The sequence below is a fragment of the Brasilonema angustatum genome (assembly GCF_059505445.1).
Genome location: NZ_JCACKO010000133.1, coordinates 115,343 through 173,013 on the forward strand (window position 1 = coordinate 115,343; position 57,671 = coordinate 173,013).

General features: G+C 42.6%; 37 protein-coding genes and 1 pseudogene (2 of these 38 running past the window's edge). 26 read left to right on the top strand and 12 right to left on the bottom strand.

All coding sequences use genetic code 11. The features are described 5' to 3' along the window. From AC5JM2_RS23835 to AC5JM2_RS23900, 14 genes are all read left to right on the top strand, one after another. Window positions 1-3,220, top strand: partial view of an SDR family oxidoreductase gene (locus tag AC5JM2_RS23835; RefSeq protein ID WP_495837300.1) — the 3' portion only. The gene continues 2,648 nt to the left of window position 1, outside the view; 3,220 of the gene's 5,868 nt are visible here — the last part of the coding sequence; its start codon lies off the left edge, out of view; the stop codon is at window positions 3,218-3,220. A 167-nt stretch (window positions 3,221-3,387) separates the two neighbouring features. Next, window positions 3,388-4,959 carry a condensation domain-containing protein gene (locus tag AC5JM2_RS23840; protein ID WP_495837301.1) on the top strand — a complete coding sequence of 524 codons (1,572 nt, stop codon included), beginning with the start codon at window positions 3,388-3,390 and terminating at the stop codon, window positions 4,957-4,959. Further along, window positions 4,956-6,011, top strand: a complete 1,056-nt coding sequence (locus AC5JM2_RS23845) for a TauD/TfdA family dioxygenase (protein ID WP_495837302.1) — start codon at window positions 4,956-4,958, stop codon at window positions 6,009-6,011. Before AC5JM2_RS23840 ends, AC5JM2_RS23845 begins: the two co-directional genes overlap by 4 nt. A 15-nt stretch (window positions 6,012-6,026) precedes the next feature. Further along, window positions 6,027-9,260, top strand: coding sequence for a non-ribosomal peptide synthetase (locus AC5JM2_RS23850; RefSeq protein ID WP_495837303.1), 3,234 nt, complete (start codon window positions 6,027-6,029; stop codon window positions 9,258-9,260). A gap of 16 nt (window positions 9,261-9,276) precedes the next feature. Next, entirely contained in the window at window positions 9,277-14,223 is a 4,947-nt protein-coding gene (locus AC5JM2_RS23855; protein WP_495837304.1) for an aminotransferase class III-fold pyridoxal phosphate-dependent enzyme, read from the top strand. A 48-nt stretch (window positions 14,224-14,271) separates the two neighbouring features. After that, window positions 14,272-15,024 carry a class I SAM-dependent DNA methyltransferase gene (locus AC5JM2_RS23860; RefSeq protein WP_495837305.1) on the top strand — a complete coding sequence of 251 codons (753 nt, stop codon included), beginning with the start codon at window positions 14,272-14,274 and terminating at the stop codon, window positions 15,022-15,024. Window positions 15,025-15,290: 266 nt separating this feature from the next. Next, the gene (locus AC5JM2_RS23865) at window positions 15,291-20,774 is read left to right on the top strand and encodes an SDR family oxidoreductase (protein WP_495837306.1); all 5,484 of its coding nucleotides are present in this window, start codon (window positions 15,291-15,293) and stop codon (window positions 20,772-20,774) included. Between the two features lie 128 nt (window positions 20,775-20,902). After that, window positions 20,903-21,775 carry a TauD/TfdA dioxygenase family protein gene (locus AC5JM2_RS23870; RefSeq protein WP_495837307.1) on the top strand — a complete coding sequence of 291 codons (873 nt, stop codon included), beginning with the start codon at window positions 20,903-20,905 and terminating at the stop codon, window positions 21,773-21,775. Window positions 21,776-21,857: 82 nt separating this feature from the next. Beyond that, window positions 21,858-22,787 (top strand): cupin-like domain-containing protein, encoded by a 930-nt coding sequence (locus AC5JM2_RS23875; RefSeq protein WP_495837308.1) that lies wholly within the window; start codon window positions 21,858-21,860, stop codon window positions 22,785-22,787. 190 nt (window positions 22,788-22,977) lie between these two features. After that, window positions 22,978-23,745 (top strand): class I SAM-dependent DNA methyltransferase, encoded by a 768-nt coding sequence (locus tag AC5JM2_RS23880; RefSeq protein ID WP_495837309.1) that lies wholly within the window; start codon window positions 22,978-22,980, stop codon window positions 23,743-23,745. A 151-nt stretch (window positions 23,746-23,896) separates the two neighbouring features. Beyond that, complete coding sequence (locus tag AC5JM2_RS23885) at window positions 23,897-25,372, top strand: aspartate aminotransferase family protein (protein WP_495837310.1); 1,476 nt, start codon at window positions 23,897-23,899, stop codon at window positions 25,370-25,372. Between the two features lie 107 nt (window positions 25,373-25,479). Continuing rightward, complete coding sequence (locus AC5JM2_RS23890) at window positions 25,480-25,989, top strand: GNAT family N-acetyltransferase (protein ID WP_495837311.1); 510 nt, start codon at window positions 25,480-25,482, stop codon at window positions 25,987-25,989. Window positions 25,990-26,049: 60 nt separating this feature from the next. Then, window positions 26,050-26,343 (top strand): hypothetical protein, encoded by a 294-nt coding sequence (locus tag AC5JM2_RS23895; RefSeq protein ID WP_495837312.1) that lies wholly within the window; start codon window positions 26,050-26,052, stop codon window positions 26,341-26,343. Window positions 26,344-26,354: 11 nt separating this feature from the next. Then, window positions 26,355-26,582, top strand: coding sequence for an MbtH family protein (locus AC5JM2_RS23900; RefSeq protein WP_495837313.1), 228 nt, complete (start codon window positions 26,355-26,357; stop codon window positions 26,580-26,582). Window positions 26,583-27,050: 468 nt separating this feature from the next. Here AC5JM2_RS23900 and AC5JM2_RS23905 read toward each other — a convergent pair whose 3' ends face one another. The 3 genes from AC5JM2_RS23905 to AC5JM2_RS23915 form a co-directional block, all read right to left on the bottom strand. Next, window positions 27,051-27,329: a glutaredoxin family protein gene (locus AC5JM2_RS23905; RefSeq protein ID WP_495837314.1), complete on the bottom strand. Its 279-nt coding sequence runs from the start codon at window positions 27,327-27,329 to the stop codon at window positions 27,051-27,053. Window positions 27,330-27,613: 284 nt separating this feature from the next. Further along, on the bottom strand, window positions 27,614-28,597 hold the full coding sequence (locus tag AC5JM2_RS23910; protein ID WP_495837315.1) for an RNA polymerase sigma factor, RpoD/SigA family: 984 nt from the start codon (window positions 28,595-28,597) through the stop codon (window positions 27,614-27,616). Between the two features lie 783 nt (window positions 28,598-29,380). Beyond that, a complete protein-coding gene (locus AC5JM2_RS23915; RefSeq protein ID WP_495837316.1) occupies window positions 29,381-29,557 on the bottom strand; it encodes a hypothetical protein in 177 nt (58 codons plus the stop codon). Between the two features lie 334 nt (window positions 29,558-29,891). Here AC5JM2_RS23915 and AC5JM2_RS23920 point away from each other — a divergent pair, with 334 nt between their 5' ends. Next, window positions 29,892-31,706, top strand: a complete 1,815-nt coding sequence (locus AC5JM2_RS23920; protein WP_495837317.1) for a TonB-dependent receptor plug domain-containing protein — start codon at window positions 29,892-29,894, stop codon at window positions 31,704-31,706. Between the two features lie 128 nt (window positions 31,707-31,834). Further along, window positions 31,835-32,755, top strand: a complete 921-nt coding sequence (locus AC5JM2_RS23925) for a TonB-dependent siderophore receptor (protein WP_495837341.1) — start codon at window positions 31,835-31,837, stop codon at window positions 32,753-32,755. Window positions 32,756-33,143: 388 nt separating this feature from the next. On the opposite strand, the gene AC5JM2_RS23930 is transcribed toward AC5JM2_RS23925, so the two are convergent. Further along, complete coding sequence (locus AC5JM2_RS23930) at window positions 33,144-34,874, bottom strand: helicase HerA domain-containing protein (protein ID WP_495837318.1); 1,731 nt, start codon at window positions 34,872-34,874, stop codon at window positions 33,144-33,146. Between the two features lie 245 nt (window positions 34,875-35,119). Beyond that, the gene (locus tag AC5JM2_RS23935) at window positions 35,120-35,917 is read right to left on the bottom strand and encodes a glutathione S-transferase family protein (RefSeq protein WP_495837319.1); all 798 of its coding nucleotides are present in this window, start codon (window positions 35,915-35,917) and stop codon (window positions 35,120-35,122) included. A gap of 469 nt (window positions 35,918-36,386) precedes the next feature. On the opposite strand from AC5JM2_RS23935, the gene AC5JM2_RS23940 reads away from it, so the two are divergent. From AC5JM2_RS23940 to AC5JM2_RS23965, 6 genes and pseudogenes are all read left to right on the top strand, one after another. Further along, window positions 36,387-37,259, top strand: a complete 873-nt coding sequence (locus AC5JM2_RS23940; RefSeq protein WP_495837320.1) for a fasciclin domain-containing protein — start codon at window positions 36,387-36,389, stop codon at window positions 37,257-37,259. Between the two features lie 153 nt (window positions 37,260-37,412). Beyond that, complete coding sequence (locus AC5JM2_RS23945) at window positions 37,413-37,589, top strand: hypothetical protein (protein WP_495837321.1); 177 nt, start codon at window positions 37,413-37,415, stop codon at window positions 37,587-37,589. A gap of 4 nt (window positions 37,590-37,593) precedes the next feature. Further along, a complete protein-coding gene (locus AC5JM2_RS23950) occupies window positions 37,594-37,749 on the top strand; it encodes a hypothetical protein (RefSeq protein ID WP_495837322.1) in 156 nt (51 codons plus the stop codon). Next, on the top strand, window positions 37,740-38,378 hold the full coding sequence (locus tag AC5JM2_RS23955) for a Uma2 family endonuclease (RefSeq protein WP_495837323.1): 639 nt from the start codon (window positions 37,740-37,742) through the stop codon (window positions 38,376-38,378). The genes AC5JM2_RS23950 and AC5JM2_RS23955 overlap by 10 nt, the downstream gene beginning before the upstream one ends. A gap of 180 nt (window positions 38,379-38,558) precedes the next feature. Then, a complete protein-coding gene (locus AC5JM2_RS23960) occupies window positions 38,559-39,377 on the top strand; it encodes an Rpn family recombination-promoting nuclease/putative transposase (protein ID WP_495837324.1) in 819 nt (272 codons plus the stop codon). A gap of 40 nt (window positions 39,378-39,417) precedes the next feature. Further along, window positions 39,418-39,681: pseudogene (locus AC5JM2_RS23965) on the top strand (Rpn family recombination-promoting nuclease/putative transposase); the annotation flags it as partial. 11 nt (window positions 39,682-39,692) lie between these two features. On the opposite strand, the gene AC5JM2_RS23970 reads toward AC5JM2_RS23965, so the two are convergent. Further along, the gene (locus AC5JM2_RS23970) at window positions 39,693-41,201 is read right to left on the bottom strand and encodes a phenylacetate--CoA ligase family protein (RefSeq protein WP_495837342.1); all 1,509 of its coding nucleotides are present in this window, start codon (window positions 41,199-41,201) and stop codon (window positions 39,693-39,695) included. A 208-nt stretch (window positions 41,202-41,409) separates the two neighbouring features. Here AC5JM2_RS23970 and AC5JM2_RS23975 point away from each other — a divergent pair, with 208 nt between their 5' ends. The 3 genes from AC5JM2_RS23975 (at window position 41,410) to AC5JM2_RS23985 (ending at window position 46,153) form a co-directional block, all read left to right on the top strand. Beyond that, window positions 41,410-43,119: a protein kinase domain-containing protein gene (locus AC5JM2_RS23975; RefSeq protein WP_495837325.1), complete on the top strand. Its 1,710-nt coding sequence runs from the start codon at window positions 41,410-41,412 to the stop codon at window positions 43,117-43,119. Between the two features lie 80 nt (window positions 43,120-43,199). After that, window positions 43,200-45,416 (top strand): protein kinase domain-containing protein, encoded by a 2,217-nt coding sequence (locus AC5JM2_RS23980; protein WP_495837326.1) that lies wholly within the window; start codon window positions 43,200-43,202, stop codon window positions 45,414-45,416. Between the two features lie 260 nt (window positions 45,417-45,676). Further along, entirely contained in the window at window positions 45,677-46,153 is a 477-nt protein-coding gene (locus tag AC5JM2_RS23985; RefSeq protein WP_495837327.1) for a GNAT family N-acetyltransferase, read from the top strand. Window positions 46,154-46,344: 191 nt separating this feature from the next. On the opposite strand, the gene AC5JM2_RS23990 is transcribed toward AC5JM2_RS23985, so the two are convergent. From AC5JM2_RS23990 to AC5JM2_RS24000, 3 genes are all read right to left on the bottom strand, one after another. Next, a complete protein-coding gene (locus tag AC5JM2_RS23990; RefSeq protein WP_495837328.1) occupies window positions 46,345-50,727 on the bottom strand; it encodes a two-partner secretion domain-containing protein in 4,383 nt (1,460 codons plus the stop codon). A gap of 681 nt (window positions 50,728-51,408) precedes the next feature. Next, window positions 51,409-52,026 carry an NUDIX hydrolase gene (locus AC5JM2_RS23995; RefSeq protein ID WP_495837329.1) on the bottom strand — a complete coding sequence of 206 codons (618 nt, stop codon included), beginning with the start codon at window positions 52,024-52,026 and terminating at the stop codon, window positions 51,409-51,411. A 67-nt stretch (window positions 52,027-52,093) separates the two neighbouring features. Continuing rightward, complete coding sequence (locus tag AC5JM2_RS24000) at window positions 52,094-53,296, bottom strand: phosphoglycerate kinase (RefSeq protein WP_495837330.1); 1,203 nt, start codon at window positions 53,294-53,296, stop codon at window positions 52,094-52,096. 90 nt (window positions 53,297-53,386) lie between these two features. Between AC5JM2_RS24000 and AC5JM2_RS24005 the strand changes: the two genes are divergently transcribed. Next, window positions 53,387-53,794 (top strand): universal stress protein, encoded by a 408-nt coding sequence (locus AC5JM2_RS24005; protein ID WP_495837331.1) that lies wholly within the window; start codon window positions 53,387-53,389, stop codon window positions 53,792-53,794. A 300-nt stretch (window positions 53,795-54,094) separates the two neighbouring features. On the opposite strand, the gene AC5JM2_RS24010 is transcribed toward AC5JM2_RS24005, so the two are convergent. The 3 genes from AC5JM2_RS24010 to AC5JM2_RS24020 all read right to left on the bottom strand — a co-directional run. After that, a complete protein-coding gene (locus tag AC5JM2_RS24010; RefSeq protein ID WP_495837332.1) occupies window positions 54,095-55,519 on the bottom strand; it encodes a hypothetical protein in 1,425 nt (474 codons plus the stop codon). Window position 55,520: 1 nt separating this feature from the next. After that, window positions 55,521-55,907 carry a hypothetical protein gene (locus AC5JM2_RS24015; RefSeq protein WP_495837333.1) on the bottom strand — a complete coding sequence of 129 codons (387 nt, stop codon included), beginning with the start codon at window positions 55,905-55,907 and terminating at the stop codon, window positions 55,521-55,523. Window positions 55,908-56,291: 384 nt separating this feature from the next. Continuing rightward, a protein-coding gene (locus tag AC5JM2_RS24020) for a CHAT domain-containing protein (protein WP_495837334.1) crosses the window boundary here: on the bottom strand, window positions 56,292-57,671 show its final stretch. It continues 1,830 nt past the right edge of the window; only the last 1,380 of its 3,210 coding nucleotides appear in the window; its start codon lies beyond the right edge, outside the window; it ends in the stop codon at window positions 56,292-56,294.

The window sequence follows — 57,671 nt, forward strand, 5'->3', positions numbered from 1 at the left end:
CTGGATAGAACCACAAAAACAAGCACTTTTAGGGGGACAGTTGCAGCCAAGACCAACAGCAACCCAACTCTGGAAATCTCTGGTAGAAGCTGGTAAGGTACAAGCTTGTGCTAGCATCACATCAGTTGACGAACAAACTTATTTGGCAAATAAGCAGTTGTTGGATAATTTATGCACTGCCTACATCAACCTTGCCTTAAGGAATAATGGTGCTTTTAGCAATTCCAACGATCAGTATTCTTTAGAAGAATTGTTTGAACAATATCATATCATTCCTCGATATAGGCAATTGCTGTGTCGCTGGCTGGATGTATTAGTAGAGCAAGGTCACCTACAGCAAGAGGAGGATTTATATACAAACCTTGTACTTTGTTCACCAGACGATCTCAATACTCTGGTAGAAGAAGTTAAAATCAGATGGGTAGATAGACCTCATACTTTAAATATCGTCACCGAATGTGGTGAAAATCTGCCATCAGTGCTACGTGGTGAACAAGAACCGTTGGGGTTGTATTTTTCTGCCGCAGAAAAAAGAGGAGGAAGTTCAAGTCCAGAATCACTGTTGGATACTTACTTTAAAAAAATCATACGAGCAAGCATGGAACAGGTGGTGAAGTTATTGCCACCAGACGTAAACCTAAGAATTTTGGAAATCGGTGGTGGACAGGGTATTGTTACGACAGAATTGCTAACAGTGTTGCCGCCAAAACAAACAAAATATACTTTTACTGACGTGGGTGGCTGGTTCTTGAACCGCGCTCAAGAGAAATTTAGCGCCTATCCATTTGTAGAATATCGTTTCCTAGACATTCAGAAACCTCCAACTGAGCAAGGCTACTCTAACCACAGCGTTGATGTAGTGGTAGCAGTCAATGTATTACATGTAACCCAGAACATGGGAGAAACCCTTAAGCATGTTCGCTCTTTGTTGGCTCCTGGAGGTTTTTTGCTACTTTGGGAGATAACTGAACCTCAATTAGAATTTGACATCACCGATGGTTTGCTGATGAATCCGGTAGAGGATGAAGGACGCAGCCGAGGTAATCCATTTTTGTCAAAGGAACAGTGGCAGGAGGCACTACAAAATCATGGGTTTGTTGAAGTTGCGGTTTTGTCGAATACTGAAGCTTTCGAGCATCATGTCTTCGTAGCTCAAGCTTCAGCATCGGCAGATTTATCGGCCCCTGCAGCTTTTACCATGTTGGTTGAGCCAAAAGATCCTAACCAGATGCGTCAAGTTTCATTAGACAAAAAGTCTGACATTGCCGATTGGTTCTACATCCCATCCTGGAAACGCTCTATGCCGCCGCAGCCTTTGAAATCTGCGGTTGAGACAACTCAGTCGGACTGCTGGTTAGTGTTTGTCGATGAGTGCGGCTTGGGTGAAACAATGGTGAAGCGACTGGCACATTCGGGTCAGGATGTTATTACCGTCAAAGTCGGCGAGCAATTTAGTAGCCAAAAGGAATTTTCATCTAAATCATCTAAATATACATATACCATCAACCCTCGACAACGGGATGACTACGACGCCTTGCTCAAAGAACTTCGAGTACAGGGTAAGATACCAAAAAGGATTGTTCATTTATGGAGTGTTACGCAGGATAGTCACGCCGAATCAGCAATTGAGTCTTTGGAAAAGGCTGAAGCTTTAGGCTTCTACAGTCTGCTGTTTCTTGCCCAAGCACTTGGGGAAAATAATCAGACAGATTCCGTTGAAATTGGAATTGTGTCTAACAATATGCAGGAAGTGACAGGTTCAGAGGTGCTTTGCCCAGAGAAAGCATTAGTTCTTGGACCTGTTAAGGTGATTCCCCAAGAGTACCCGAATATAACTTGTCACAGCATTGATGTCGTGATTCCCGCATCATATAGTCGGCAAGAGGAGCAACTTATAGAAGTGCTCCTAGCGGAACTTATAAGCCAAACGTCTGACCAAGTTATAGCTTACCGTAATACTCATCGCTGGGTGCAGCACTTAGAACCCGTCCGGTTAGAGGGAGCCGTTGAAGGGAATCCCCGCTTAAGGGAGAAGGGAGTTTACCTGATTACAGGTGGATTAGGAGGTGTTGGTCTGGCGAAGGCCGAATATCTGGCACAAACAGTACAGGCAAAACTAGTATTGATAGGGCGATCGCCTTTTCCTGATCGAGACGAATGGTCACAATGGTTATCCATTCATGATCAGCAGGATAGCGTCAGCCTTAAGATTCAGAAATTGCAGGCACTTGAGGCGTTGGGTGCCCAGATTATTGTAGTCAGCGCCGATGTTGCCAGCCTTGAACAAATGTCTGTAGTACTCAAACAAGTCAATCACCAATTTGGTCAGATCCACGGGGTGATTCATGCAGCTGGAGTTTACGGGGGAGGTATGATTCAATTAACAACAAAAGAAGCCGCAGCCAGTGCTTTAGCTCCAAAAGTGAGGGGAACACGAGTACTAGAAACTGTTTTCAAAGATACAGAACTGGACTTCTTTGTCATGTGTTCATCACTTTCTTCATTTCAGGGTACACCAGGGATGATGGATTATACGGCTGAAAACGCCTTCCTTGATGCCTTCGCTCACTACAGCGCTTTTCAAAATGGCACTTTGACTAAATCTATAAACTGGGATAGATGGAATAGTTTAGGTATGGCAGGTGCCGTTGAAGCACGGCATAGGCAAATAACAGGGGAAGATCTGACGGCAGGAATGACCTATGAAGAAGGCATTGAGGCGTTTAGACGTATTCTGCACAATAGTACAGTACCTCAGCTAATAGTATCAACACAAGATTTTCAGGCTAAGATTCAGCCAAAGAAATCTATCAAATCTTTGGAAGAGGAATTAGCGCAAATGAGTCGAGCGAAATCAACTCACAAGCGCCCTAATCTGGCAAATGCTTATGTTGCTCCCCGTAATGAGGTTGAACGCACTCTAGTTGATATTTGGCAACAACTTTTAGGTATTGAACTCTTAGGCATTCATGACAACTTTTTTGAGTTGGGAGGAGACTCTTTGTTTGCCACTCAGCTTGTTTCTCAGCTATGTAAAACTTTCCAGATAGAACTGCCTTATAAAAATTTCTTCGATTCACCCACCGTAGCTGAACTAGCTGAGGTTATTGTACAAAAACTGGCTCAGCAGACTGATGACGAAGCACTGGCTCAAACCTTAGCGGACATTGAGCAACTATCGGAGGATGAGGTACTTACAATACTTGCCTCGCAACAGTAGTTAATTGAGGTAGGAAATTCAAGCAAGTGTTTTTTTCAAACACATTGGCACTCTATTAATAATAAAAAGAATGGCAGATTATATTGCTGATAATGATTGTGATAACAACTTTGCTAAAACAAGACATTTTGTTAGCTCAGAAAAAAAATGAAAGCAATAGTTTTAAAATGAGTGATCTTTCCCAAAAAATTGCTGCTCTTTCCCCAGAGAAACTTAAGCTTCTTGCACAACGGCTAAGCAAGAAACAAGGGGACATAGTCTCACAAACACAAATAAAATGCCAAAGTCGCGAAACCAACTCATTCCCCCTATCCTTTGCCCAGCAGCGCCTGTGGTTTCTCGACCAGTTGCAGCCTGGTCATAGCGCCTACAATATCTTCCAGTCCATGCGCCTGACAGGATGGCTGAACGTGACAGCGCTAGAGCAAAGCTTCAACGAAGTCATCAGGCGTCACGAAGTTTTAAGAACCACATTCACTACAGTGGATGGTCAATCGATACAAGTTATTGCTCCGACCCTGACTTTCAGACTACCAGTGATAGACTTGCAAGAACTTCCCAAAGACAAGAGGGAAGCTGAGGTTCTGCGACTTGCTCATCAAGAAGCTCAACACTCCTTCAACTTAGCCAAAGGTTTTTTACTCCGAGTTACTCTACTGCGGCAAACCGAGACAGATCATGCGTTATTGTTAACAATGCATCACATCATATCTGACGGCTGGTCAATAGGCGTGCTTATTCGTGAGATCGCAGCCCTTTACGAAGCCTTTTCTCTGGGAAAACCCTCACCGCTTCCTGAACTATCCATCCAGTATGCAGACTTTGCCGTTTGGCAGCGACAATGGTTACAAAAAGAGCAACTAGAAACTCAACTTGCTTACTGGAAGCAGCAACTGGGTGGTAAACTAGCTGTACTGGAACTCCCCAGCGATCGTCCCCGACCAATAATCCAGACTTTCTCAGGAGCAAGAGAATCTCTGATGTTACCCAAAAGCTTATCCGAGAAGCTTAAGGCTCTGAATCAACGCCAAGGCATTACGCTATTTATGATACTGCTTGCAGCGTTTGGAACTTTGCTTTTTTGGTACACAGGGCAAGAAGATATCGTCGTGGGTACTGATATCGCCAACCGCAATCAAGTCGAGACTAAGGGATTAATCGGGTTCTTCGTCAACCAACTAGTGTTACGCACGGATTTGTCCGGAAACCCTACCTTTCTAGAGTTGTTGGAACGAGTACGCGAAATGACACTGGAAGCCTATACTCACCAAGATCTGCCCTTTGATAAACTGATAAATATTCTGAATCCGAAACGGGAGTTGAATCGCTCACCGTTGTTTCAGGTCAAAATCGTTTTAGAGAATACCCAAACTCCGTCCTTGGAACTTTCAGGTCTAAGTATTAGCCCTTTGAATGCTCAAAAAAAGACAACGCAACTTGACTTACTCCTAGAGCTAGCAGAAACAGAGCAAGGAATAACTGGAGCGTTGGAGTACAATACAGATTTATTCGAGGCTACCAGCATAGTCGAAATGCTAAGAAGCTTTGAAGCTATTTTATATAAAGTTGCAACACAGCCTGAAGCAAGGCTGAATGAGTTATTAGAAATTCTTACTGAAACGCACAAGCAACAACAGTTCATCCAAAAAAGGAAGCAAAAAGAGGGGTGTCAGCAGAAGTTAAAAACTGTCAAGAGAAAGGTTTTTCATGCCACAACTGAAACTGGGAAGATAAAATGAAAAATTTAGAATCAAAAAATTCTAGTCTTAGGCAGCAGTTACGGTCTATCAAGCGGAAAGCACTCAGCGTTACACAAGAAGAATTGATTTTGACACGTGAGCTACAGACTGGAAACAGCCTGCCTCTCGTGGTAGAACCGACTGCGGAGCAAATCGACTTGGCAGATTGGACTGAGGGTAACCGGAAATTTATAGAGACAAAATTGCTCAAGCACGGTGCTATACTTTTTCGAGGATTTAATATTAGTGCAGCACCAGCATTTGAGCGATTTGCTCTGACAATTTGCTCAAAATTATTTAATGAGAATGGTGAACATCCCCGAGAAACGCTCAGGGCTAATGTTTATACGCCAGTCTTTTACCCTGCGGATAGACAGCTGTTATGGCATAACGAAAATTCCTTCAACCATCGTTGGCCAATGAAAATTTTGTTTGGCTGTCGTCAACCAGCCCAGCAGGGAGGAGAAACACCAATTGTTGATAGTCGTAAGGTTTTTGAGCTAATCAACCCTAAAATTAGAGACCGATTCATCGAAAAGAAAGTTATGTATCTGCGAAACTACGGGGATGGATTAGGACTTAATTGGGAAACTGTTTTTCGGACTAAAAATCGCTCAGAAGTAGAAGCCGCATGCACAAAGGCAGGAATAGACTTTGAATGGAAAGATGGTAATCGACTGCGGACTCGTGCTGTTCGACCAGCAGTGATTAAACACCCTAAAACAGGTGAGATGTCTTGGTTTAATCAAGCGCAACATTGGCATCCAGCTTGCTTAGACCCACAGACTCGAAAATCGCTATATTCATCGCTCCAAGAAGAAAATTTGCCCCGAAATTGCTATTACGGTGATGGGACTTCTATTGAAGACTCTTTCATGGAAGAAATCTGTCAAATTTATCAGCAGTTGGAAGTATGTTTTCCTTGGGAACAAGGAGACGTATTAGTGCTAGATAACGTGTTGACCGCTCATGGGCGCAATCCATTTGTCGGTAAGCGACAACTTTTGGTCGCAATGGGCGACTTGACAAGTTTTGAAGATATTAGAGATTGAGGGTGGGAAGGAACAATGCCAAATCAAGTTCAGGGCTTTCAGCTTTCTCCACAACAAAAGCGTCTTTGGTTGTTACAGCAAGATAGTAAAGCTTATCATGCCCAGTGTGCTATTCTTATTGAAGGAAATATCAAAGTAGACGTCTTGAAAGACGCTTTACAAATTGTTGTCAATCGAAATGAAATTCTTCGTACTACCTTTCACCGTCCCCGTGGTATCAAACTACCTATTCAGGTGATAAAGAATGACAGCATTGTATCATTACATGAGTATAATCTTGAAAATAAAGATTCTCCAGAAAAAGAAATAGGGACTCTTTTGCAAAAGGCAAAAGCACAGAATTTAAACTATGAAAAAGATGAATTATTACAAACAGAATTGGTAAGTTTATCGCTGCAAAGATATGTTTTACTTATAAGTTTGCCAGTTCTTTGTGCAGATAGTACAACACTGAAAAATTTAGTTCGTGAAATCAGTCAGTGCTATGCTGCCTGTTTACAGGGTAAGATACTAGACAATGAGCCTCTGCAATATGCCGATCTGGCTGAATGGCAAAATGAATTACTTGAGGCAGAGGAGACTACAGCAGGAAGAAAGTATTGGCGTCAGCAGGATATTTCTGCTCTCGATACTTTAAAACTAAGCAGCGAAAATCATTCGACGGAGAAACTGGAGTATGAACCCCGATTTCTAACATTGCCGATTCAGCCTGATTTAACTTCAAAAATCGAAGTGCTCACCCAGAAGTATAAAACTTCAACTTCTGTATTCTTGCTGACTTGTTGGCAAATCTTACTCTTGCGTTTAACCGGACAATCAGACTTTATCATTGGCATAGCCTGTGATGGACGGAATTATGAGGAACTCATAGAAGCTTTAGGATTATTTGCCAAATATTTACCACTTTCTTGTCACCTGGAAGAAGACTATACATTTACTACAGGTCTGGACCAGGTTAACAAATCTTGTGATGATATATATGAATGGCAGCAGAGTTTTGCTTGGGAATTAATTGCTGAAACGCAAGAGTCGGAAATAAAACAACCTTTCTTCCCATTTTGTTTCGAGTTTGAGGAAGCTTTAACCAAGTATTCTGTTGCTGACGTAACCTTTTCAATTGACAAACAATACGCCTGTATTGACCGATTCAAGGTCAAACTTTCCTGCATTCGTCGGGAAGATTCACTCACTACCGAATTTCACTACGACTCTCATTTATTTGGTACAGATGACATTCAACGCCTAGCTGAACAATTTTATACTTTGTTAGCAAGCGTCATCCACAATCCAGAAGTCTCAATTAGTCAGTTAGAGATTCTCAGCCCTACAGAGCGTCAGCAACTGCTAGTCGAATTTAACAATACAAAGACCTACTTCCCAACTGACAAGTGCATTCACCAATTGTTTGAGGCTCAGGTAGAACGAACACCGCACGCCGTTGCCGTTGTGTTTGAAGAGCAACAACTTACCTACGCACAGCTCAACGCTAAAGCTAATCAACTAGCTCAGCATTTGCAACAGTTGGGAGTTGGAACAGAAGTTTTGGTAGGAATATGTGCGGAGCGATCGCTCTGGATGGTCATCGCTTTGTTGGGTATCCTTAAAGCTGGTGGAGCTTATGTACCCCTAGACCCTTCTTATCCGGCGGAACGTCAAACTTTTATCATTACCGATACCCACACACCTTTACTGTTGACACAGGAACATCTAGCGGCTAGCTTACCAACAGATGGAATTCAACTTATTTGCATCGATACTGAGTGGTCAGTTATTGCCAAACAAAAAACCGAAAATCCAGTCAGTCAGACAACTGCTCTTAATCTAGCTTACGTCATTTATACCTCTGGCTCTACTGGTAAGCCAAAAGGAACTTTAATACCTCATCGAGGACTGGTTAATTATTTAAGTTGGTGTACACAGGCGTATACTGTTGAGCAAGGGGTAGGAACGCTAGTTCACTCACCTCTTGGATTTGATCTGACTATCACGAGTCTCTTTTCACCCTTACTGGTGGGTCGTCGAGTAGAGCTTCTACCTGAAAATCAAGGAATTGAGGCTCTTTCCAGTGCTTTACGTCGCAGTTCTCACTTAAGCCTTGTCAAGATAACACCCTCTCACTTGGAATTGCTCCAGGGACAGTTATCACCTCAAGAAGTAGCAGATCGAACTCGATCCTTCATTATTGGTGGCGAAAACCTGTTAGGCGAAAAGCTTGCCTTTTGGCAAGATTTTGCCCCCAACACTATGCTCGTTAACGAATATGGTCCAACGGAAACCGTAGTTGGCTGCTGCGTTTATCAGGTACCAAACGACCAGCGTTACTTAGGGTCAATTCCCATTGGTAAACCAATTGCTAATACCCAACTTTATGTACTAAATCAATACTGGGAACTAGTGCCCATAGGCGTAGTCGGTGAACTGTATATAGGTGGGTTAGGACTCGCCCGAGGCTATCTGAACCGACCTGAACTGACTGCTCTAAAGTTTATCCCAAACCCATTTAACAACGAACCAGGGGAGCGCCTTTACAAAACAGGCGACTTAGCTCGCTACCGACCAGATGGGACTCTTGAGTTCCTTGGACGTCTCGACAACCAGGTCAAAATCCGGGGCTTTCGTATTGAGTTAGGAGAGATTGAGGCTGTAGTGAATCAACATCCAGGAGTGCGGGAGGCTGTCGTCTTAACTCGCGAGGATGTAAATAACGAGAAACGTTTAGTAGCCTATGTTGTGACCAACCAACAGCTAGTTTCTTCCACAACTGAACTGCGCCGCTATCTGCTAGAAAAGCTGCCTGGGTACATGGTGCCTTCGGCTTTCGTGAAGTTGGACGCTTTGCCATTGACACCCAACGGCAAGGTGGACTATCGGGCGTTACCTGAGCAAGCTCAGCCCGATTTGGAAGAATCTTATGTGGCTCCTCAGTCCGAGCTTGAGCAAATGATTGCAAATATATGGCAAGGAGTACTGCACGTAGATAAGGTAGGTATTGATCACAATTTCTTTGATCTCGGCGGTCACTCATTATTAATGGTTCAAGTTCATAGCAAATTACAAGGAGCCTTAAACAAAGATATATCAGTACTTGAAATGTTTCAATTTCCAACTATAAGTAGATTGGCAAAGCATTTAAGTCAAGAGCAAAAGGAAAAGCCTTCTTTGTCAGAAAGCTATGACATAGTTGAAAGTCGTAGAGAGTCCAGGAAACAACGAAGGCAACTTAGGCAAGAACATCAAGCAACGAGTTAGTAGAAGGAGTCTCAAAATGAATAACCCAAATACATATGATTGCCTTGATGAAATAGCTATCGTTGGGATGGCAGGTTGTTTTCCTGGAGCCAAAAATGTTGATGAATTTTGGCAAAATCTACGAGATGGTGTGGAGTCAATTTCTTGTTTCTCTGATGAAGAATTGCTGTCTTCAGGGATAAACCCTACTCTGTTGAGTCAACCTCAGTATGTAAAAGTAGGAGCGATCTTAAATGATATAGATTTGTTTGACGCCTCATTCTTCAACTTTAATCCGAGAGAAGCTGAAATCACAGATCCACAACACCGTCTGTTCCTTGAGTGTGCGTGGAATGCCCTTGAAAATGCCGGCTACGACTCCGAAACCTACCCAAGTCGTATTGGTATTTACGCTGGTGCTGCTATGAGCACCTACTTTTTGTCAAATCTTTATTCAAACCGTAAGATTATAGAATCAGTGGGTGGAAAGAAAATTTTAATGGGAAATAGTCAAGATTTTCTGCCCACGTATGTATCATATAAATTAAACCTGACCGGACCAAGCATTAATGTCCAAACTGCCTGCTCCACTTCATTAGTTGCCGTTCATTTAGCTTGCCAAAGTTTACTGAATGGTGAAAGTGACATTGCTCTGGCTGGTGGTGTTTCGATCCAAGTGCCACACAAAGCAGGTTATCGCTATCAGGAAGGGGGAATTATGTCTCCCGACGGACACTGCCGTGCTTTTGATGCCAAAGCACAAGGAACTATTAGCGGTAACGGTGTTGGTATTATTATTCTAAAGCGATTAGAAGATGCTTTAACAGATAGAGATTATATTCATGCTATTATTAAAGGTTCAGCTATTAATAACGACGGTTCTTTAAAAGTTGGCTACACAGCTCCTAGTGTAGATGGGCAAGCGAAAGTGATTGCCGAGGCTCTTGCAATGGCTAGGGTCGAACCTTCGACGATTAGCTATATAGAGACTCATGGCACGGGAACAATTTTAGGTGATCCGATTGAAATTGCAGCACTGACACAAGCTTTTCGCACCACAGATAAAAAGAACTTTTGTGGCATCGGTTCAGTAAAAACTAATATCGGACACCTAGATGCTGCGGCTGGTGTTGCTGGTTTGATCAAAGCGGTTCTCGCACTTAAACACAAACAAGTACCACCTAGCTTGCATTTCGAGCAGCCCAATCCCAAAATTGATTTTGCTAACAGTTGCTTCTACGTCAATTCCACGCTTTCGGAATGGAACACGAATGGAACCCCCCGTCGTGCCGGAGTTAGTTCCTTCGGGATTGGTGGCACTAATGCCCATATCATTCTTGAAGAAGCCCCAGTTGCCGAACCCTCAATTTCTTCTCATCCCTGGCAGTTATTAGTACTCTCTGCCAAAACAGCTTCAGCACTGGAAACTGCCACTGCAAATTTAGTTCAACATCTCAAGCAGCATCCCAATCTTAACCTCGCTGATGTCGCTTACACCCAGTGTGTGGGTCGTCGAGCTTTTGATCATCGCCGGACAGTGGTTTGCCAAAATCTTGACGATGCAGTAAAAGTTCTAGAACCCCCAGAACCGCAACGGGTTTTTACCCACTACACCGAACCCTGTGCCCGACAGGTTGCATTTATGTTTCCTGGACAAGGCGCCCAGTATGTGGACATGGCTAGAGAGTTGTACGAAACTGAGCCAATTTTCACTGAACAGATTGATTACTGTTCGTACCTTCTCAAATCTTATCTGGGGTTAGACCTGCGTACATTACTGTATCCGGATGTGGAACAAAAAGAAGCTGCTGCACAGCAGCTCAAGCAGACTCATATTACCCAGCCAGCACTATTTATAATAGAGTACGCCTTGGCTCAATTGTGGATGGCTTGGGGTATACGTCCTTCTGCAATGATTGGTCATAGCATAGGAGAATATGTTTCTGCTTGCTTAGCTGGGGTGTTCTCTTTAGAAGACGCCTTGGTGCTGGTAGCGACTCGCGGGCGACTGATACAGCAACTTCCTTCGGGGACAATGCTACCAATACCACTATCAGAGAAACAAATCCAACCCCTGCTACACGAGAAACTCTCTCTAGCTGCAATCAACGGACCAGATCTGTGTGTGGTTTCTGGAGTGGAAGAAGCGGTAGATGACTTACAAAAACAATTGACCTACCAAGGTGTGGACTGTCGCCCTCTGCATACTTCCCATGCCTTTCATTCCCAAATGATGGACTCAATTCTAGAGCCATTCAAGCAGCTGGTCAGCAAAATCAGCCTTAATTCTCCAAAAATTCCTTTTGTATCTAACGTCACTGGTACTTGGATAACCGCAGCACAAGCAACAGATCCGAAATACTGGGCAAGACATTTACGACAAACAGTACGCTTTAGCGAGGGGATTGCCGAGTTGTTGCAAGAACCGGAGCGAATCCTGTTGGAGGTTGGTCCTGGGAAGACATTAAGTACCTTGGCTAACAAGCAAAAAGTGTCTGAACAAGTAGTTCTTTCTTCACTAAGACATCCACAGAACCAACAATCAGATGTGGCGTTTTTACTAAATACGTTAGGCAGACTCTGGCTAGAGGGAATAAATGTTGATTGGTCAGAATTTTATGCTCATGAGCAACGTCATCGTATCCCCTTGCCAACATATCCTTTCGAGCGAAAAAGATACTGGATTGAACCTATCTTAGCTAATGATGACAATCCATCGGCTAAAAAGGAAATTTCTGTGTCTCAACCAAAAGATGTCATCATCAACTCACAGCCACCATCATCAATCAAAGCTCCAGATACGCAAGTAGTCAACCAAAAAGAGGAGAAACCTGTAGCAAACACAGCTATTGAACAGATCATTTCACAGCATCTTCAGGTGATGTCTAAACTGGTAGACTTATTACCACAGAGAAGTTTACCCAAGGAAGTTTTGCCTTCATTGGAAGCTATCCAATCTTCTCCTCTCAATCAAAATGGGCAAATTGCTCAAACTTCAACCAATGCCTCTGGGTTTGGTGTAAATCAGTCTACAAATTTTTCCTCTACATCTACTAGGGCAGAATCTGAGCAACAGCCCAAAGACCGGAAAATGGATTTTACACCCAAAGCTGCTTCTCAACAGATCGAGAAAGAATCGATGATGTTGAGTCCCCATCAGCAGAAACATCTAGATGCTTTAATTGCACGTTTTGTCAAGCGTACCCAAGAATCCAAACGACTCACCCAAGCTTACCGTTCTTGCCATGCCAATAGCAGGGCAGTATCAGGGTTTTTTCCGTTTATTAAGGAGATGATATATCCAATCCACGCACAGCGTGGAGAGGGTGCTAGACTCTGGGATGTCGATGGCAATGAATACGTAGACATTTCAATGGGGTTTGGTTCGCTTTTATTTGGTCATTCGCCATCTTTTGCGATCGCAGCGATCCAACAGCAGAGCAAGCAAGGTATACTAAATGGTCCACAATCGCGTCTTTGTGGTCAATTAGCTGAGTTAATTTGCGAGTTGACGGGTGCCCAACGGACAGCTTTTTGTAACGATGGCACAGAAGCAGTGATGGGAGCCATACGCATAGCACGTTCTGTGACAGGACGCTCAAAAATTGCTTTATTTGCTGGTTCTTATCACGGCGGTTCTGACGGAGTTTTAGTCAAAGGAGTAACAACCAACGACGGAACGCTGCGTTCTGTCCCGATGACTTCAGGTCTTCCATCATACTTGGCTGAGGATGTGATGGTGTTGGAGTATGGTACTCCCGAATCTCTGAATATTCTTAAAGACCATGCTCATAACTTAGCAGCAATTTTAGTTGAGCCGATACAAAGCAGTCGCCCAGATTTGCAGCCTAAAGAATTTCTCTTTCAGCTAAGACAATTAACTCAAGAAACTGGAACTGTTTTAATTTTCGATGAAGTGGTTACTGGCTTTCGGATGCACCCAGGCGGTATCCAGGCTTTATGGGGTATTCAAGCGGATATCACAACCTACGGTAAAGCTGTTGCTGCTGGCATACCTATTGGGGTTGTAGCTGGCAAAGCTGCTTTCATGGATGCATTGGACGGAGGTATGTGGAATTATGGAGATGAATCTTATCCCCAGGTGAAAACAACTTTTTTCGCTGGTACTTTTTTCAAGCATCCTCTCGTCATGGCTGTCGCTTGGGCTGCACTCAATCATATCAAGAACAGCGGTGCCAAACTTCAAGAAAAGTTAAATCAACGGACAGCGCAATTAGTCGAGACTCTTAATAGTTACTTTCAACAAAAGCAAGTACCAATTAAAGTCGTTAATTTTGGCTCTCTCTTCCGTTTTAATTGCCAGACTCAACTTAGCAATTTGCTTTTCTACCACTTGCTTGAAAAAGGGATTTATGTCTGGGAAGGACGCACCCTTTATCTATCGACAGCTCATACTGATGAAGATATTGAGCAGGTGATTTGGGCGGTCAAGGAAAGCGTAGTTGAAATGCAAGAAGGAGGATTTTTACCATCTGAACGCATTTCAACAAATAGTGGAGAGTTGATAACCCATCAAACTCATGGATTATCAAATCATTTGACTGGTTCATCTTTCAACTTAGCTACTGAGTCCCTCCCGATTACTTCAAACGCAAAGTCTGCTGATGAGTTGTTTGATACCCTCGTTGAGCAAATGCCTGACGCTCTAGGAAATACTTATGCTACTTCCCGTAAAAAGGTTGAAAAAACTATTGCTGATGTTTGGCAAGAACTCTTTGGTTTTGACAACGTGAGCATTCACGACAACTTCTTTGAGTTGGGTGGTGATTCTCTAACAGCTCTTCAGGCTATTTCTTTGTTAAATAAAAAGTTAGATGTTGAGATGCCTATAGAAAGCATTTATGAAGCACCAACTATAAACTCTCTCGCGAATATTATATGCCCTGAGCAAGATGAAACAGTTTCTGCTGAGCAAAGTATTTCCCGAGGTCAAAGACGAAGAGAGAAAATAATGCGCCGCTAGTACTATTGAGAAAAGAATTAATAATTTAAACGGAGTTCAACAGAGCTTATGTCTTCAGAAAATCGCTTTTCAGGTTATGATGCAATTGAACATGCGTACAGACCCTATAAGGAAAAAGCATACGAAACTTATTTGACGAAGTTAGAAGAATTGATTCTACAATACCTCCCTAAAGGAGCGCACATTTTTGACCTTTGTTGTGGTAGAGGAGCATTAGCACAACTACTGCTCAAAAAAGGTTATCAGGTAACTGGACTTGATAGCTCTGAAATAATGCTGCGCTATGCTCGTGAGAATGCACTTGGTGCTGAATTTATCTTGGATGACGCACGCTACTTTAAATTGTCACCTACTTTTCATGCAGTTGTGTCGATAGGTGATTCTCTCAACTATGTCATAAGTATTGAGGAATTGAAAAATGTGTTTCACAATGTCTATGCATCACTACTAGAGAACGGATTCTTTGCATTTGAATTGGAATCAGAAGAAATTCACGAGTTATTTCTTAATACAAATTATCTTGGTGATGTTAAAGATGACTTTGCCTACATTGAGCGTTTGCTCTATGATTCCAAAGAGAAATTGACTCGAGATAGTTATACTCAATTTCAATTGATCGACGGAATATGGCATCGTTCAGACGTAACTTTACAAAGAAAGCCTTACTCCCCAACGGAAGTCAAAGTTGCCTTAGAAAGTGTAGGCTTTACGGAAGTTAGAAATTATGATGAAAAACGTGATTTTGGAGTAGGATCTGCTGGAAGAACTTGCTTTGTGTGTCGTAAAGCTCTAAGTGTATAGACATAAAAAACGATGCAGTTAGGAAGCACTACACTATCAAATGCGTTTTGTCTCTATTTTGTAACTCAATGAGACTATAGCAATCCTATCTGATTTGTAAAAATGAACAACCAAATATTGCAGCTAGCACTAACCATCAAATAATAAAGTTTTGTCTCTATTTTGTAACTCAATGAGACTATAGCAATCCTATCTGATTTGTGAAAATGAACAACCAAATATTGCAGCTAGCACTAACCATCAAATAATAAATGAGAAAATTGGATATGATGAATAAGTTAGACAATTTTCATCAGGTAGATGATGCTGACATAGCTGTTATCAGTTTGTCTGGACGGTTTCCTAAAGCCCAAAATCTTGAACAGTTTTGGCAGAATTTGCGCTCAGGGGTAGAATCAATTTCATTTTTTTCCGCTCAAGAATTAGAGTCTGCGGGAATAGACTCTGCAACGCTTAGTGATCCCAACTATGTAAAAGCAGCAGTTCCACTAGAACATATAGATTTGTTTGATGCGTCATTCTTCGGCTATAACCCTAGGGACGCTGAAATTATGGACCCCCAACACCGCATTTTCTTAGAGTGTGCGTGTGCTGCACTTGAAAATGCTGGCTATGATCCCCAAACTTACTCTGGTTCAATAGGGGTTTACGCTGGTTCAACTATAAGTAACTATTTATTCAATATTTATTCAAACTCCAACATCAGAGAATCAGTCAGCGGTGTGGAAATTAGTTTGGGAAATCATCCCGATTATCTTCCCATGCGCGTCTCTTTCAAATTAAATTTAACTGGACCAAGTTATGCAATTCAAACTTCGTGTTCCACTTCTTTAGTTGCTGTCCACGTTGCTTGCCAAAGCTTGCTCAATTACGAATGTGATATAGCTTTGGCGGGTGGCATTTCGATATTGGATATGCAACCAAAATCTGGCTATTTGTATCAGGAAGATGGGGTTTTATCTCCAGATGGACATTGCCGTGCCTTTGATGCTAAGGCAAAGGGAACTATTTTTGGTAGCGGTATAGGAATTGTAGTTCTCAAAAGATTAAAGGATGCTCTTGCTGACGGTGACTGCATTCATGGAGTGATTAAAGGTTCTGCCGTCAACAATGACGGTTCTTTGAAAGCTGGATTTACAGCACCCAGTGTAGAACGTCAAGCGGACGTGATTGCAGAAGCCATAGCTGCTGCTGGGGTAGAAGCTGATACTATCACTTACGTAGAGACACATGGGACAGGAACACCCCTGGGCGATCCTATAGAAATAAAAGCTTTGACAAAAGCTTTTCGTACCAGTACACAAAAGCGGGGCTTCTGTGCGATCGGTTCAGTGAAAACCAATGTAGGACATCTGGATGCAGCTGCTGGTATAGCGGGCTTAATTAAAACAATTCTGGCTCTCAAACACAAACAAATTCCACCTAGCTTACATTTTAAAGAGCCCAATCCCCAGATTGACTTTGCTAACAGTCCCTTTTATGTCAACAACACACTTTCAGAATGGAAAACGGACAGAATTCCTCGTCGAGCTGGAATTACTTCTCTTGGTTTTGGTGGAACCAACGCCCATGTGATTGTTGAAGAAGCTCCTCCTATCGAAGCGTCTAACCCTGGGCGAACTTATAAGTTGTTAATGCTGTCTGCCAAAACTAGCTCTGCTTTAGAAACCGCTACAGTAAATCTGGCAAATTATCTTCAGCAGCATCCCGAGTTGAACCTGGCTGATGTAGCTTATACCCTTGCTGTGGGACGTCAGACTTTCAACCATCGCCGGATAATGGTGTGTGAGACAATTGATGATGCGGTTAAGACATTGCATCCTCTTGAGCCTCAACGAGTTTTCACCTACTACCAGCAGCCCTGTAATTACCCTGTTGTATTTATGTTTCCTGGACAGGGAGCGCAGTACGTGAATATGGCTCGGGAATTGTACCAGAGCGAACCCAAATTTACTGAGGAAGTCGATCGCTGCTCTTTGATGCTAAGACCATTCCTGGGACTAGATTTACGAGAGATTCTCTATCCAAGCGAAGCACAAACCCAAACAGCTACACAGCAATTAAAACAAACTTCTATTACCCAGCCTGCGCTTTTTGTCATTGAGTACGCCTTATCCAAATTGTGGATGGCTTGGGGCGTCCGCCCAGAAGCGATGATCGGTCACAGCATTGGGGAATATGTGGCTGCAACTCTTGCTGGAGTATTCTCTCTCAAAGATGCTTTAGCGCTAGTAGCTGTTAGAGGACGACTGATGCAGCAAGTTCCAAAAGGTGCTATGCTTTCCGTTCAACTTTCTGAACAACAGGTGCAGCCCCTGCTTGGAAAAGAGCTTTCTCTTGCGGGAATCAATGGTCCCTCGTTATGTGTTGTTTCCGGTTCATGTGAGGCGATCGATAAATTGCATCAGCAACTACTGGAGAAAGACGTAGGCTGTCGAAAGCTGCATACATCCCATGCTTTTCATTCCCAGATGATGGATTCCGTTATCGAAGCCTATACACAATATGTAGAAAAAGTCAAGTTTCATACCCCGAAAATTCCATTTATCTCCAACGTCACTGGTACTTGGATTACCACAGCACAAGCAACAGACCCGAACTATTGGGCAAAACATCTACGGCAAACTGTGCGCTTTAGCTCAGGGATAACTGAATTGCTCAAAGAACCAGAGCGAATCTTGCTAGAGGTTGGTCCTGGACGGACATTGAGTACCTTTGCCAAACAGCATTATAATTCGGAACCAGTGGTGCTGACATCACTTCGCCATCCTCAAGAGCAACAGCCAGATGTAGCATTTTTACTTAATACTTTAGGTAAACTCTGGCTTTTCGGAGTTCAAGTTGACTGGTCTGGTTTTCACGCTAACGAACGGCGTTATCGCATCCCTCTACCAACATATCCATTTGAGCGTCAGCGTTACTGGATTTCGCGACAAGCACAGCCGCACGATGTCCGTGCTACGCAAGTGTCACTGGGCAAAAAGCCGGATATCGCCGACTGGTTTTACTTACCTTTGTGGAAGCAATCTGCACCCCCAGGGTTGCTTGGTAAGGAAGATTTCGCAGAGCAAAAGTCCTGCGTGCTTGTGTTTATTGATGAGTGCGGCTTGGGTGAAGAACTGGTGAAAAAACTCCAACAGCAAGGTCAAGATAGCATCTGCGTGGAGTGCAGCAGCAGAGCAATCGCCGTGAGGGTAGGATCAGAGTTCTCCAAGCTAAGCGATAGTCTATATACCCTTAATCCAAGACAAAGTCATGACTACGATGCTTTGCTCAATGAACTTGGCGCACTGAACTTGATCCCCAAAACAATTGTTCATTTATGGAGTGTTACACCAGGCGATAAGCGGAGCTTAAAGCCTTCGGCTTATCGCACAGAATCAGAACTTGAGTGCTTTGACGACGCCCAATATTTAGGATTCTACAGCCTACTGTTTCTCACCCAGGCACTAGGAAAACAAAATTGGACTGATAAGTTTCAAATCACGGTTATCTCTAACAACATACACTCAGTGACAACAGAAGAAATGTTGTTCCCAGAGAAAGCGACTGTACTCGGACTTGTTAAAGTCATTCCTCAAGAATATTCAAATATCAGTTGTCGTAGCATTGATATTGCTCTTCCAAAACAAGGAAGTTGGCAAGAGGAGAAACTTGTAGACCATTTGCTGACGGAACTCATAACTAAATCCTCTGAATTGGTTATTGCTTACCGTGGTCTCAATCGTTGGGTGCAAACTTTTGAGCCAGTGCGATTGGAAGAAGCGAGCATGAGCACATCAAGATTAAGGAAGGGAGGAGTCTACCTAATTACTGAAGGTCTGGGAAATATTGGACTGATACTGGCAGAGTATTTAGCCCAGACAGTGCAGGCAAAACTGGTCTTGATTGGACACAACGGTCTTCCTGAAAAAGATGAGTGGTTCGAGTGGTTGGCAACTCATAATGACCAAGATGAGATGAGCCACAAAATCAGGAAAGTCCAGGCATTAGAGAAGTTAGGAGCCGAGGTTTTAGTTTTGAGCGCGGATGTGACCAACTTTGAACAGATGCAAAGAGCGATCGCCTTTGTCACAAATCACTTTGGCAACATACATGGTGTCATTTACGCAGCAGAGATTGTCAACGACAACTCAAACAAATCTATTCAAGAAATTTCTCAAACTGATTGCCAGTGTCAATTTCAATCAAAAGCGAATGGACTATTCGTACTAGAAAAAGTTTTGCAAGGGAGAGGACTTGATTTTTATCTGCTGATATCTTCTTTATCATCGATTTTGGGAGGGTTAGGGTACGCCGCTTATTCAGCAGCAAACATTCTTGTAGATACTTTTGCCCACAAGCAAAATCAAACAAATCCTGTTCCCTGGATGAGTGTTAATTGGGATCGCTGGCAACTTGGAGAAGAAGAACAAAACACAGCTAATAGAACAACATTGGCTGGATTATTCATCACACCAGAAGAAGGCATAAAAGCTTTTCAATGTATTTTAACAAGTGATAAAATAACTCAAGTTGTTGTCTCTACAGGAGATTTACAAGCTAGATTTGACCAATGGCTTAAGCTAGAATCTTTAGGTGATATTGAGCAGACCTCTTCTGCTGGGGACACAAAAGAGGAATTAGCATCAACAAGTCTTGCTAGAATACTCCATCCCCGCCCCAATCTAGGAAATGATTATGTCGCTCCCCGCACTCATGTTGAAGAAACCCTTGCTGACATTTGGCGAGAAATTCTTTGTATTGAGCAGATAGGCATCCACGATGACTTTTTTGAGCTTGGAGGTCACTCACTTTTAGCTGTACACCTCATGGCGAAAATTAAGAAACAGTTGGGACAAAATATTCAATTATCTGCTCTTTTCCAAGGAGCAACTATCAAACATCTAGCGAGTATTTTGCATGAGCAAGCTAATAACCAGACCTCGTCTCCTTTAGTCGCAATTCAACCTCAGGGTTCCAAGCCACCTCTGTTTTTCGTCCATCCAGTAGGTGGGAATATTCTCTGCTACTATGAATTATCGCGTCATTTGGGTTCAGAACAACCATTCTACGGGCTGCAAGCACTAGGTTTGAATGGGGAATGTCAGCCTTACACCCGAATAGAAGATATGGCAACCCAGTATATCAAAGCACTGCGCGAGATTCAGCCGAATGGTCCATATTTTCTGGGAGGTTGGTCTATGGGCGGCGTTGTCGCTTTTGAAATGGCTCAACAGTTACTAAGATATGGTGATCAAGTTGCCATGCTTGCCATGCTAGATAGCCCAGCACCAGTTAAGAGCGAGCAAACTACAGAGATTGATGACTACGACGATGTCAAAATATTAGTTGATTTTGCCATAGATATGGCAAAATCTGCGGGGAAAAATCTATCGGGTTCACTTGAAGAACTTCAGAAACTTACGCTGGACGAGCAATTAAACTATTTTTTAGAGCAAGCAAGGATAGCTAATCTCCTACCTCTGGATTTTGAACTTCAACAGCTTCACTGTCTTCTAAAGGTTTTTAAGAGTAACGTACTAGCTTTACAGAGCTATGCACCACAAGTTTTTCCAAACCGAATGATATACTTTCAAGCTAGCGATGAAGTATCTAATGATTTTCATAATCCCACTTTATTTTGGGGTGGACTTTCACGTAAGCCAGTAGAGATTATTACTATTCCTAGCAATCATTACACAATCATTACCAAGCCTCATATCCAAGTTGTGGTTGAGCCGTTGAAATTTTTTATAAATCAAACATAAAGGAAAGAGAGCTTTGAAAAAATCTAAATTTTCAGTTTTTATTTAATAGTTTTTTAATTGTATTTGCTCAGGAATATTTCTTGATAAAAGGAACAGATAGATCCAAAACAATCAGAGAGATTCATCCTATGAACAGTAAAATCAAAGCTCTAGGTACTAGTACAGGAAAAATACTATATAGTAGTGATTGCCAAAATATTCTTGACCTCTCCGTAGCAGAGACTATGGAGCTATTCAAGTCATCTGGAGTTATTCTTTTTCGAGGTTTTGGAGTAACTCCCAAGCAAATGAAAGATTTTTCCGAACAATTTAGTGGCAGACACATCATAGACCCTATGAAAACAGACATTGATTACGACAAGTTTGTTAACTTTGTTGATAACGGAATGGATATGTGTGTCCCTCATAGCGAACATGCTTGTTTCCCCTTTCGACCCGATGTTATTTGGTTTTGCTGTACTGTACCAGCCGAACAAGGAGGCGAAACTTTATTCTGGGATGGTGTTCGAGTGTGGGAGGAACTAAGTGAAAAGACGAAACAGTTATTTATTTCCAAGAAACTAAAGTTTTGTCATAATAATGTTCCGGTTGAGATCTTGAAGGCTTTTACTGGATCAAATTCTAAAACCATAGATGATATCAAGCAAATCTTGGACAGTATTGATTGTGTAAATTATCAGTTTAATGAGGATAAAACTGTTTCTGTAGAATATACTTGCTCAGCTGTGATAAAAACCAATTATAGTCATCAAAATGCATTCGCAAATAGCTTTTGGGTATATCATAAAAAGACAGAATCAGCGACTTTTGGAGATGCTTCAAGAGCTTCTGATGAAGTCGCTGACGAAATTCAGACAATCTTCGACAAGTTAACGGAGGAGATACTGTGGGAAGCAGGTGATCTGGTGATGATGGATAATTCAAGATTTCTACACGGTCGTAGAGCATTTAACGATAACCGACGCCAAGTTTTCACTACCTTAAGTAACCTTAAGTTTTAATAAGCTGTTTCACATTTAACTTGCAGATTAACGCGAGTAGACTGTCATTTGTCATGAGTTATTAAGCAAGGAGAAACCTTTCATGTCTTCGTCTTCAGCAACTAGCTATTCTCAAACTAGTGATTCCAAATCTCAACGGTACAATAAAAAATCTAAGTTGATATGGACGCCAGTTGATTCTGTTGAACGTCGCAGTAACCTCTCGTATGAGGAGTTTGTTCGAGAGTACGCGTCTGTTGGAAAGCCTGTCATCATTACTGATGCGATGAAAAACTGGAAAGCTTTGACGAAGTGGAATATGGATTTCTTCAAGTCACACTACGGCTCAAGCAAGTTCCTTGTACTGGATTACAAGGCTGAAACAAAGATGTGGGGTCGAAGTTACATGTCAATGAGTATTGCTGACTACATAGATGTCATAACTAGCGGTACTTGTGACAAATTGCTCTACCTATCGGAATTCCATGTTGGTGATCACCCGGAGCTTTGGGAAGATTGCGAAGATCCAATATATTTCAAGGATTGGTATAGAAAAATACCATTAGAGCTTTTTAGAAAACATATCAACGATACCTATGACATCCAGATAGGTCAGAAAAATACATCGGTAGGTCTTCACTGTGATTACCGTCATGATACCGCATGGGTTGCAGTCATTTCTGGGCAGAAGCAAGTTGTATTGTTGTCACCAGACCAAGAAAAATATTTGTACGAAGGTGAAGTTGACTGCTTTAACCCGGACTTACAAAAGTTTCCACTCTACGCCAATGCCAAACCAGTGGAATGCATACTAAACCAAGGAGAAATGCTCTACATACCGCCGGATTGGTGGCATCATCTAAAAAACCTCGAAAACACAATCGGCTTGGCTATCAACACGATGAATGAATGGAGTTATGAATTAGTTCATCAAGGTTTTTTAGAGCGGAATCGAATAAAAGGTCATCTTTTTCCGCTAATTGTGAAATTTCCGTTACTAGGCAGAGCTTTATTGGCTGTTGGTTTGGTCTAAGACTAAAACACCGATTCAATAATAAAACGCGAGACTAAGAAACCCGGTTTTTACGTCTTTTCAAACCATAATTTACTTGTTGCGACCCAACGAAACCTCGTTTTTCGTCATAATTCTGAATCAATCATTTTTCATTGCGTTGGCAATGATAGGCTTGCAAAGCAATACGTAAAGCAAGGAGAAACCTTTTATGTCTTCGTCTTCAGCAACTAGCTATGAAAAATTTGATGAGCCATTTGCCCGAATATACAACGAATCCTTGGGACCAGGTTACAACGAATTAGCCTTGCCAACCTTGGAAAAATTACTATTACCTTACGTTCCTGAGGGAGCGAATATCCTCGACCTTTGTTGTGGGACAGGGCAACTGTCACAATGGCTGCTAAATAAAGGTTATCAGGTGACTGGAATTGATCGCTCCCAGACAATGTTGGAATATGCTCGTAAGAACGCACCTAACTGTAAATTGATTCTTGGTGATGTACGCTTCTTTGAATTGCCGCCTACTTTCCATGCAGTTTATTCAATGGGTTTGGGTTTAAATCACATTCTGAATTTGTCAGAATTAACAGGTACTTTCCACAATGTATACAACGCACTTCATAGCAACGGTATATTTGTATTCGACTTACGTCTAGAAGACGCACATAATCGTCCAAGTTGGAACGGTCGTATATTAGGTAATATTAAGGACGAATATGCTTGGGCAATGAAAAACATTTATCACCCAGAAAGTAGAGAAGGTCAAATTTACCTAACGATATTTCATTTAATAGAAAAAGATTGCTGGAAACGTCTAGACACTACTTGGCCAGTTATTGCTTATTCTAAGGCTGAAGTCCAGTCAGCTTTAGAAAAAGTGGGGTTTAAAGAAGTTAATGTCTATGATGTCAAGCTTGATTTAGCCTTAGATACAGAGGCTGATATGGTGTGCTTTGTTTGTCGTAAACTAAACTGAAAACTCACTACAATATTACCTGAAAATTAGGTAATTTTAGTGGCTATATTGACAAAGTACAACGTAGAGTGGGGTATAGCGAAAGAGGTAGTAAAATTCATTCATTCTGTGAATAGCCATCCTTTCCACCAAGTCAATAAACATAAATTTTATGAAAACCAAAGAATCGAACTTACAAGAAGCTAAACCGCAGATTAATTCAATACAATCTCCCGAACAGAAATCAACAGAAGGTCTGAATTCCCGTCAACAGAAACATTTAGAAACTTTAATTGCACGCTACACCGAGCGCACAAAAACATCAAAACACCTCATGCAAGCCTATCGTCCGGTTCTGGCTGATCCAAGAGGTTCAGAAGGTTTTTACCCTCTGATAAAAGAGATGGTTTATCCCGTTATTGGTAAGCACGCTCTGGGTTCTAGACTTTGGGATATCGATGGCAATGAATATATAGATATAGTAATGGGGTTTGGAGTAAATCTCTTTGGTCACAACCCTCCCTTTATAAAGGAAGCACTGGAACAGCGACTTGAACAAGGCATACACTTCGGACCACAATCAGATCTTGCTGGTGAGGTTGCTGAGTTATTCAGTGAACTAACGGGAATGGAGCGAGTAACCTTTAGTAATACAGGCACAGAAGCTGTAATGACAGCAATACGCTTGGCACGAGCAGCAACAGGTCGCTATAAGATTATTCGGTTTTCAGACTCTTATCATGGGCATTCTGATGGCACTCTCATTAAAGCAGATAACTCGCGTTCGGTACCAGGTTATCCAGGAGTACCACCAAATGTTGCTCTTGATGTTTTAGTTCTTGACTATGTGAATCCTCAGTCGCTTGAAATTATAAAAGCGCATAAGCAAGAATTAGCAGCTGTTATCGTTGAACCTGTACAGAGTTCTCGACCAGACTTACAGCCTAAAGAGTTTCTCCAGCAACTGAGGCAATTGACAACAGAATCAGGGATACTTTTAATATTTGATGAGATAATTACAGGTTTCCGGGTTCATCTAGGTGGCGCACAGGCTTGGTTTGGTGTTGAAGCCGATATAGCTACCTATGGAAAGATTGTCGGTGGCGGCATGCCAATTGGTATTATTGCTGGTAAAGCTACCTACATGGATAGAATCGACGGTGGTATGTGGAACTATGGGGATCTATCTTATCCTCAGCCAGAGACAGAAATGACATTTTTTTCTGGCACCTTCTGTAAGCATCCGCTAGCGATGGCTGCTGCACGAGCTGTACTTAAGCGTCTTAAGACTGAAGGACCTGCTCTTCAGGAACAGTTGAATCAACGCACATCGCAGTTTATCAAAACGCTGAATACTTACTTTGAAGCTGATCAAGTACCCATCAGACTAGCGAATTTTGGTTCAATATTTAACTCTGTTCGTTTTGAAAATTCAGCCTCTTCAGTTAGTTCGGATGCTTTAGAGAATATGCGGCTGATAAATTTATTACTATATCATCACCTTCTCGATAAAGGAGTTTACCTGCGTTCATCATTACATGCACTATCCACAGCCCATACAGATGAAGATCTTGATTTCATTATTCAAGCTATTAAGGATAGTGTAAGGGAACTGCAAGACGGAGGTTTTTTGCCTAGTAGTCCTTAATCGTTAAAACCCGTGTTTTTGTTTTCTGTAAAACGCTTATTCAACGCAAGTTCCATGAGGGATGAAAACAAAGTAGTGGTTTCAAGTCTGAGCGTTACTTGCTGACAATGAGGCGATCGCTTAAAGAATCCATCCCCGAACCGCAGTTCCCAGGAAATTTCACTATCCGCCAAGTTAAACCTGAACAGGATGCCGAAGCATGGGTAGAAATGCACAACCAGTCTTTTATCGATGCCTGGAATCACCATCCCTTAACGGTCAAACATTACAAATACCTGCGGAGTCACCCTACATACAGACCCGATTTGGATCTGGTGGCGATCGCTCCTGATGGCACTTTTGCAGCCTGTTGCAAGTGCATAATTAACCCAGAGAGTAATATTCGCACTGGACACAACGAAGGCTGGATTGACGAACTCGGTACAAGACGTGGTTTTCGCCGGATAGGGCTGGGACGTGCAATGTTGCTTTGCGGAATGCGTCACCTGCAAGCTGCTGGTATGGATATGGCAAAGCTGTCAGTCGATTTTTATAACCCGAATGGTGCTTTGCAGCTTTATGAATCCGTTGGCTTTTATAAGCTCTACACTTGGATTTCCTACGTCAAGGATGTTTAGCCCATACTTCGCATGAGTAAATGTACTAATGCTTATTAACTGGATTAAGGAAGTAAAACTATGGCAACAATGGGAAAATACTGCAAAGCTTACTCTCTCAAAAAATTACGTCAGTTCAATCAGTGGACTGAGCATTCAGAAAATACCAGAAAAGAAAAGCAACAAGTCGATGGTAAGGAAGTCGAAATCAATAGAGAACTAACCGATGATGACTTTCTTTATCTGCAAGAAAACTATGTCGTCACAGATGGAATTTTCAAAGACGAAAATATCATTTTTGACATTATCACACCCGAATGGCAAGAGTTCTGTAAAAATAGACTTTTGTTCGAGATTCCAGTTTACCAAAATTAACGGAGATAAATATGTATCAAGACGACAAAGAAGATACGACGATTTACAAAGTTGTAGTCAATCACGAAGAACAGTATTCAATTTGGCCCGCCGACCGAGAGAACGCACTTGGTTGGAAAGATGCTGGAAAAACTGGCTCCAAACAAGAATGTTTAGATTACATCAAAGAAGTTTGGACTGACATGAGACCGCTCAGTCTCCGCAAGAAGATGGAGGAAGCTGCTCACACTCAGCAGTAGCACAATTTAAGTTAGACCAAAGAAGTAGTCATAAGTCAGGAGCCAGAATTCAGCGCGTGTGTATTCTTTAGAGTAGCTCCTGACTTGAGCTTCCTTGCCCCCATGCTCACCTGTGATCAGCATTGATAAACTAACAACTCATCCACTAGGGTCAGTTGATAAACTGTCACTCATCTAATTTCGCGTTTCATAGTATGAGTTTAATCTTTATTAATGCAAGGAGTGATACCATTTCACCATATGTTTGCCACAAGTTATATTCGCAATTTGTCTCACCAGCAGAGTGTTGCGAGTTTCAAATGTTGCACAAAAAAGTGGATTGGTATACAATTATACAAAAAAGCGCTTGATTGAAAAAATTATCAAGCGCTTTTTAATGTAAAAATAACACCATGTTGCCCTTTGGGTAAGAAGAAATTGAAACGACAAAGAGCGGTTTAGGGTATAGTATATTCGCTTACACCTTAGTTAGAAATACTTCTGAAGCATATTCTGCAATTGTTGTACTGTTGCCCTAGGAGAAGGACGAGGCAAGTGTAAGTCTTTGTTCTCCTGTGTACCTTCTGTACTTCTGAGATTTGCTAAAAAAAGCACTGGCACCTCGTATTGGTAAGCTTGAAACCAATCTTCACGAGTCGTAATATCCCGGATTTCTAGCTCAAACTTGAGGTTTTGTATCTGTTCTAGTTTTTCCTGCAAACCCTCACACAAATGACAACCGGGCTTGCTATATAAAATAATTCGCATTTGCTTCAACCAAAATACACTTGTTTAACTGCATCTCTAATATTTTCTCTGGGCATAGGGGGACTTATAAGTGGAAGAACCAGAAGTTCTACAACTTTATTACGGGCAGCAACTGATACGATCTTAAAAGTCTGTCTGGATATGGGTTTGGCGGTTTAATAAGCAAAACTGGTCTAAACTCCAAATTCCCTGTTCCCTATTCCCTGTTATGTGAACAAAAAATCGCCCCCTAAATTGAGGGGGCGCATCATCACCTTGTAACGTAGCAATGCTACGTCTTGAGTTTAACTAGCAATGTACTCTTTAACGTTGGCACGACGGCGACGCAGATGAGCAAGCGCTTGATGTTCTAACTGACGAACACGTTCGCGGCTAAGGTTCAAGCGTTCGCCAACTTTTGCCAAAGACATTTCGTTACCATCCAATAAACCAAAGCGCAAGGCTAAAACTTCTCGCTGTTGGGGAGTGAGTTCTGACAGCATGTTATTTAAGTCTTGGCGTAAGAAGTCCTGCGTCATGTAATACTCTGGTGATGGTCCTTCATCTTCGAGCATTTCTTGCAGTTCGGTATCTTGGTTATCACCAACCTTGACATCCAAAGAAACTGGTTGACGCGCCATGTTCAGATACTCACGGATCTGAGCTGGTTCTAATTCTAGTTCTTTGCCAATTTCAGCAGGAGTTGGTGATCTTCCCAACTTCTGAGCAAGTTCGCGCTGGACTTTCTTAATTTTGTTTAGCTTCTCGGTGATATGGATAGGTAAGCGAATGGTACGACCTTGTTGGGCGATCGCACGAGTAATCGCTTGGCGAATCCACCAGTAAGCGTATGTTGAGAATTTATAGCCGCGTGTTGGGTCAAATTTCTCTACACCCCGCTCTAATCCTAGTGTTCCTTCTTGGATAAGATCCAGAAACTCCATGTTTCGCTTCTGGTACTTTTTGGCGATCGCTACAACCAAGCGCAAGTTTGCTTCTATCATCTTCTGCTTTGCTCGCTTGCCTTGATGTACAGTCTGTTTGACATCTGTCTCAGATTTACGAACATGAGCAGCCCACTCTTCTAAGCTAGGTTCGCGGCTTAATTTCTTCGCCAAAGCCTCCTTAGCATCCACGAGTGTCATCATTTGTTGCACCTGCTTCCCAAAGACAATCTCTTGCTCACGGGTTAGCAGTGGTACACGACCAATCTCGCGCAGATAGGTTCGCACCATATCAGCCGTGAATTTGGCGTTAAGGTTTTCGGTTTGGGTTTCTACAGTGGGCATTGGTGCGTTTTCCTCTACTCCGTAAACAAAAATTAATACTCAATAACTAAGGCGGATTGGGAAAGTTAGTACACGTATTACGCAACCAGGGAAACGATCAGGTGAAAATTGATTTCTACAGAATCTACTTAGACGATCACTCTCTTGGATTGGTTTCCCTACCTTCCCTAAATTTTGAAATCGCTTATGAGCATGCTGGCTTATTTTCAATAATTCTTTTAATCCTTATGTCGCTAGGACGACCCTAATTATACGAACTCGGTATGACTTCTACTTTATCTATGATACGACAAATCATCCCAAGAGTAAAGTAGTTCTGTTAAATCTTTCTATTGTAATCCAAATTTATCTTGTTACACAAAAAAGCTGATTTTTTTTCCTAACTTACTACATATATAGTGACTCTAAGATCCCATGATCAGTCCTCCATCTATAGCCGGATAACCGAACAGAATCAATTCTCCTGATGGAGGGATGTCACGAAATCTAGAAATCAGGAATCGGATATTGGGAATTGGTAGTTGATATATTTTTGTGTTAACCCAAAATTACAGCTATTACTTTTTCCACTAAGGACGAAATAGTTGAAAAATAGGCTTCTGGTTTGAGATCAACCTCAAAAGCCACGTAGGTTTGTGGTTCATGAATTTCCAGCCAGTTGCAACTCTCTTTAATAAACCCAGATAGCACTTCTGACCTGAGGCAAAGTAGTCTTCAATCAGAGCATACAACGGCCACACGCGATGATACTTCAGCCTCAATATCTCCTTGGAAGATACGCTTTTACATTTTACTGAGCGTTGATAGCATCACATAACCAGTGGCAAACAAGTCATCCACTTGCTTGAGCAGCCCTTGCCCAAAACCTTCCCACTGTCGCAAAACTACGCCCCCGAGAATCTGTAGGAAGGAACTATCTACTATAGTAACATCTTTCTTGCTATAAGTAGAACGGCGCAAAAAAACCAAAGTATGTAACGGAAAGTAAAGTTGCCCAAAAAGCTCTTCTCTTCTGCCTTCTGCCCTCTGCCTCCTGCCTTGTCATAACGACAATTTTCAACACCGACCTACTTAGATGAAAATATCCAAATAATTATTGTTCCAGACGCGAGCACCGTTTAGACTCTCGCTAGTTTATCTGAGGGCAGCGAGTCGAATGGCATATGTATGTAAATTTTTATTTCTTGTCGTTTGAATCTGATTGCTTTTTTAATAGGAATTTTTTTCAATACTACCTATCCTATACAGCGGTCAACAACAAAAAATGAGCATGACGTGACAAAATCAAAAAAAAATGAAATATAAGCACCGTTATCTGAGTTTATTCGTTACAGGCGCAATATTAACTATGTTTACAACTCCTGCATTAGCTCAGAAAAAATCAGCAATTGCACTTGACAAGAGTACAGCATCTAATAATAGAACTCCTGGAAACTCAACTCAACAAGCAGCTAGAGTAACTAATTCCAGATCCGTAAAACCGATAACAGAGATTCGGCGAGTCAGTGAGATAGAGCGTCCACTTCGTAGCGCCAGAATGTTGGTGCAGTCACCAACCCCACAAACAACTCAAACTCCACAAGCAAGACCTCAATCACTAGTCGTGCAAGTCAGCTTCGTGAAGGCAAATCCCACCTCCAAAGGTTTGGAACTAGTTTTGCAAACGTCAAAAGCTGCTACCTTGCAACTGGAGAATCGTACTCAGGTAAATAGTAATACCTTCATCGTTGACATTCCAAATGCTCAACTGCGTGCACCTGGTAACAGACCGTTCTCATTCCGCTCACAAAAATCAATAGCGGGTATTACTGAGATAACCGTAACAAACCTTGACGCCAATACTATCCGGGTGACGGTGATAGGTGAAACAGCTCCACCAATTGTAGAGTTGTTTGACAGTCCAAAAGAAGGTTTGATCTTCAGTGTAGCCAGTACTGCATCTTTGGCACAACAGCGGCAGCAACCTCAAACACAACCATCACCTACACAGCAACCAGCGAACCAAACACAACAAACTCAACCAAGAGCGAATGGTGATGAACCAATTGAATTGGTGGTGACAGGACAGCAAGATGGATACAATTCATCCGATGCATCAACTGCAACCAAAACCGATACTCCTTTACGCGACATTCCCCAATCGATTCAAGTCATCCCCGCAACCGTAATTCAAGATCAAGGTGCAGTTAATCTGACCGAAGCAGTCCGTAATGTCAGTGGTGTGTCACTCGCAGGCACTAGTGGCGATCGTGGAGAATATTACACAATTCGGGGATTCTTTGCCAACATTTACAAAAATGGTTTCCTTGACGATTACTACTCTTCTCGCGCCTTTCGAGACAACGCCAATATCGAGCGAATAGAAGTTCTCAAAGGACCAGCCTCGGTGTTGTTTGGACGCTTAGAACCTTCGGGTATCATCAACTTAGTGACCAAGAAGCCATTAGCCGATCCCTATTACAATTTAAGTTTTACCGCAGGCAGCTATAGTTTTTATCGCCCCACACTAGATTTTTCAGGTCCTGTAACGGAGGACGGAAAATTGGGTTATCGTCTCAACATTGCCTACGAAAATTCTGGAAGTTTCCGCGACTTTGTTAACAAAGAAAGATTTTTTATCGCTCCTGTACTTAGCTGGAAAATTGGTGAGAACACAAACCTGACTTTGGAAGGTGAATATCTCCATACGGAAAATTCTTATGATGATGGGCTACCGAAAATTGGCGATAAGATTGCAGATATTCCGATTAGCCGCTATCTCAGCGATCCGAGAAATCAAGTCGTTGTAGATGAATCAAAAACCGACCTGACTTTGAATCATGACTTTAATCAGAATTTATCGCTGCGCAGTGCTTTTCGTGTAACAACCGCATCAGAAACAGCTAATCGTTTTACCCTTCAGGGACTTTTTGGAGCCAGTAACGACGGAACTCTCAATCTTTTAAATACTTCCTATAATCAGTATTATGAAACTTATTTTCTACAGAATGACTTAACTGGTAAATTCAATACTGGCTCAGTCAAGCATACACTTTTGTTCGGTGTGGAAGTTGGTAAAATATATCAGCGTGTTGTGGGCGCGAGAGGACTCAATCAGTCGATTAAGTAGCTCAACTTAATTAAATGTAAAATGTCATTGCGAGTGAAACGCAGTGGAGCGTTCGCGCAGCGTGTCCCCTTGGGACTCAGCAATCGCAGAATTTCTATCTTAAGTTTTTTTAGGTTGAGCTACTTAATATTTTTAATCCTGTCTACAACTTTTCTTTTGGTTCATATCGACAGACTCAGGATAATACAACGAATATCGACTCTTTTGGAATTTATCTTCAAGATCAGATTGCTGTTTTTGATAATCTCAAACTCCTTGTTGGTGGCAGGTTTGATACTTATAATAGTGAAACACAAGATTTCCTGAATGCCTCCACTACAAAGACAGATAGCGATGCGTTTTCACCCCGTGTAGGAGTCGTTTACCAACCGACAAAAGAAATTTCACTGTTTGCCAACTATAGTCGCTCGTTTAATCCTGTGAGTGGTATCGCTAAAAACGGTGATGCTTTTGAGCCTGAAAGAGGAACTGGATACGAAGTCGGCATCAAAGGAGACTTTTTAAATGGTCGCCTTTCTTCTACTTTAGCCTTCTACACAGTTACCAAAACCAATGTCGCAACTGCCGATCCCAGCGATCTCACCGGTAGCTTTTCAATTCAAATCGGCGAACAACACGCTCGTGGGATTGAGTTCGATATTGCTGGAGAAATCTTACCTGGTTGGAAAGTGATTGGTTCCTACGCTTATACGGATGCAGAAATCACTGAAGACAATACATATCCAGTCGGAAATGCTCTAGCTAATACACCGCAACATACTAGTTCATTGTGGACAACCTATACCTTTCAAAGAGGTCCGTTAGAAGGTTTTGGTTTTGGTGGAGGCATTTTTGCAAACAGCAAAGCTTATGGAGATCTGGATAACTCTTACACTATACCTGGTTTTGTACGGACTGATGCGGCACTTTTCTACAAAAAGGATCGCTTGAGAGCATCTGTTAACTTCAAGAATTTATTTAGTGTCAGATATTTCGAGGGCACATTTTTGGGGACAGCCAATCCTGCTGCGCCGTTTACAGTTCAAGGAACGATTTCTTGGGAGTTTTGACCAATTAATTGTCAATTAAGCATTTTTGTAGGGGAGCCAGTGCGAATGACGACGGCTTTCCCGACCTAGGCATCTGGCGTTGGGCACTGCCCATCGAAACCGCAAACCCTGATTTTAATGTTGCTAGGCAGTGCCCACCCTACGTTTGTTGAGAATGGTGAGCCAGCGCGGTCTTGGGGAGCCAGTCCTGCAGGAGGGTTTCCCTCCGTAGGGATCTGGCGTTGGTTTCCCCCATGAGCGACTGGTGAGACAGCGCTGCAGGAGGGTCTCCCTCCGTAGGCGACTGCGTTAGCGCAGCGGAACCGGAGGTTCTCCCCGAAGGGCGAACCCGGAGGGTGCAAGATCTGACTCTACCAATTATCAAATCTCAATCTCAAATCTCAAATCCTTAAAAGCCAAGATCTGCTTTAGCTAGTTCAGCAGCCGCAAACACTTCTTCATCTGGCTTTTCCTCCCAAGCAGTCTCACCAATTTCTTCATAAAATATGGTATCGTAAGGACGAGTCCGCACAACCACAGGCATCGGAACAGCGTGACCTAAAATTAAGGCTTGTTGTTTAGAATCTAACTTTGCCAACACAGACCGCAAGGCACCTCCACCAGACACCCCAGTAAAAATCGCCTCAATATCTTTCTCATCATTCAGCAAAGCGGTGATCCGAGTACCAATCTGGGACATGACTTCATTATCTATGCCCGATGGACGTTGATCAACCACAAGAAGCGTTACGAAGTATTTCCGCATTTCGCGGGCGATCGTCCCAAAAATAGTGCTTTGTACCGTTGCAGGGTCGAGGAAACGGTGCGCCTCCTCAATTGTAATCATCAGTTGCGTTGGTCTATCGTTGGGATTTTTGGTTTGTAAAAACTTTTCTGCTTTGGTGACATAATGTTGGTGAATCCGTCGGGTAATCATATTAGTCACCAACATATAAGAGAGCATATTTGACTGGGAGCCAAACTCCACAACAATATTCTTACCAGCTTCTAGGGAACGCAACATTTGATTGACATAATTTTGCGGACAAGCTGCACGCATATACTTTAAATTTTCTAATCGCAGGAGTTTGCGCTGTAGTGCTGTAATCGAACCTTGGTGTCCTCGCTTCTCTTCGCAGAAAGTCTTAATTTCCTCATTGGTCATATTTATTAGTTGAAGAATCCAAGACTTCCCAAATTCAGCACATAAAATATTGGCGTTATCTAAACTCGCTTCTGAAAGTCCTAAATCACGACTGCATAATTTTATATCTTCGACTTCAATTTGATCGTAACTTAAATAAAGTTCTTGAGCATGAGGAACGCCTCGACGCTTAGTAGATTCTGGGTCAAGAGTGTAAACTTCAACTGAACTGGGAAATAGCTGTTTTAAGCCTTTGACAGTACTCATTTGCTTGCCTTCAGAAACGGCTTCCCAGCCATACTCTGAGTGCATATCAAAAATCAAATTAACCGCCGCATTTTTGCGGATTGTCCCAGCTAAAAGTAAACGTGTCAAAAAGGATTTACCAGTTCCTGATTTGCCAAAAACACCGTTGCTTCTTTCCACAAACCGATTTAAATCCAGGCAAACTGGAACATCCATGTCCAATGGTTTTCCAATGGAAAAGTTTTTCCTTTGAGGATCGTCTTCCCAACCAAATACCCGGCGAAAATCTTCTTCCGAAGCTTCATAAACTTGGCTAAAGTGGGTGGGAATCGTTTTGACTGGCAGGAGTTCCATTGTTGTACTGGTTTGAGGCTGGAATGATGCCAAACCTGTCGCTGATGGAACAAAGGGATTTGCAGATTTGCCGTTTGTTGCAGAAAAAGATTCTTCAGATTCGGGGGTAAACATCAACATCGGTGCAAGGTTGATGGTACCATATGTCCCGCCTCCTGCTAAAATCTCTCGTAAAAAAGTGTCTTCCCAACTCGGAGGATTCGCAATAATTCTTTGGTTAGCAATTCCCAATGCTACATCTGTGAGCATACAGAAAAAACGCGATCGCACCCCTTGGACAACTAAAAACTTACCAACGCGCATATCTTCTACTGAAACGTCGGGGTGCAATCTAACTTCTAATCCTCCAGTGAGAGAGCCTTGTATAACTGAACCTAATGGCTGTCCCAAATTCATTTCATTAATCACACAGTGATGAGCTTGCTCTTATCAGTTACTAGTTATCAGTTATCAGTTACCAATGTCGTGTTCCGTTGGATATAAACACTTATCAGTGTCATGTCCCTTTGTTCACTGTTCACTGTTTACTGTTCACTGTTTACTGTTGCATTGTAATTGTAGAAGACAAAATTGGTGATGTAACTTTTGTCCTTTGTCATTTATTGAAAACAAATGATTAATGACTCATGATTAATGACTAATTAGTCAATGTTAATTGAAGTAGGCGAACTTCCACCTCCTGTTGTGGCATAAGTTAGAAGCGGTCTACGATATTGGGCGTAAAGGCGATCGCGCCAAGTAAAGAACGGTTGATAAAGTAGGTTATCAGCTAATTCGGGGACTCCCTTCCCTATGATGGTTTCTGGCAAATTCAAATAAACAGCATTAGGAAACTTCAACAATATCGATAAACCAGCAACAGCAAAGTCGGCTAAAGTTGGTTCATCTCCTACTAAATAGGGACTATCTGCTAACAACAATGTCAGCGCTTCCAAATCTTGTTTTAAGTCGGCGATCGCACTGCGTATTGCATCTGGACTGTAACCTACGCCAAAACCCAAAACTTTCAATAGATCGTTAGGAACTCCTTCTACCAAACTTTTGAGGACATCTGGTGTCGCCCTAGGTAGTAAGGACTTGCGGAAATTCTGGTTTTGACTAATGGCAGAAAACAGTGCTTTGCGACCTTTGATGCCAATTGATTCATCCGCCCATTCTTCCATCATTAAACATAAACCCCGCTTTTTTGGATCAGTAGGTATCAATGGGCGTGCTGGATATTGTGAGTCTAAATACTTAGCTATCTCTGTTGAATCTGCTATATATCTGCTACCATCTTTCAATACCGGTACTTGTCGTTGACCAGTCAGCCGATATAGTTCTACCTGTCCTACTCCTGGTGTCACCTCGATTTTACGGTACTCCAGCCCTTTATAATCAAGGATAAGACGCACTTTCTCTGAGTATTGAGATAGTTCAAACTGATATAATTCCAGCATTTTTTGTTTCCTGTACGTGGTTCACTTAATAAATTTTACAAGTTTATTTTGGTTCGGATAATTTATATTCACGATTTATGCCTGAAAAATTGAATAAAAATGGATTTCTTTGTAGGGTTCTTTTGCATTCTCAGTTTTTTTGACAGAACTCTGCGGTGAAATTCTGCTCATCTGGATTTTTCTCTACAAAAGTCCATCTGTTACGCCTTCCATAAGCTGGCATAATGCAACTATGTGATATTATTCCTTTTTCCGAAACATGCGAAGGTAATTCTATCGTCCTTAGCTTCCTTCTTCCTTTATACAGACAGCCAATTATACTCATTATGAGGCAAATTGTTCAACAATTTCAGACTAATATATAATTTATTTCTGCTTACAAATCTTGCTTCTTTAGTTAGATTTTCTGTGTGGCAAGATGATATAAATCATTATGGTAATGTGTGGAAATGAAAGCCAAACAAAATTTATGAAGGTTGAAAACAGCAATTTGCTGACCAAGTTGGCTGGTATAATAGGAGTGACGGGCATCAGTCTTCTTACTGGTCTACCTACTGGAGCAAACGAAGTATTAAATTCTAACCCTGGTATTTTCAAGGAAGCGTCGTATCACAGCGAGCAACGTCTTTTAGTAAACGCTGAGTATACTCAATTTAGTGAGGCTGGAACAGCAGCAACAAAGTCCGAAAAAACTTCACCAGCTAAAAACACAACGGTAGCACAGAAACCGAGAGGATTAAACCCTAGGCCGAGTATTTTGCAGGAGTGTCCTTACAACCGCGCTGCTTGTCCTGGTGGATCTGACACTTCTACACCTCCCGTAACTCCCCCTGGAGGGACACCCACAACACCTGGAGGTGAGATACCCACAACACCACCAGCTACACCCACGACGCCTCCTAAGGAGCCAGGAGCGGGTACACAAAGTAAAAATATCGTAGCAGTTGCACAGTCCAATGGCTCCCTTACAATGCTAACCAAGGGTTTGAAAGCAGCTGGATTAGCAGAAATCTTGCAAGGCAAAGGTCCTTTCACAGTCTTCGCACCCACTGATGCAGCATTTGCCAAATTGCCACAAGACGCTGTACAAGATTTATTCAAGCCAGAAAATAAAGAAGTCCTGAGGAAGATTTTGCAATATCATGTGGTGCAAGGTTCGGTAACGTCCAAGGATTTGAAATCTGGTGAGGTCAAAAGTAGTGAGGGTGGTGCGATTAACGTCAAAGTAGATCCAAAAACTGGTGTAACAGTCAATGATGCCAAGGTGGTTCAGCCTGACATCAAAGCTAGTAACGGCGTTATTCATGTTATTGATAACGTGATTTTACCTCCTGACTTGTAAGTTGTTGGCACAGGTGCATTGTGTGACAAAACTAGGTTGAAATAATATTTGACAAAAAACCCGTTTTAATGATTATTTGGACGGGTTTTTTCGTATTGGTAAACCTGTTATTTTCATGATTATCCGGACGAATACTTGTATCGCCATCCTGCAATGCTTGATGCCAAGCTTGTTTGTGAAGTATTGGAGGAAATTAGAGAACGGGCAGCGGTATTAATTGTTAGCGATGTAGGGGCAGCACGGGGGAATTTTGACCAAGAACGGGTTGATAATACAAAGACGTGGATTGTAGGAATTACAGCAGTCGGTGCGTTATTTCGCTTGGCTTAACCCGATGCCGAGTGAATGCTGGCGACAAACGACTGCTGGGGAAATTCCCCGTTTTGTACCGATGTTTGAGATGAGTCTGCAGGGGATGAATGCGGCGATTAGTGTGTTGCGAGGTCGATATATTGTAGTAAAAGAGTTGGATGAATATTTATGCTATTAGAGTTCAGACAATTGAGGATTAAACCGGGACAGCAACTGCTACTTGAGGACGTTAGCTGGCAGCAATTTGAAAAAATTTTGGCGGAATTGGGAGAAAATCGTGCTGCCAGACTTTCCTATAGTCATGGATTTTTAGAAATTATGGTTCCTTTGCCCGAACATGAAAAAGCCAAAGAAATTATTGGCGATCTGGTAAAAATTTTATTGAATGAACGAAGTATCAATTACGATGCTTTAGGTTCAACAACCTTAAGAAGTGAAAAAATGACTCAGGGAGTAGAACCAGATGCCTGTTTTTACATTCAAAATCAAGCTGCAATTCTTGGTAAAAATCGCATAAATTTAAGTGTAGATCCACCACCAGATTTAGCCATAGAAATTGATTTGACTTCCCGCACGCAGTTGGACAATTACCAAATTTTGGGAGTGCCAGAACTTTGGCGATATGGAAAACAAGGGTTACAAATTAATGTCTTGCAAAATGGAAAGTATGTAGAGTCGAATTTTAGTTCTACATTTCCAGATATTCCGATAATTGAGTTAGTAAATCAATACGTCCAGCAGAGTCAAGTTGTTGGTAGCAGCCAAGCAATTCAAGCTTTTAGAAATTGGGTGCGGGATAATATTTAATTTTGGCTTTAATTTAGGACGGGAGTCAATCGTAGACTTTCTCTCGTCCCCATGCTGAGTATGGCAACGCCCATCAAGAGGCTCTGTGCTCTGCCTCACAGTATTCATTCCCAGCCGGAGTCTGGGAACAAGAAATCAAGTAAAATCAAAACTTACGCCACCAACGCAGCATCAATTAGTGTGAAAACAGACACCATATTCTACCGCCTATTCCAAAGCTTCCCTAGCATCTTTTTTGAACTCATCAACCAACCTCCTGAAACCGCCGACACCTACCAATTCTCATCCGTCGAAGTCAAACAACTCGCTTTCCGCATCGATGGCGTATTTCTCCCCAAAAGCAATCCATCATCCCCCATCTACTTCGTCGAAGTTCAATTTCAACCCGATAAAAAATTCTACTCTCGCCTTTTTACGGAAATCTTTCTTTACCTGGATAGAAGCGAACTTACCAACAACTGGCGCGGGGCTGTGGTTTATCCAAGCCGCAGTATTGATGTGGGAGAAACAGAACGCTATATTGAATTACTCACATCTGGGCGAGTCAGCCGCATCTATCTTGATGAATTAGACTCCGCAGCAGAACAGTCGATTGGTATTGGTACAGTTAAACTGGTTATAGAGCCACAGTCAGGCGCAGCTACCAAAGCCAGGGAGTTAATTAACCTTGCTAAACAACAAATAGCTGATGAAATTACCCAACGGGAATTTCTCGAATTGATAGAAACGATTATTGTCTATAAATTCCCTTTGAAAAGTCGGGAGGAGATAGAGCAAATGTTGGGATTAAGCGAGTTGAAGCAAACTAAAGTTTATCAAGAAGGTAAGCAAGAAGGTAAAGCAGAAGGAAAACTAGAAGGCAAATTGGAAGCCATTCCTTTTATGTTGAGTTTAGGTGCAACTGTAGAACAAATAGCAGAGGCGTTAGGGTTGGATGTTAAGTTAGTTGGGTTGGTTGCTGCTAAAGCTAATCCTAACCAGGAACAAAGCGGCGAATAGAACAAGTTGAGTCGATAGGGACTTTTATGTCTATAAATTCCCTTTGAAAAGTCGGGAGGAGATAGAGCAAATGTTGGGATTAAGCGAGTTGAAGCAAACTAAAGTTTATCAAGAAGCTAAGCAAGAAGGTAAGCAAGAGGGTAAAGCAGAAGGAAAACTAGAGGGCAAATTGGAAGCCATTCCTTTTATGTTGAGTTTAGGTGCAACTGTAGAACAAATAGCTGATGCGTTAAAGTTGGATGTTGAGTTAGTTAGGTTGGTTGCTGCTAAAGCTAAACCAAACCAAGAACAAAGCGGCGAATAGAACACTCTCTCCTACTTACGGGTATAGCGATGCTTCACTCCAACGGGGAAATATTCTGGATCGCCTGTGGGAGCTAGTGCAACTCGCGGCATTTGGTATTCTGGAGGAACGTAGTTAGCAAATTCGCTATTGAGGCGCTGGAGTTGGGTGAGAATGGAAGATGCGATCGCCTCTTTTTTCTCTTCACTTTCCTCCATTCTCGGTGCTAACTCCACAACTACCGATAAAAACCGGTTCTTGTCCGCATCTTCTTGCACTTGCAACACGAATTTACCTGTCACCCATTCTCTAATAACAGGTTGCTCTAATCCCACCGTCACATTTTCTGGATAAATATTCGCTCCAAAGTAAGAAACTGTAAAATTAGAGCGTCCGAAAATATACACAAATGGTAGCGCACGAACGCCTCTTCCACCCATCTGTTGTATTTCCGCTACTGGATTAAAGCCCCATTTTGCTAAAAACTGGAGCATGGCATCATAACTGATTATCCCTCCAGTATCCAAGATGTTGTAACGCACTAGGGGAATGCCATTATTTCCAGAAAATATTAACGTGCCGTTTATAACTTCAAAAAAGCGGCTTATGGGATCATATTGTACCAGTGTGGGTAAACGAGATTCTCCAAACAAGGCACGCGCTGCTTCTGGATTTTGTGCTAAGAAACGACGAATGCAAATACTCAAAGGTGTTTCGTTACCCAATACACCTGCATCTGCTGTTCCATAAAGCGAGACTGAGTCGTAGCAGCAATGTTGGGAACCAACTCTTTGCGCAACTAAACTCCGCCATTCCTCGCTGAATACTTCTCCCGCCATCACCAATTTTATCTGATATCGCTGCCATTCAATTCCACGGGCAATTCCAGTATCAATAATATCTTTAAGAAATGGTGGATATCCTAATAAGACAACTTGCTCAAAAGCCGAACCGAGTTCTTGAAGAACTCGAAATATTTCTTCTTTATTATTACCAGGAGTTACCAAAGTAATAGGATAACCTTTGCTGGCAAGATAGCGGCAGCAATTGGTTGTGTACATTCCGCCAACCCAGCTTCCTAAAGTGAAACAAATCACAGCTAGAGTTCGTCTAGTATCTGCATGAAAACTATCATGAAATACCTGCTCAAAACGGGTAGCAATTTGCATTTCATCTGCAAAAAAACGAGGCCAAAATGTCGGTTTTCCTGTGGAACCAGAAGAAACAGCTATCATGTCGCATGTTTCTAGCTGTCCGTTGCGGCATAATTCAGATAGAGGATAACGTTGCAGGTAATTTTCTTTTACGAGTTGCGGTAATCTTTGGAAATCTTCTAAGGTTTGGTATTCATCTGGATTAACCGCATGATTTGCTAAAAAATTTTTGTAAGCAGGTACACTAGCAGCCATATCATGAAATAACGCCAAAGCCGCTGCTGAAGTATCAGTATTTATATGCTGTTGTAGGAGTGTGTCTAAGGGAGTCTGTAAGAAATCTGTAAAGGCTTTAATTGCCCGCTGGCGTTGTGCTTGCGAATTCATGGCGTTAATTTGTGTAAAAATTTTCGATTGTTCATCCCACCAAGTAAAACTCAGACCACTGCTGCCTAATGTCAGTATTTTAACCTTTGTTGCATTCTTTCTCATTCTCGTGAGCAAAGGAGTGCAAAATATATAGAGAGAGTATGCGTAATTGTGGCTTTCTGTCTTGTAGCAACTTATAAAAACCTTCTATTCATCCTTCAGCATCATGGATGTTTATTGCAGCAAACAACACGTAAACAATGAGACTAACCGCTTTTGCACTCAGTGCGGGGAGCCGTTACCTCTGGCGGTAGGGCAAGTTGTCGATAACCGCTATCGAATTGTACGTCATTTGGGACAGGGTGGCTTTGGACGCACTTATTTGGCTGAAGATTTAAAAGAATCTCAACAAAAGTGCGTGCTGAAGGAGTTTGCACCCCAAGTTGAAGAACAGGATTTAGAAAAAGCGAAAGAACTGTTTGAACGAGAAGCGAGTGTACTCAAAAATCTACACCACCCACAAATTCCACGTTTCCACGCCTCGCTACAAGTGCAGTTGAGCAACAAAGATTTTTTCTTTTTGGTGCAAGACTATGTAGAGGGTGACAACTACTGGGATTTGCTAGAAAGCCGCACAGATCAGGGACAAACCTTTAGTGAGCAGGAAGTTGTCAAACTGCTGCAACAAATGTTGCCTATTCTGTCTTACATTCACTCTGTGAATGTTGTTCACCGTGATCTTTCTCCGGATAATATCATTTTGCGGCATAGTGATCAATTACCCGTGCTGATTGACTTTGGTGGAGTGAAGCAATTACCAGCTTCTAAGGGTTTTTGGTTTACGCAACTCGGTGGAATTCGGACTATCTTGGGTAAGAAGGGCTACGCACCAGAGGAGCAATTACGTCAGGGAAAAGCATTTCCCAGTAGCGATTTGTACTCTTTAGCTGTGACAGCGCTTGTGTTATTAACTGGTCAAGAACCACAAAAACTGTATGATTCTTATCAAGGGAATTGGCGTTGGGGAGAACAAATAAAAGTCAGCCCCAAAATAGAAGCTGTTTTGAAAAAAATGGTGTCTTATAAACCAAGTGAACGCTACCAAAAAGCTGACGATGTTCTCAAAGATTTACAGTTTTACAAGGGCGCTACCAAACCTATAAATACTCAAATGACTAAGCTGAAGACGATGATTGTTGCTCCTGGCGGCAAACGTGTCAAAACTCTTGTTGGTAAGTTCCGTAACAAAACTCAAATGGCTGCTCAGGCGTTACCTCTGCCTGTTTGGCTTCGTCCTTTTGCTGTCAGTCTGATCACCACAAGTGTGATTGTTTTGACACTAGCAGGGACTTGGGCAGTTGTCAATGCAGTTTTTCACGCTGTAACATCTATTTCTCTACCAACAATATCATTACCTACAATTCCAAAAGGTTCAAAAGGTTCAAATCCTCCGGAAAAACCAACTACTAGCAACCAAGAAAATCGCGGGAACCAAATTATCCGTCGCCGTCAGGAGCTAGAAATACCAGAAGTCTTTTTTACAAAAATGGTAGATAGAAAATTTTATACTAAAAATCCTGATGCAAAAGGACGTACTCTCACGGGGAACTCAGAAGATACTGCTTTACGAAACGAATGGTTTGCGATCGCACAAGATGTGTTAAATCAATTAGATCAAGCGAATCTCAGCAGATCAGCGCGTCGGAAACTGGGAAGCTACAGTGCGCGAGATTACGATAATTGGAGACAACAAGCACAAGCAGGACAACTGGGTAACTATACCATTGACCAACTCAACAAAGACACAAACAAAAAATTTGACCGATTGTTTCCGGGAGAGCGACGCAATAATGAGAAACTTGATAAACAGACACTTGGTCAAATATGGTATGCACTTGCTGCTGACCAAGTGAGTAAAGTAGAATCTGCAAATTAACGTAAAAGTCAAAAGTCAAAAGTTAAAAGTCAAAAGTACCTGACTAATGACTAATGACTAATGACTAATGACTAATAACTATGAATTCTGTTTATTGCTCTAAAGGACACGAAAATCCAACTGGTAGTCGCTTTTGTTTACACTGCGGCGAAAGTTTGGATAACCCAGTGAGTCAAAGTATTCAAAATGGGCAAACTTTGGGCGATCGCTACTTTATTGTGCGTCAATTGGGACAGGGAGGTTTTGGACGTACTTATTTGGCTGAGGATCTTAACCGCTTTCGCGAACCTTGTGTTTTAAAGGAATTCTCCCCTCAAGTTCAAACACCATACGTTTTACAAAAAGCTGAAGAACTGTTTCAGCGAGAAGCCAGCGTTCTCTACAAGCTGCAACACCCGCAAATTCCCCGCTTCCGGGAACTTTTGCGCATTAACTTAGGTGGTAAGGAATACCTATTTCTGGTGCAAGACTTTGTAGAAGGGCAAACTTACGGCTCTTTGTTTGATGCAAAGAAGCAGGAAAATTTACGATTTACAGAAGCGGAAGTCAGTTTGCTCATGCAGCAAATTCTGCCTGTTTTGCAATACATCCACTCACTAGGAGTGATTCACCGCGATATCTCTCCTGACAACTTAATTTTACGCAATAGTGACCAACTCCCAGTATTAATCGATTTTGGTGGAGTTAAACAAGTCGCTGCAACAGTCGTCTCGCAATATTATCAACCTGGTGCAGTTTCTCGCGGACTCCCAACACTATTGGGTAAGATAGGATACTCACCCCCAGAACAGATGCAAACTGGGTTAGTAGAGCCTCATAGTGATTTGTATGCTTTAGCCGCAACAGTACTCGTTTTGCTGACAGGTAAACAACCCCAAGAATTAATAGATGAATATACCCTAAGCTGGCAATGGCGACGAGAAGTTAACCTCAGCCAGACTTTCGGGATGGTGTTGGATAAAATGCTATCGCCAAAACCAAAAGAACGCTATCAAAGGGCTTATCAAGTTCTGCAAGCACTAAACTTATCACCTGTCAGCTATCCTTCTCCACAGCAACCTGTTCCAATTTCACCACCGCCACAAACACAACAAACTCTAGCTGTATCCCCAACTCCCACTCCTCCCACTCGACAGGAATCGTCATTTTACACAAACCCGCCTTCCGCTACTCCTACCGTCAACTGGTGGACACCTGGTAAAATCATTGCCATAGTCGTGGTTTTGGCTACTGCTGTGAGTGTGGGTGTGTGGGGAGCAAATCAGTTATTTGATTCTTCGTCCCTGTCGCCTAACGATCCAAAACTTTCCTTACAAGAACAACAGCGTAAGGAAAAATTAGATCAACGCCGTCAACAACTCAATATCGACAATAAATTTTTTACTAACTTAGTTAATCAAATCTTTTGGGAGAAAAATCCAACTCTACGTAACCGTACTTTGAGTGATCAGCCGGAAGATGAACAATTGCGGGCACAATGGGACAGTTTAGCAGAAGAAGTGCTAGAAAAACTCACCGTTTTGAGTTCAAATGCACGTCAAAAATTGGGTAGTTTTGGACAAGCAGAACGCGATCGCGCAAAAGTCGAAGTCAACCAAATCAACGTTGGTAGTCGTTCTTTATATGATTTAGCAGATGCAGCATTTTATCGCCAATTTCCACAACAGCGCGGCAAGAATTTTATTGATCAGCCGATTGGACAAGTCTGGCAAGGTTTTGTCAGCGATAAACTCAATGCAATCCTTTCTGGCAGTGCTTTCAAGAAAATAGTCTTTGACAAAGGAGCTATTAGTAGCAGAGTCAGTGGTACTCTTAAACCAGGAGAAGGTAAAGTTTTTATCGCCGGACTTAACGAAGAGCAATTGATGAGAGTCAGGCTCAATGCGAATTCTAAAATTTTGTTTTCCGTATATTCCCCCAGTGGAAAATCGCGATTTTTGGAAGATTCAACACAACGTAGTTTATCCGTTAAACTTCCAGAAAGTGGATTTTATGAATATGTGATTGTTGCGACGGGGTCAAATACATCAGATTATACACTTACAATTACAGCAGAAAATCCTGCTCCACCTCCATCGCCTACCCCAACTCCTATAGAAACCGTTACACCGACACCGACACCGACATTCTCACCCACGCCTACAGAAACACCGACACCTACGCCTACAGAGACACCGACACCCACGGCTACACCAACACCAACACCAACATCCTCACCAACACCAACATCCACACCCACACCAATATCCACACCCACACTCACACCGACACCAACACTGACTCCGACAACACCATAACCAATACGGTTGCTGTTAAGGATTGATCCTCCCTAGCCCTCCTTTTTAAGGAGGGAACTGAGTAAGCTTTTTAAGGGATCGAAGCGGTACATAGAGTGGGCACTGCACACAACAGAAAAATAAGCGTTTTCGCGCACGCTTAACAGTGCCCACCCTACAAAACAATACTTAAAAAAGGAGGACTTTTACCCCCCTTTTTAAGGGAAGCAGGGGGGATCAACTAAAATATTTGATACTTCTTAAACATCCTCTAAAGGAAAATGGTGGAAAACAAGTATTTAATTCGCTTCGCAAAACCTGATGATTTAGATGTCTTGGTTGAATTCAATCGAGCAATGGCACGTGAAACCGAGGATAAAGACCTCTCTATAGATATTCTCACTGCTGGTGTACAAACATTATTAAAAAATCCGATTTTGGGTTTTTATGTTGTTGCAGAAAATCAGAATCAAGTGACTGGTTCTCTGATGGTAACAACAGAGTGGAGCGACTGGCGAAATGGGATATTTTGGTGGATACAAAGTGTCTACGTTCACCCAGATTTTCGTCGTCAAGGGATTTATCGCCAACTCTATGAATTTGTCAAAGAAAAAGCTAGAAATCAACAAAATGAATTAAAAATATGTGGTTTTAGACTTTATGTGGAACATCAAAATACTGTTGCGCAAAAGACTTATGAAGCTTTAGGTATGGAAGACACGGGCTATATGATCTTCGAGGAACTTGAGTTGGGATGACCTAGTTAATACCTATGAATGCAACGCGCGTGTTACCTCACCCCGGTTTTGGCTTACGCCAAAACCTCCCCTCTCCTTATAAAGGAGAGGGGATTAAGGGGAGCCAGCGCTGCAGGAGGGTTTCCCTCCGTAGGCGACTGGCGTGTGAGGTTAAATCGACGTGGAATCAAAGCTTAAACGTTCTACATATCTTATTTCACTGCAGCACAACTACTAGTAGGCGCTGGCTGCTGACGCTGTGGGCCAGTCTTAGTCGGATCATAAGCGACCAACACCACCTCACCTTTTTCGTTATATATCCAACCCTGTGCTGGTACTATCTGTTTAACAGGTGGCTTTTTAGATGGCTGCTTTTGTGTTGTACTTGTTGAACTTACCGTACTGGCGACAGGTTTAATTAAATCAACCCGCACATTATCACTACTGAGGATTTTATTTGGATCAGTTGGAAGTCCTCCACGTCCTACGATGGTAAAGCTGCTACCAGAACCTTTGATACAGGGATTTTGAGCAACTTGCTGTGCCGGATCAACCACAGTTTGTGTTAATTCAAATAACCCTTGGGTGGGGTCAATATCAACTACATTAATTTGCACATTACCACTGAACTGTGAACCAAGTGCAGAACTGGCAGTAATATCACTTAATGGTGTTACCTGCGGTCGATACTTAATTCCGAAGATACTACCTCTAGTAGTGACACGGATCTGACCACCAGAACCCTTTCCTGCATTGGCAGTGATATCACTATTTTCTGATGGAAAAGCGACGAGATTGCCAGCATTAATGGTGATATTGCCACCAGTCGCTTTGCCAGTGGCATTGGTAGTTATCTTACTACCACGACGCAACAGCACATAATCGCGAGCACCCAGGGTGATATTTCCTTGCTCCCCAACAGCAGTGTCAGCGTTGATAATTGAGCCATTGTCCAGACGGATAGAGCGAGCAAGTACTTCTATGTCGCCAGCAGCACCATTGCCATTACTGCTAGCAGTGATTTGAGCACCATTATTGAGGGATACTCTTGGAGCGTTGATATTGATATTGCCACCATTGCCCTTTCCTGTTGATTCCACTGTACTGAAGATGCGAGTCTTAGTCCCTGCAAGCTCAACTGCACCGGACGCTCGCACTGACACATTGCCTGCATTACCTTGTCCAAATGTGCTGGCACTCAGTCTGCCATCATCGCTTAAAGAGAAGGAACCAGAAGAAATAGCAATATTCCCCCCATTGCCTCTAGCCCCCGTGTCTACAAAGCTGAAAATCCCACTGAAATATCGGCCACCAACTCCAGCAATCGTTACTTTACCTGTAACATCCGCTGTGATATTCCCTGCATTTCCTTGTCCATAAGTGCTGGCTTCCAGTCGCGCACCATCGGTTAAAGAGAACGAACCAGAGGAAATTGTAATATTACCCCCATTGCCCGTCGCCCCCGTGTTAACTCGGCTGAAAATCGCACTAGGATTTCTGCTTTTTACCCCAACCCCAGCAATTGTTATAGGTTCAGTGACATCAACAGTGACATTGCCTGCATCTCCTCTTCCCGCTGGCTGGGTGTCAGATTTTTCGCGAACTACGGTTACCAATTGAGCGCCATCTTTGAGTGAGAAAGTTGCACCCTTGATGTCAATATTGCCTCCTTTGCCCACACCTCCTGATTCCACAGTGCTGAAGATTGCAGTGTTACTGCCTACAAGCTCAACAGAACCCAACGCTCGCACTGACACATTGCCTGCACTTCCTTGTCCATATGTGCTGGCATTGAGTCTGCCGCCATCAGTTAAAGAGAACGAACCAGAGGAAATCGCAATATTCCCTCCATTACCCGTCGCTCCCGTATTCACATAGCTCTGAATCCCACTGGAAAATCCGCCATCAACCCCAGCAATTGTTACTGGTCCAGTGACATTAACACTGACATTGCCTGCATTTCCTTGTCCATAAGTGCTGGCTTCCAGTCGCGCGCCATCAGTTAAAGAGAACGAACCAGAGGAAATCTTAATATCGCCTCCATTGCCCACAGCCCCCGTGCCCACCGAGCTGACAATTTTACTGGGATTTCCGCTTTTTACCCCAACTCCAGCAATTGTCACTGATCCTGTGACATCAACAGTGACATTACTTGCATCTCCTCTTCCAGCTGGCTGGGTGTCAGATTTTTCGCGAACTACAGTTACCAATTGAGCGCCATCTTTGAGTGAGAAATTTGCTGCGTTGATATCGATATTGCCACCTTTGCCCACACCTCCTGGTTCCACTGCGCTGAGGATGGCAGTGTTACTGCCTGCCAGATCAACAGCACCCGACGCTTGTAGCGACACATTGCCTGCATTTCCTTGTCCATAAGTACTGGCATTCAGTTGAGCGCCATCGGTTAAAGAGAACGAACCAGAGGAAATAGTAATGTTACCCCCTTTGCCCACACCTCCTGCTTCCACAGTGCTTTTAATGTAAGTATTACTGCCTGCAAGCGAAACCGAACCTGACGCTTGTACCGACACATTGCCTCCATCCCCTTGTCCCAAGGTGCGGGCTTGTAGTATAGCACCATCAGTTAAAGAGAAAGAGCCAGAGGAAATCTTAATATTCCCCCCATTACCCATTGCTCCCGTGTTGACTTGGCTGGAAATCCCACTGCCGATTCCGTCCTTGACACCAGCAATAGTCACAGGACCAGTGACATCAACTGTGACATTGCCTGCATCCCCTTTTCCGGCTAGCTGGGTGTTGGATGCTCCACGAACTGAGGTTAGCAGTTGGGCGCTATCTTTAAGCGAAAGTGAAGCAGCTTTAATCTCAATATTGCCTCCTTTGCCCACTCCTCCTGCTTCCACTCTGCTCAAGATGCCAGCATCGACAAGCTCAACAGAACCAAACGCTCGCACCGACACATTGCCCGCATTCCCTTTTCCATAAGTGCTGGCATTCAGTTCAGCATTATCGGTTAAAGAGAACGAACCAGAGGAAATCTTAATATCGCCTCCATTGCCCACAGCCCCCGTGTTGACTCGGCTGAAAATCGCACTGGGATTTCCGCTTTTTACCCCAACTCCAGCTATTGTTACAGGTCCTGTGACATCAACAGTGACATTGCCTGCATCCCCTCTTCCGGCTCGCTGGGTGGAAGATGCTTGACGAACTATGGTTAGCAGTTGAGCACCATCTTTTAGGGATAGTGTTGCTGCGTTGAGGTCGATATTGCCACCTTTGCCCACACCTCCTGCTTCCACTGCGCTGAGAATGGCAGTGTTACTGCCTGCCAGATCAACAGCACCCGATGCTCGCACCGACACATTGCCTGCATTTCCTTGTCCATAAGTACTGGCAAGTAGTTGAGCACCATCTTTGAGTGATAGTGTTGCTGCGTTGATATCGATATTGCCACCTTTGCCCACACCTCCTGGTTCCACAGTACTGAATATATTAGTTTTACTGCCTGCCAGATCAACAGCACCGGACGCTTGCACCGACACATTGCCTGCATTTCCTTGTCCCAAAGTGCTGGCACTCAGTTGAGCACCATCGGTTAAAGAAAAGGAACCAGTTGTAATATTGATGTTGGCACCATTGCCCACTGCTTGCGATCGCACATTATTGAATACATAGCTGCCTGCAACTTTTATATCCCCTGTGGCATCCAGCGTAATATCTCCCGCCTGACTACCAACTGTCCCCAAGCCTTGCCCTATTCCCGCATATAACCCACTTCCTCCGGAAATTTTTAAATTGCGGGCATTGACTGCAATACTACCGCCCCCGCCCGAGGCAACTCCAACTTCTCCACGATTCGTCAGCGACACATCACCTCTTTGCACTCCTGTAGGAAAACTCAAGCTACCATCAGCATTAAGTCCCACCGTCCCAGGAGCAGATAATCCTCCTAACTCTACTCGTCCTCCTGGTGCAAACAGTATCCCACCATCTAAGCTGACATCACCACCCACCAGTGTTAAGGAATTTCCTTGTTTAACAGCAAGACCAAAAATATTAGTACTAGTATCAAGAGCTCTAGACTGATTGGTGATATTTTTGAAATTCTCCCGATAGCTCAACCCAACCGGAGCAGTTATAGTTAACAATGGCGGTGCTTGGGGATTCGTCGCGCTAAACTCAAACCCATTGTCAAACACAAAACTATTCGCCGTACTCCCTAAAAATGAACCACCCATATTTAATTGGGCATTTGGTCCAAAAATAATCCCCGCTGGATTGAGTAAAAATAAGTTCGCCTTGCCGAGTGTTCTAATCAAACCATCAATACTAGAAATAGAACCACCCGTCACTCGACCGATGATGTTTCGCACATCAGCTGCATTATTAAAGTTAGCTGAACCGCCTGTGGGTACAGAAAATTCTTTGAAGCTGTGAAAAAGGTTTCCTCCTCTTCTAGTTCCATCATTGATATTGAAATTCTTGCCATCAGGAGTGGTGACTGTGGTCGATACAGTTCCATCTGAAGTCACTTGTTGTGCTCTAGCTAGAGTAAAGTAGGTCAAGCTGAATATGCTTGCAAGGGGCAAGGCGAGGAACAAGAATGGGTGACGCACCTGTAGTTTGCTCAGCATTTTAGGAATGTGGATATTCGGTAGATAAAAATACTTTAAAATAAGTCAAATTGCGGTTCTTGAGTACTAATATCAGGTTTGTAGGTAAAGAGTACTTGTTTGTAAGATTTTGTGACAAAATGTTGTCACATATAACAACCCTAAATCATTTGTAAACAACAAGATTCCCGACTTCTTCAAGAAGTCGGGAATTTGAGTAGGCGCGATTTATGCGCTAAGCGCAGGCACTTTCACACAAATCAAATAAGACTGCTACATTTAAATTTTTATATCAACTTGCATTCATACATTTCTTATTGTCCGCCTTGTCCGCCTTGTCTTCCTTATCTTCCCTGTCTCAAGAACTGCGTGATATCTTTATAATGCAACCCCATATTAAAAGGGGTAGTGCACACCTGTAACAAAGGTTGATTACACCCTGTACCGAAGAAAACGGAATAACACCCGGTGACTGGAGACGAACAATTTAAGTATGCTATATTTCTACGAAAATCCTCTCATCCTAAAGTAGTATTTTATACGTTTATTAAGATATATGAAATTCAAATTAGCATGTGATTTAACTGGCGGTTTCTTGCGCTAGCAACATATGAAACAAACACCATCCCGCTTCTAGCCTGTTAAGCGTTCCCGTTCGGCTAACGCTCAGGGCGAAGCCTGTTCACTGTATCTTTTCGCTTCCTAATCGAAGTCTGTGGGCAGATCTGGATCGCGGTAATGCTGGAAAAGTCGGGTGATTTGAGCTGGCGTTACACGCCCAAGAGATAGTTCTGGAATGTTGTCTTCAGGGAAAAAATCCACTTCTTCTGTTTCAATACTCGCTGATGGGGAACCACCAATAAGTTCACACAGAAAAAAGAGCTTATAGATGTAATGCTGATGCGGTGTATGTCCTTGTCTATTTCTGTCATACACAGCCAGCAGTTTTATCGCGCGTGTCTGATATCCTGATTCTTCAAAAATTTCTCTAACAGCTGCTTCACTGGGCGAGTCGCCAATATCCGCCCAGCCACCTGGTAAAGTCCAACAACCGTCTTGTCGTTCCTTGACTAACAATATAGTATTGTCGCGAAACACTCCTCCACGTACATCAACTTTGGGCGTTGCGTATCCCACTTCACGAGCGAATAAATCGAGGATATAGCTGTGTCCGACATTTGAGTATGTTGACATGATTTCAGCGGCGATCGCCTGAAGCACTTTATAGCGCTCAATGTCATAAGGATTTTCGGTAAAAGTTAAACCATTTTGGGCGATCGCCTGTAATTTTTGTGTCCATTCCAGCCACTTGGGTTCCACAATTTTCTCCCTATATTTGTAGAGACGTTACGTGTAACGTCTCTACATTGGTTTTAGATATTAGCCTTTATGCTTCATCTAGCGCCACAATACCAGGTAATTCCTTACCTTCGAGCAGTTCTAAACTAGCACCGCCACCAGTGGAAATGTGGCTCATTTGATCAGCTAAACCAACTTTTTCCACAGCAGCTACGGAATCACCGCCCCCGATGATGGTGGTTGCGCCGCCTTTGCTGATGTCGGCGAGTGTGCGGGCGATCGCTTCTGTTCCTGCAGCAAACTTGTCAAACTCAAACACACCCATTGGACCGTTCCAAATCACACTTTTGCAATCAGCAAGGGCTTCTTGGAATACTTTTATCGAATCAGGTCCGATATCCAACCCCATCCAACCATCAGGAATACTTTCCACGCTAACGGTTTGAGAATTGGCATCAGCAGCAAACTTATCTGCTACAACCACATCTGTGGGTAGCAAGAAAGTGACGCCCTTTTCTTTAGCCTTAGCTTCCAAAGACTTCGCCAATTCTAGCTTATCTTCTTCCACCAACGACTTACCGACACTCAAACCACGAGCTTTAAAGAAGGTGAAAATCATTCCACCGCCAATGATCAGTTTGTCGCACTTTTCCAAAAGGGCTTCAATCACGCCAATTTTGCTGGAAACTTTGGAACCGCCGATAATAGCCACCAAAGGACGCTGGGGATTTTCAATCGCCTTTTGCAGATACTGCAATTCTTTTTCAATCAAAAACCCACCAACAGAAGGACTCAGGTACTTCGTCACGCCTTCAGTAGAAGCATGAGCGCGGTGTGCGGTACCAAAAGCGTCGTTAACATACAAATCGGCATTTGCTGCCAGTTTTTTGGCAAATTCTGGATCGTTTTTCTCCTCTTCTTTGTAGAAACGGACGTTTTCTAATAGCAAAACTTGTCCATTTTGTAAAGCCCCAACTTTCGCTGCAACTTCATCGCCGATAGAGTCGTCAGTTTTGACAACTTCTTGCCCCAATAACTCAGACAGACGCTTAGCAACCGGAGTCAACCGCAGTTTGTCATCTACACCCTTGGGACGCCCAAAATGGCTCACTAGAATCACCTTAGCTCCCTTCTGCGTCAAATCCTGTATGGTAGGCAGAGCAGCACGAATGCGAGTATCATCTGTAATGTTGCCAGAATCATCCACTGGTACGTTAAAATCAACTCTCACCAGGGCGCGTTTACCAGACAAGTCTTCTGCAGATAAATTTGCTAAAGTTTTCTTGGACACGGCACAAACCTCCTGATTGCCTGTTTGTTATGTTTTGATGAGTACAACCATCCAGATTTTACCGACTCATGGGGGCACAGGTGAATCCGAATGTTTAAAACAGTTCTGTTTCCAATTGATCAAAGTCGAGAAGCACGCGAAGCAGCCGAAGTGGTTGCCAATATAGTGCAAAAGTATGGTAGTAAATTAGTGCTACTGAGTGTAGTTGAGGAACCCGCCGCAGACTCGCCCAACGGGGATGCCATGTCCTCACCAGAAACAGTAGCCCAACTGCTAGAAACAGCCAAATCCCTGTTTGCTGGGCAAGGCATTTCAGCCGAAGCCTTGGAACGGCAAGGCAAACCTGCTTTTACCATCTGTGATGTGGCAGATGATATAGGAGCAAATTTAATTGTCATGGGTTGTCGAGGGCTAGGCTTGACTGACGAGGGATCAACTGATAGCGTTACCACCCGCGTGATTAATCTTTCTCCTTGCCCAGTCTTAGTTGTGCCGTAGAGAGTGAGGAGTTATTTAGCAGTAGGGTGCGTTACACTGCGTTAACGCACCTGAGATGGTTTTTTTAATGCGAATTTTACTGTTAGCTACAAAACGTGTAAAAGCATAGCTAATATTTATTCCGAAGGACGGTTGACTCGGATTAATTTACCTTAACTCTTTAATGTATTTTATGTATCAGGACTTACGCAAAAATAACGTAGTTGTGTCATTGCGACGTAAGGAAGCAATCTCACAATCTTGTTCTTTCGTAAATCGTGCGTAAGTCCTATGTATCGTACTCAACTGAAAACTGCCATATCAGCGAAATAGGCGAAAGAAGCGACAAAGTTGGCCGAAGAATAGAGGCAGTAAAAATGGAGCACAAAGCATCATACTCCAGACAAAGGTTGGTGAAGCAAAGAAAGAAATGTCTCTATAAGATGTCACAGGTGGTTGTTTGGCTGAGATAGCTGTGGCGGTAATGCCGCTGATGGCAAGCCCAATACCTGCAAGTGCTATAGTGTTGTCTAGAGCGCGATCGCTCTTCGTTTGTTCTAAGTCAATAATACCTTGGACAGTGCTATTGAGATTTTCCAGTAAGGTTAATCCAGGGTTGAGATTCGCAAGATCTGCTTCTACTTGTCGCTGATATTTTTTAGCGTAAATCTCGCGATCGCTGAAGGTTTCTAAAAACTTTAAATCGCTACCTGCATATTTTTTCTGCATATCAGCTAAACGAGATTTGTAATTATCTAAGTTTAATTGAATTGTTCGGTTTTGATTCTCTAGATAGTTTAAAGCAATAGTATAATCTGACAAATTAATTAAGTTAGCCGACAATGTTTCTTGTAGCTTACTAAGTTTCAGACTGTTGGTTTGCAATAGCTTTGGTAACTCACTAGCTTGCTTGATTGATGGTTGTATTTCTACATATTCTTTTTTGAGAAGTGTTTTTTGATAACGGCTTTGATAATAAGACCAAACAACTTTGTGGCGGTATTGCCATAAGCGTATAAATTCGTAATAGACACTTTGCACCCGCTTTCTCATTTCATCGGGCGAAATATTATCGGGAAACAACCAGATTAGGACATGATGACTTTCTTGTCTAAACTTTTCCCAAAACTCTTTCCCATTGACACCTAAATTTTGGGGAGTATACCACAACTCAAAAATTGTTCCTGATTCTAACTTGCCCTTGCCAATTAAATCTCGTTTCCAGTCGTAATTGCTGACAACTTGTGTGTAGCACTTCTGGGCAATATCTTCTATTTCGGCATCAGTTTTCTGACTTGCCAATTTGCCCCAAAGTAACCAAGTTTGTCCGATTGTGCCCGTTTGTTCAGAGATGTGTTGAAGAATTTCTTGTTTAAGTTTTAAGAAAGGTTCATCTTTGATGTTTTGTGGTTCATCGTTATATCTACCGTTAGCATCTCGTTTTCCAGAGTCGTTAACCTGAAGGGCATAGGTATCGCCTATTTGCAGGGGATAATAGTAACCATCTAGCGGTGATGGAAATTGCCTACTTGTGGGGTTGAGTAACTCGATAACATCAACGTCTGTATTTTGATACTTCTGGAATTGTGTATACTTTTCCTCAAAGCTTTGTTCGTCTAAATCACCATAAATTTTTTGACAGAAATTGCGGCAGTTTTGGTCAATTTTTGACTTATCTTGTCCTAAGCCATCCTTCAAGTCGTAAAGGAATAAGTCTATACTGGGATAAATAATTTCCTCTGACATTTTATCGACTCCCAGAAATTAACTGCCAAAGCCGTTGGAAAAGGTTTTGTTTCGCTTTTGCAGCAGCAACAGAATCCTCAGCACCAAAAGTATCAATTACTGAGTTCGTGAGTTCTTGATTTGGATCTTTTGGCAGAGGAAGTGGTGGCAAACCTTTACTTCGTATACCAGCTTCTTTTTTCAAAGCTGTCAATTCTTGCTGGTATGCTTCATCTAAAGGTGGATAACTTTCAGCAATACTATCGAGGTTGCCAATATTGGTTGGATTGGCTTGTAAATTTTTGGCGATCGCATGAAGTTGCTTTTGGATATCCGCAGGCAAAGACTCATTCAGCTTGGCTAAGGCATTCAGGAAAGCGGTAATAGAAATGATATCGTTAGGTTGCATAAAGATTTGTGATTAGTGATTAGTTATTTTCTCGTTCCTCAGATCTTGCATCATACTTTTCGTCCGCCAAGAAATTTATTTCTTGGCTCAAAGTCTAAGTCCGTTAAAACGGACTGAAAAACTTATACAAATTCTGTATGATAGCTTGCGTGGCGTAGCCATAGATGCGCCCAAATATATGAGGAATGAACCGCGAAGGCGCAAAGAACACAAAGAAAGAAAGAAGAAGTCAAGAAAATTTGGCGCAGCCTCACAAAGAAATGGTATTACTTATACTAAACTGCTTTCTAAACCGTAACTTTCAAATGGGAGTAGTTTTTGATTGGACTAGAAAATCAAAATCTCTAAATTACGCTTTTGAACACGAATTGGTATCAGTCCGTTTTAACGGACTTGGTTTATTAGCCCAGAACTTGAGTTCTGGGCGTACTCAGCCGCAGATGCAAGATCTGAGCCTCCCAGCCTGAGGCTGGGAACGAGGGAAGGAGGGAAGCAACCAGTAATTGTAAAAGCTGCCCAATAATAGGGATCATCAAAATGCTTCTGTTTCTTATCAGCAACTTCCATCTGACGGAATTGCCATAACTTATTTCTGACATGAGGACGTAAAAGTTCTTCATCTCGCGGCAGCTTATCAAAGATAACTTTACACAATCTCTCCAGTTTATAATCTGTAAGATTGCGAAACCATTTTTTCGCTTTTGCTAAAGCAATGGCTGGTGGTTTGCCTTTCTTGAGTTGCCAGTAAAAGTACATGACAAGCAAACTACTCTCATCATCATTCACTGTCCATAAAGTGCTGAGAACGTTGCTGACACCTTGGTAAACAAAAGCGCTGACTAAGCCAACATATTCATTTTCTATCGTTTGGTTGCCAGTTAAAGCAGTTTCGCAAGCGGCAAGAGTGACAAGCTGATAACCTGTAAAATCTATCTTACAAACTTCCTCCACCGTGAGTTTATCTTCACCACTGAGAACAAGAGCAGATTGTTTGGGATGCTCAAAATCATAACTGCCATGTCCGGTAAAGTGAAAGATATTGTATTTATCCGCAAGAGCTTCTTGTACAGCGATTTTGGTAGCTTGTTCGCCAGAAAGCCGCTTGTTGTCGGGATGGTTGAAAAGCTGGTTAATCGCAGCAGATTCGATTTCCGCATGGGGTAGAATATCAAAGCCTGCGCTGTCGGGATGTTCCACACTCAGCAGTTGGTGTGATTCCTCGTTGCTTGTTGACGAAATCTGCTGTAAAGATATGCCGACTTGGGCGCTGGGTAGATAAGTAGTGGTGAAATCTTCGGGAAACAGCGCATGAAGGGGGAAGCGGTGCAAGTCGCGGTGGGGAACTAAGATAAGATTTTGGATTGATTCGTTGTGAATTTCGTTATTAATTTCGCTCACTATAGCTGAGACATTGAGGATATCACCAAACTGCTTGAGCATTTGAGGCAAGTTGTCACGCCAGCTGTTTTGTTGTGCAACTTGCTTATCTTCGCTTTTGCGCTCATCCTCATATTGTTGATTCCATTGTTTCACCCAGATTTCAAACTCGCGTAAAAAGAAGGGAGTAGAAATGACGCTGGGTTGAGCGGCGTTGTGTTTGATAATAAAAGTGCTGAGGGCAAAAGGGCTGAGATGCCAATAGACAACAGCAGTTGTGGGATTCGTCAGCCGTTGCATATCAGCATAACTGGGACTAAGGATTTCTTGCTTTTGGGCATCTAGAATCCAAGTGAGGCAGAGATTTTTATTTCTCTCAGCAGCTTC

Coding starts and splice junctions, on each gene's coding strand:
- AC5JM2_RS23840 (WP_495837301.1), top strand. CDS start 3,388: ATGAGTGATCTTTCCCAAAAAATTGCTGCTCTTTCCCCAGAGAAACTT.
- AC5JM2_RS23845 (WP_495837302.1), top strand. CDS start 4,956: ATGAAAAATTTAGAATCAAAAAATTCTAGTCTTAGGCAGCAGTTACGG.
- AC5JM2_RS23850 (WP_495837303.1), top strand. CDS start 6,027: ATGCCAAATCAAGTTCAGGGCTTTCAGCTTTCTCCACAACAAAAGCGT.
- AC5JM2_RS23855 (WP_495837304.1), top strand. CDS start 9,277: ATGAATAACCCAAATACATATGATTGCCTTGATGAAATAGCTATCGTT.
- AC5JM2_RS23860 (WP_495837305.1), top strand. CDS start 14,272: ATGTCTTCAGAAAATCGCTTTTCAGGTTATGATGCAATTGAACATGCG.
- AC5JM2_RS23865 (WP_495837306.1), top strand. CDS start 15,291: ATGATGAATAAGTTAGACAATTTTCATCAGGTAGATGATGCTGACATA.
- AC5JM2_RS23870 (WP_495837307.1), top strand. CDS start 20,903: ATGAACAGTAAAATCAAAGCTCTAGGTACTAGTACAGGAAAAATACTA.
- AC5JM2_RS23875 (WP_495837308.1), top strand. CDS start 21,858: ATGTCTTCGTCTTCAGCAACTAGCTATTCTCAAACTAGTGATTCCAAA.
- AC5JM2_RS23880 (WP_495837309.1), top strand. CDS start 22,978: ATGTCTTCGTCTTCAGCAACTAGCTATGAAAAATTTGATGAGCCATTT.
- AC5JM2_RS23885 (WP_495837310.1), top strand. CDS start 23,897: ATGAAAACCAAAGAATCGAACTTACAAGAAGCTAAACCGCAGATTAAT.
- AC5JM2_RS23890 (WP_495837311.1), top strand. CDS start 25,480: ATGAGGCGATCGCTTAAAGAATCCATCCCCGAACCGCAGTTCCCAGGA.
- AC5JM2_RS23895 (WP_495837312.1), top strand. CDS start 26,050: ATGGCAACAATGGGAAAATACTGCAAAGCTTACTCTCTCAAAAAATTA.
- AC5JM2_RS23900 (WP_495837313.1), top strand. CDS start 26,355: ATGTATCAAGACGACAAAGAAGATACGACGATTTACAAAGTTGTAGTC.
- AC5JM2_RS23905 (WP_495837314.1), bottom strand. CDS start 27,329: ATGCGAATTATTTTATATAGCAAGCCCGGTTGTCATTTGTGTGAGGGT.
- AC5JM2_RS23910 (WP_495837315.1), bottom strand. CDS start 28,597: ATGCCCACTGTAGAAACCCAAACCGAAAACCTTAACGCCAAATTCACG.
- AC5JM2_RS23920 (WP_495837317.1), top strand. CDS start 29,892: ATGAAATATAAGCACCGTTATCTGAGTTTATTCGTTACAGGCGCAATA.
- AC5JM2_RS23930 (WP_495837318.1), bottom strand. CDS start 34,874: ATGAATTTGGGACAGCCATTAGGTTCAGTTATACAAGGCTCTCTCACT.
- AC5JM2_RS23935 (WP_495837319.1), bottom strand. CDS start 35,917: ATGCTGGAATTATATCAGTTTGAACTATCTCAATACTCAGAGAAAGTG.
- AC5JM2_RS23940 (WP_495837320.1), top strand. CDS start 36,387: ATGAAGGTTGAAAACAGCAATTTGCTGACCAAGTTGGCTGGTATAATA.
- AC5JM2_RS23945 (WP_495837321.1), top strand. CDS start 37,413: ATGCTTGATGCCAAGCTTGTTTGTGAAGTATTGGAGGAAATTAGAGAA.
- AC5JM2_RS23950 (WP_495837322.1), top strand. CDS start 37,594: ATGCCGAGTGAATGCTGGCGACAAACGACTGCTGGGGAAATTCCCCGT.
- AC5JM2_RS23955 (WP_495837323.1), top strand. CDS start 37,740: ATGCTATTAGAGTTCAGACAATTGAGGATTAAACCGGGACAGCAACTG.
- AC5JM2_RS23970 (WP_495837342.1), bottom strand. CDS start 41,201: ATGAATTCGCAAGCACAACGCCAGCGGGCAATTAAAGCCTTTACAGAT.
- AC5JM2_RS23975 (WP_495837325.1), top strand. CDS start 41,410: ATGGATGTTTATTGCAGCAAACAACACGTAAACAATGAGACTAACCGC.
- AC5JM2_RS23980 (WP_495837326.1), top strand. CDS start 43,200: ATGAATTCTGTTTATTGCTCTAAAGGACACGAAAATCCAACTGGTAGT.
- AC5JM2_RS23985 (WP_495837327.1), top strand. CDS start 45,677: ATGGTGGAAAACAAGTATTTAATTCGCTTCGCAAAACCTGATGATTTA.
- AC5JM2_RS23990 (WP_495837328.1), bottom strand. CDS start 50,727: ATGCTGAGCAAACTACAGGTGCGTCACCCATTCTTGTTCCTCGCCTTG.
- AC5JM2_RS24005 (WP_495837331.1), top strand. CDS start 53,387: ATGTTTAAAACAGTTCTGTTTCCAATTGATCAAAGTCGAGAAGCACGC.
- AC5JM2_RS24010 (WP_495837332.1), bottom strand. CDS start 55,519: ATGTCAGAGGAAATTATTTATCCCAGTATAGACTTATTCCTTTACGAC.
- AC5JM2_RS24015 (WP_495837333.1), bottom strand. CDS start 55,907: ATGCAACCTAACGATATCATTTCTATTACCGCTTTCCTGAATGCCTTA.